The sequence below is a fragment of the Streptococcus oralis genome (genome assembly GCF_001578705.1).
GTDB classification, from domain to species: Bacteria; Bacillota; Bacilli; order Lactobacillales; family Streptococcaceae; genus Streptococcus; species Streptococcus oralis_J.
This window is the reverse complement of record NZ_KQ969037.1, coordinates 190,055-247,725: the sequence shown is the minus strand read 5'-3', so window position 1 is coordinate 247,725 and position 57,671 is coordinate 190,055. Positions and strand designations below refer to the sequence as shown.

Here is a 57,671-nt window from a genome sequence, read left to right as displayed (position 1 = left end):
GCTATTGATCTTGCCGTAAGGCATTGGAATATTCTGAACACCTCTAGGATCAATCTCCAAAACATCATCGTAGCGTTTTACTTTCGCTCCCATGATTTCCATAATTTCTACAAGACTAGCAACGTCTGAAATATCTGGGACACAATCCAAAGTGACAACATCATCTGCCAGTATAATAGCAGGGATTAATGCTACAACACTATTCTTAGCACCGCTAATGGTGATCTCACCTTGCAATGGATGTCCACCATTGATGACAATTTTTCTCATGTTATACTCTTTCAAAATTTACTAAAAAGGTCTTTACATTCTATTATACCATAGTTCTCCTATTTTTCCCATTTCTGTTTAATAAAATTCTCCCTCTTTTTATCTTCTAAAATAGAAAAAAGACCCATCATACAAGCACAAAAGCTTGGTATGATAGGCTTTTAAAAGTTTAGATTAACGTACTGTACGGATACGCATTGTGTTTGTACGAACAGCTTCTCCAAGTGGCACACCTGCAACGATAATCATATCATCACCAGATTCTACCAAACCTTGTTCTACTGCAATCTTTTCGGCAAGTTCGAACATATCATCAGTGTTTGATGGACGTTCAGTTGTTACTGGGATAACACCCCAGTTCAACATCAATCCACGTTGAGTTAATTCATCGAAAGTGATTGCCAAGATATCTGCATCTGGACGGTATTTAGAAATCAAGCGTGCAGTGTGACCAGTCTTAGTAAGGGTAACAATCAACTTGATATTCATTGAGTTAGTTGCATCCTTAACAGCTGATGCCATAACTTCAGTCTTAGAATTACGTGCCAAGTTAACTGATGACAAACGACCGTATTCTTTCAATAGGGTTTGAGCATTCTTGTCAATTGTTGCCATTGTACGAACAGATTCAAGTGGGTATTTACCGTTTGCAGATTCACCTGAAAGCATTGTTGCGTCAGTTCCGTCAATAACAGCGTTAAATACGTCTGATACCTCTGAACGAGTTGCACGTGGTTTTTCAGTCATTGTTTCAAGCATGTTTGTTGCTGTGATAACAACTTTACCAGCTGCGTTAACTTTAGTGATGATCATTTTTTGGTAAACTGGAACCATTTCGAATGGTACTTCGATACCCATGTCACCACGAGCGATCATGATACCGTCAGCAGCTTCGATGATTTCATCCAAGTTGTCGATACCTTGTTGGTTTTCGATTTTCGCAAACAATTGAACATGTCCGTTTCCAGTTTCTTCACAGATTGCACGAACTTCATTCACGTCTTTCGCAGTACGTACAAATGAGATCGCGATGAAGTTGATACCTTGTTCCAAACCGAAACGGATATCATCGTTGTCACGTTCAGCAAGAGCTGGGAAAGGAATTTTAGTGTTAGGGATGTTTACACCTTTTTGTTTAGCGATAATTCCGTCGTTTTCAACTTCTACTTCAAATTCACGAGTTGCATCGTCTTTTGCAACAACACGAAGACCAAGTTTACCATCGTCAACCAATACTTGGCGACCAACCTCAACATCATCGTAGATGTCAAGAGCACCAGCAACGTTCAAAGCAATCACATCGCGAGTTGATTTGATTCCTTGTTTTGTCGCAACGCGGATTTTTTCGCCAGTTTTGTATGAGTACTCTTTTGCTTCACCTTCGAACAATTCTGTACGGATTTCTGGACCTTTAGTGTCAAGAAGGAAACCAACTTTTTTACCAGCGATTTCTTCCGCACGTTTAACAGTTGCCATACGCTCACCTTGTTCTTGGTGGTCACCGTGTGAGAAGTTGAAACGGAAAGTGTTTGCTCCTGCTTCAATCAATTTTGCAATATTTTGAGCTGAAGCTTCAACGTCCAGTTTTTCACCCCAGTATCCGTCTTCACCGAATTTTTTACCACCACGGATTTCTACCGCAGGACCCAAAGTTGCAACGATTTTTACACGTTTGTTCATGATTTTTGTGACTCCTTTATATAATTCGACCTTTTATGGTCATGTTACCAAATTAATGAAAGTTGATTAGGACAAGCTCTTGTTCAAAGCAGAAAGTTCAATATCAGCTTTATGAGGGTTGTTAACAACGATCTTACCATCAGCTGTTAAGCTAAACAATGCTCCCTCTTCTGCTGTACCAAGAATTGGATTCTCAACCATTTTTTCGTTACGGATACCAACAGCGACACCACCGATTCCTTGTTTGAGGAGTTTAACAGCGTGTGCACCCATACGTGATGCCAATACACGGTCACGAGCGGTTGGTGATCCACCACGTTGGATGTGACCAAGTTCTGTTACACGAAGGTCGCTTGTGTCTCCTGCTTCTTTTAGTTTTTGACCAAATTCAGCTGCTGACATGACACCTTCTGCCAAAACGATAATGTTGTGTTTCTTACCGTGTTCATAACCAGCTTTGATGCTAGCTACGATTTCTTCCATGTTGAAGCCTTCTTCAGGAATAATGATTTCATCGGCACCAGTAGCAATACCTGCCCAAAGTGCGATATCACCAGCGTTACGTCCCATTACTTCTACAACGAAAGTACGACGGTGACTTGATGATGTATCACGAATCTTATCAATCGCATCCATTGCAGTAGTAACTGCAGTATCAAATCCAATTGTGAAATCAGTACCTACGATATCATTATCAATTGTACCAGGCAGACCGATAGCTGGGAATCCATGCTCAGTCAAGCGCATAGCTCCGTGATAAGAACCGTCACCACCGATTACAACAACACCTTCGATCCCGTGTTTTTTCAACTGCTCAATCCCTTTAAGTTGACCTTCAAGTTGTGCAAACTCAGGGTAACGAGCAGAGTGAAGGAAAGTACCACCACGTGAAATGATGTCTCCAACTGAAGCAGCATCAAGTGGATAGATTTCACCGGCAACCATCCCTGCGTATCCATCATAGATACCAAAGACTTCCATTCCTTCTGAGATTGCTTGACGAACTACTGCACGGATAGCAGCGTTCATACCAGGGGCGTCCCCACCACTAGTCAAAACAGCAATACGTTTCATTTGGTTTTGCTCCTTTTTCTTTTAACATTCCTATTGATTATACCACATTTCATTTGAAAATTCTTCTATTTTTCGTATTTTTAGCGATAAATCGTTTTCATAGCAATTCCCTCTAATTTTTCCTGTAGAGCAGAATCTTTTCTTACAAAATGTTGTGTAGAAACAACCGTTTTTTGTTCCTCTTCATACCTGATAATGACAGGGATTGGGCCTTTGTATTGTTCTAGGATATTTGAAATCTCTTTATCGTTGTCGTGATTTTTAACTTGAATCCAGAATCGTTCAGCGACTGCTTCTTTCAAATCTTGTGCAATCATTTGCAGACGACCATCTCGAGATTGAATCTTCCCATTGATATAGTAAAATTTCCCTTCGGATAGGATGGGGGCGAATTTTCGATACTGATCCGAAAATACAGTCACATCCATCCGAGACTTACTATCATGAACCTGTAGAAAGGCCATATTCTCGCCTTTCTTGGTTCGAATCACTTTAATCTTTTGAACTTCAACTAGGAGAGTGGCTTGAGCTCCCTCGGTTAGATTAGTGATTGGCGTCGTCGGATATAGGGCTTGTTTGGCAAGAGTTTGGAGAGGATGGGCACTAATACCTACCCCGATCAGTTCCTGCTCCTTGTAAAATTTTTCTGCCTCTGTAAAATCATCAGCTTCAGTCCAACTATAGTTTGCATCTGCAAAGAGTCCTCCTAACTCCTCAACAAAGACAAATAGGTTGGGCAGATTCACTAGGATTTTCTGGCGGTTCTTGTCAAATTCATCAAAGAGTCCCAGTTCAACCAAAGGAGTCAAAAGCGATAGTTTCTTGTAATTTTTAGGAAGACGTGTGACGAAATCTTCGATACTTGAGAAAGGACGGTTTTCAATAATCCAGTAAGAAAAATCTCTTGGAAGCCCCTTAATGGCTTTCAAACCAAGATAGATTTTCTTCTGAGCAATTTTATCATGATAGGGAATGCTGTTTATTGCTAAAGGCGCTACTTCAAAGCCCATCTGCAATGCATCTACAATGTAATCACTGCTTGAATAATTCAACATGACTTGGAAGAAAATAGCAGGATAATGGGTTTTAAAATAAGCGAGCTGGAAAGCCAGGGCTGAGTAGGCGTAGGCGTGGGATCTGTTAAATCCATAGCCCGCAAACTTTTCCATCACTGCAAAAACTTGATTGGCTTTTTCTTCAGAATACCCCAATTTCATAGCTCCAGAGATAAAATCTTCCTTCATCAAATGCATCTCTTTAGCATTTTTCTTACCCATGGCTCGTCTGAGAATGTCGGCTTTACCAAGGCTGAAGCCTCCAAAGCGCTGAGCCACCTGCATAACTTGCTCTTGGTAAAGCATAATACCGTAGGTTGATGACAGGATGTCCTCCAAGGCAGAATCCAGCACCGTCACCTTTTCTTTGCCGTGCTTACGAGCGACAAAGTTATCAATATAATCGCTTGCCCCTGGTCTGTTGAGCGAGGTCGTTGCTACTACCTCTTCAAAGACTTGCGGCTGAACTCGTTTCAAGAGTCGAATGGCGCCAGGTTGTTCAAATTGGAAAATCCCCTTGGTATTTCCAGCAGCAAAGAGGGCCAGAGTTTCCTTGTCTTCCAAATCAATCTCTTCGATTTTCAGATGAACACCCTCTGACTCAGCCAGTAATTCCTGCATTTTTTGGACAAAAGTTAAGTTACGCAGACCTAGGAAATCCATTTTTAGAAGTCCATTGGCTTCAACTCCATGAGCATCATACTGGGTGATCAGCATATCCTCACCGTATTTGAGCGGAATATAGTCCGTCAGGTCTTGGTCACTCATAACGACTCCAGCCGCATGGATAGAGGTCTGACGAGGATATCCTTCAATCTTCCGAGCAATCTCAAAAGCTTTTTGATATTCAATCTTACTATTGATGACCTGCCTAAACTGTAAATTCTTTTCATAGGCCGTGGTTAGCGTATCTCGGAAACTAATTTTTTTCGTAATATTTGTTAATTCGTACTCTGGGACACCATAACGTTTGAAAACATCACGAATTGCTTGTTTTGCCCCAAAGGTCGAATAAGTGACAATCTGCGCCACGTGTTGACTACCATAGCGATCACGAACATAACGAATGAATTCTGGCCTATAAAGGTCTGGGATGTCGATATCGATATCAGGCATAGTGTAGCGCTCACGATTTAAAAAGCGCTCGAAAATCAGGTTCTTTTCAACCGGATCAATTCCTGTGATGTCAAGTGAGTAGGCCACCAAGCTACCCACAGCAGAACCACGCCCCATCCCCATATAATAGCCTTGGGAACGTCCAAAACGGAGCAAATCCCAAACTACAAGGAAATAGTCGTCAAATCCCATATCATGAATCACAGCTAATTCTTCATTTAGTCGCTCACGATAGAGAGCTGAGGTTAGCCCCTTGTCACTCAAGCCTTGTTCAGCCCTCTCTCGAAGTTCTTCGACTGCTGGTCTTTCAGGATTAAAGCGAGGAAGTTTTAAACTTGGGTCGATTTGATAGCTAACATTCTCTATCACACCTTGAAGATTGGCAAGCGCCTGAGGGAAGCGATTTTTAAATCGAGCTTCTAAGTCTGAGGCTGGTAGAAAGATCCCTTGTTGTGAATGCACATCCACTTCTCTTAGGCTGACATTATCCTTGACTGCTGACAAGATTTGTAAAACCTGTAGGTCTTCTTTTTCAAAAGAATTGACTTGATACAGTGGAAGAATGGGTCTGGTAAAAACTTCTTGAGGAGTATCTGGACTAACACCGATATAATAATCATGCCCCAAATCCAATTGTTCGATTTCAGCAAAATAAGGAACAATAATGGCAACATCTTCGAGGTGGCTGGTGAAGTTAGACCAATTTTTCCGTCCAGTCATTTTTAAAGTGGATAACTTCATCAACTCTTGATAACCTTTAGTGGATAGGGCTAGAAAACGAAGAGAAATATTGTACTCATCTTTGACCAAGGTCATTTCTAGACCAATTAAAGGTTGAATGCCATGCTTACGAGTTGCTTCTAGAAAATGATAGGCTCCATAGAGATTATCCACATCCATGATAGCAAGGTGAGAATAGCCATAATCTTTAGCTGTATGTACATATTTTTCAATCGAAACCACACTTTCCATAAAACTGTAAACAGTCTTGGTATCGAGCTGTGCAATCATTCCATCTCCTCCTTGCTTTAAATATAGTACTATTATACCATTTTAAAAACTAGAATGAAAAGCTAGAGACCATTCCTTTTAAAGTGACTTCATCACAGGTCAACAATATCTTTTTTACCTTATTTTTGATATACTGAATTTAGAATATTTTCAAAGGAGAGCCCCATGCGTTTTAATCAATTCAGCTACCTTCACGTTTCTCATTCGCAAGTTTTGCGCGAGTTATCTCAGCTTGGTTTGAAGCTGGTACCAGAACAAGCATCAAAAAAACAACTTGAACAATTTGTCCGCTGGAATTTTTTCACTTATACCAATACCGATTATGCTCTATCCACTTTGGCTGCGGATAAAGAAACGGATTTATTGAGCTTCTTTCAGTCCGATAAAGAGTTGACTGCTGATATTTTCTATACTGTAGTTTTTCAACTTTTAGGATTTAGCTATCTGGTTGACTTTGAGGATGCTGAACAATTCCGTAAAGAAACTGGATTTCCTATTGTTTATGGAGATCTCATTGAAAATCTTTATCAATTGCTCAATACGAGAACGAAAAAAGGAAATACGCTCATCGACCAACTTGTTAGTGATGGTCTTATTGCAGAAGATAATCACTACCACTACTTTAACGGTAAAAGCTTAGCAACCTTCTCTACTCATAATGTCATTCGTGAAGTCGTGTATGTCGAGAGTCGTGTGGATACTGATAAAGACGGACTCCCTGATTTAGTCAAGGTCAGCATTATTCGCCCTTGTTATGATGGACAAGTTCCTGCTCTTATGACTGCAAGCCCTTATCACCAAGGGACCAACGACAAAGCCAGCGACAAGGCTCTCTACAAAATGGAGGGAGAGCTTGAGGTCAAACCACCCCACACCATCGAGCTTGAGGAACCTAAGCTGAATTTTGTCGAGCCTCATGGTCAAGCAGAAGTCGTCTCAGAAGCTGAAGAGAAGCTAACTCATATCAATAGTTCATACACTCTCAACGACTACTTCCTTCCAAGAGGATTTGCCAATCTCTATGTATCGGGTGTTGGTACCAAGGATTCCCAAGGTCTCATGACCAATGGAGACTACCAGCAGATTGAAGCTTATAAAAATGTCATTGATTGGCTCAATGGTCGTTGTCGTGCTTTCACGGATCACACGCGCAAGCGCCAAGTCAAGGCTGACTGGTCAAATGGAAAAGTCGCAACAACAGGAATTTCCTATCTGGGAACCATGTCTAATGGTCTTGCGACAACTGGTGTTGATGGCTTAGAAGTGATTATCGCTGAAGCAGGTATTTCCTCTTGGTATAACTACTATCGTGAAAATGGTCTGGTGACTAGCCCTGGTGGTTATCCAGGTGAGGATTTTGACTCACTTGCTGAGCTTACCTACTCCCGCAATCTCCTAGCTGGTGACTATATTCGTGCTAATGAAGCTCACCAAGCAGACTTAGAGAAGGTAAAAGAGCAACTGGATCGCAAGACTGGTGACTACAATCAGTTTTGGCATGACCGCAACTATCTGCTCAATGCTCACAAGGTTCAAGCTGAGGTCGTCTTTACGCATGGTTCCCAGGATTGGAACGTCAAACCTCTTCATGTTTACCAGATGTTTCATGCTCTTCCTGACAATATTCTCAAGCACCTCTTTTTCCATCATGGTGCCCATGTCTATATGAACAACTGGCAGTCAATTGACTTCCGCGAATCCATGAATGCCCTCTTAAGCAAGAAATTGTTAGGACTTACAACAGACTATCAACTTCCTACTGTCATCTGGCAAGATAATACTGAGCCTCAAACATGGCATAGTCTCGATGACTTTGGCAAGCAAGATGAACTGCATACCTTCTCTCTTGGAACTGAAGAAAAGGTGATTCAAAACCAGTATGATCAAAAAGATTTTGATCGTTATGGTAAGACTTACCAGACTTTCAATACAGAACTTTACCAAGGAAAAGCCAATCAGATCACCATTGATCTTCCAGTAACTCAAGATATTCACTTAAATGGTCGAGTGGAGCTGAAACTTCGTGTCAAATCAAGTACAAACAAGGGCTTATTGTCTGCTCAACTGCTAGAACTTGGACAAAAGAAATATCTACAACCTTATCCAGCTGTTTTAAGTGCTAGAACCATTGACAACGGTCGCTACCACATGCTTGAAAATCTCTTGGAACTACCTTTCACTCCAAGCGCCCAACGTGTCATCACCAAAGGCTACCTTAATTTACAAAATCGAAATGATTTACTAACTGTTGAGAGCATAGAAGCTGAAAAATGGATGGAAATCCAATTTGCCCTACAACCTACGATTTACAAGCTGAAAAAAGGTGACACACTTCGCCTTGTTCTCTATACTACCGACTTTGAAATCACTGTCCGTGATAATACAGACTATCACTTAACAGTCGATCTCACACAATCCTCCATCACCATCCCCTCATAAAAGGAGTCAGCCTCATATGAATAAATCTGAACATAGACACCAACTCATCCGTGCACTTGTAGCTAAAAATAAGATTCATACACAGGCAGAGTTGCAAGCTTTACTAGCTGAAAACGACATCCAAGTCACACAGGCTACTCTCTCACGCGATATCAAGACTATGAACCTTTCAAAGGTTCGCGAAGCAGATCATTCTTACTATGTTTTAAATACTGGTTCCATCTCCAAATGGGAAAAACGCTTAGAAAACTATATGGAAGATGGCTTGGTCATGCTACGTCCTGTCCAGCATCAGGTTGTCCTCAAAACCTTGCCAGGCCTTGCCCAATCGTTTGGAGCTGTTCTCGATGCTCTCAATTTTAAACAAATCATTGCCACCGTATGTGGTGATGATGTCTGCCTTCTTATCTGTGAAAACGCTGAGGAAGCACAGACTTGCTTTGAAATTCTTAAAAAATTTGCGCCACCTTTTTTCTTCAATGACTAAAAAATCCCCCGTGATAAATACGATCACGGGGTTCTGTTTTATCAATGTTGATAGGCTATTTTTCTTCTTTATCAGCCTTCTCATTGCCTTTTTTTTCTCGTGCTAATCTAATAGCACGTTTGGGATTGAGACGATTAAACAATTCTTCTAGTTTCTTTTCATTCCATACATCTGCTGCAGAAACAAAATTTCCATCTGCATCTCGGAATGATATCGGTTTATCTCCCATATCAATCTCCTAGTCTACAAATTCAAACTCAAATTTACCGATTCGGACCAAGTCGCCATCCTTAGCTCCACGCGCACGAAGGGCTTCGTCAACCCCCATACCACGAAGCTGACGGGCAAACTTCATGACAGACTCATCACGGTCAAAGTTGGTCATGTTAAAGAGTTTCATGAGTTTTTCACCAGAAAGTACCCATGTCGCATCATCATCACGACTAATCTCAAAGGCTTTTTCTTCCTCGTCAAAGCCATAGTAAGCTTCTTCTTCCATATCAGACTCGTCATAGAGCAAGAACTCAGGAGTCTTATCCAACAATTCAGCTGTCGCATCCAAAAGGGGTGCCAAACCTTGCTTAGTCAAACCAGAAATAGGGAAGATGGCTGGTAGTTCTTCAAACTCATCGTAGTTTGCTGCCAATTTCTTCTTGAAGGCTTCCAGATTTTCCTGACTTTCAGGCATGTCCATCTTGTTGGCAACGATGATCTGTGGACGTTCCATAAGACGAAGATTGTAGGATTCCAATTCTTTATTGATAGCTAGGTAGTCCTCGTAAGGATCACGTCCTTCGCTAGCCGACATATCGATGACGTGGAGGATAACTCGAGTGCGTTCGATATGACGGAGAAACTGGGTTCCAAGACCAACACCTTGACTGGCCCCTTCAATCAAACCTGGAAGGTCTGCTACTGCAAAAGATTCACCTGACTGTGTACGGACCATCCCTAGATTAGGGACAATAGTCGTAAAGTGGTAGGCACCAATCTTTGGTTTGGCTGAAGTAATGACACTAAGCAAAGTTGACTTTCCGACAGATGGGAAACCGACCAAGCCAACATCCGCCAAGATTTTCAGTTCCAGTTGCAACTCACGTTCTTGACCTGGTTCTCCATTCTCAGAGATTTCAGGTGCAGGATTTTTTGGTGTCGCAAAACGGATGTTTCCTCGGCCACCTCGACCGCCATGAGCCACGATAAATTCTTGACCATGTTCAATCAAGTCTGTAATCACTTTTCCTGTCTCAGCGTCACGTACAGTTGTTCCTTGTGGTACACGAACACGAAGGTCTTCTGCACCACGTCCATGCATTCCTTTGGTCATCCCTTTTTCACCGGATTCGGCCTTAAAATGACGGTTATAGCGGAAATCCATCAAGGTACGCAAGCCTTCGTCTACAACGAAAACAACGTTACCACCACGTCCGCCATCGCCACCCCAAGGACCGCCATTCGGGACATACTTTTCACGGCGAAAGGCAACCATACCATCGCCACCATTACCAGCCTTGACCTTGATCTTGGCTGTATCTAAAAACATACTCATATTTTCTTCTCACTTTAAAAAGGACTGGAAAATCCAGTCATTAGTTATTGTTTCTATCTTAGCAACTTGCTTAGAATCTGCTAAAAGCTCCAAGCGCTGTCGCAAAGATACCAGCAAGGGTTACAAACAACATAATTAGCACGACAAAAAGCGTTACTTTTTCAAACATTGTTTTTTTACGTTTTCCATTATCTCCAAAAGCCATCTGGACTCCTTTTTATTTCTCTTTGTTCTATTCTGATTCTCTTTTAATATTCGCTAGAAACAGGTGCAATTACCCATAAAATCAAGTAAGCAAGTACCCCTGCCCCATAACAAAAGGCAAGAACGCCCCAAATCACACGTACAATGGTAGGGTCAATATCAAAATAGTGGGCTACACCTGCGCAAACGCCTCCAATTTTTTGATCTCTACCACTTCTCATAAATTTTTTTGCCATATTTTATTCTCCTATATTTTTACTAATCTCTCCAGTAATCCCGGATGCTAGACAATTGCTCTTTAGAAGCCTTTAATATTCGTTTGGACTCTTTAACTGGAGCTGAAACAGCCTGCTGAGGTAAGTACAAAATAGTTTTTAAGAATCGCTGTGTCATGGGTTCGTCGCCACGTAGTTCCTGCTCAAATTTATTTGAAATCATCGCATCGAGATAAAACTCATGAACTCGCTTCCCAAAATTCTCAGCCGAAATCTCGTACAACTTGTCAGCCAACTTCTGCTCATTCATATCTGGAGTGGCGATCAAGGCCTCCAAGATTGCACCTGCAAGATCGTGCTCTCCATAGTAGAGGGTTCCAAACATTTTGTCACTGATCAGATTATCCAGATAAGGATTGCCATGAGCGATAACAGGCGTTCCACTGGCTAGACTCTCTAGATAAGTCAAGCCTTGGGTTTCACTAGTGGATGCAGAGATAAAGAAATCAGCCGCTTTATAGTATAAGGCTGTCTCACTTGGAGCAATCATACCAGTAAAAATCACATGATCTTGGATCTGCAATTTCACTGCTTGTTCCTTCAGACTGTCCAGATAAGGACCATCACCTGCAACAACAAGTTTCACCTTGTCTTCTTCTTTCAATACCTCAACAAAGGCATCTAGGACTGCTTGGATATTCTTCTCATAGGAGATACGAGAAAGACTCAGTAACATTTTCTCGCCTTCCTGAATACCTAACTTCGAACGAAGTTCTTGCAAGTTTTCCTTTTTGATCTCAGGTCGTTCAAACTTAGCCAGCTCAATTCCAGTTGGGATGACACGCTTTTCAACCTTGACTTTGTATTTAGATAAAAGGTCACGAACAATCTCACTAGGGCAAATCACGCCATCTACATCATGAAGGAAGCCACGCACCAGATATTTTACCATACTTGGCCGAATCAGCATGCCTTTAGCAATGTAATGCACATAGTCTTCGTACTGGGTATGGTAGGTATGAATAACTGGAATTTTCAATTCTCTTGCAATCCAAATCCCTAACAAACCTAGTGAAAACTCTGTTTGCGTATGAATGATATCTAGCTGATACTGTTTAGCAATTTCAAGCGCTTTTGTAAAGCCACGATAAGCAAAACGTCGATCCTTAAATGCAAAGAAGGGAACACTCGGAATTCGGATAATTTGCCAATCCTCGTATCGGTTCACGTCTTTATCGGTGGTTGTAAAGATAAAAACTGCATGTCCCTGCTTTTCAAGCTCTGTCTTTAAGGTTCGAATACTAGTCGCAACCCCAGAAACCTGAGGGAAATAGGTGTCAGTAAATAAACCAATTCGCATAAATTACCTCACTTTTTGCCCAAAGCAGCCTGTTCTCGATAAAATTTTAACCAGATTTCCAACAAATGCTCCTCAGAGTACTCTTTGGAGATCTCGCGAGCTTTTTCTTTCAAGTCTTTCAACTTTTCAGGATGATCTTTGTATTCGAGAATGGCTTCTCTCATCTCTGAAACATCACTTGTAGCACGATAATTTCCTTCGAGAATGACCTTGTATAGATCTAAATCCCTTAGCATAATCGGCGCTTCACAACTTGCTGCCTCTAAGATGGTCATAGGGAATAGTTCGTTGTAACTTGGTAGCAAGAAGAGATCCGCTAAAGCATAGAGCTCTCGCATTCGCTCTGGAGGAACAATACCTGGAAAAATTAGATTTTTAGGTGGATTGTCCATGATTTTTTTATAGCGTTCATAACCATCTGTCATCCCACCAAATGAAAAACCACCTGCCCAGATAAAGGTAATTTCTGGCAATTCCTCCGCAAGGCGGATAAAGTCATCAATTCCTTTACGTTTCTGAACCTGACCTGCACCGACTACGATGAACTGATCTTCAGCTAAATCCATTTCCTGACGAAGTTTTGCTACTTGGTCAGCTGGCAGTGGATGCCATTTTTCCTTATTTACAAAGTTTGGAATATAAGTTACTTTTTCACGTGGAATACCAGCTGCCACCAAATCCTCGATAAACATGGGATTGACCACCACTAGGTGTTCCATTCTGTTGTAAAATGAAAAAACATAGCGCTTGATAATTCCCTTTAAGAAAAATGGAATTTTCAAACTTCCCTCAAGCGTATCAGGCAAAAAATGCACATAGCCAATTTTTCTCCCAGATCGCTTCTTTTGAAATGTAGATAAATAATAAGGGAAATCAATGGTATGAAAGTGAGTTACATCTGCCTCAACAGGAAGATTCTCCGTAACAATTAACTGATCTTGGGCATCACGATGTAGGAGACGTACCAACTCACGGTAGGCTCCTGATACTCCTTGACCAGCCACTTTTTCACTTGAACTTAGCATATTGACACGCAATTTTTCGTTTTCCATACCTTTCATTATACCATTTTATTTCTAGAAAATCAGCAAAAGAAAGAAGAGACCAAAGGAAAAAGAAGGAGATTTCCTCATTTTCCAATCGTCTCTCACATTTTTCTTAGTCTTTATTTAATTCCTAGGGCGATACGCGCGTATCGGCTCATTTTTTCAACTGTCCAAGCTGGATACCAGACCAATTTAACTTCGGTATTAGTTACCTCAGGCACATCTGTCATCGCATCGTGTATCTGGTCTGTCAAAAGGTCAGCCAGTGGGCAGCCCATAGTTGTCAAGGTCATATCAATTTCAGTGTGACCTGTTTCACCATCAAAACGAATTTCATAAATTAAACCTAGGTTGACAATATCAATCCCCAACTCAGGGTCGATGACTTCTTCCAAGGCATTTAAAATGCGTGTTTTGATCGTTTCAATTTGCTCTTCTGTATAAGCCATGTTACTCCTCACTCTTAGTCTTCAATAAAATCACGAAGGGGTTTGCTGCGACTTGGTTGACGCAATTTTCTCAAAGCCTTGGCCTCAATCTGACGGATACGTTCACGAGTCACGTTAAAGACTTTACCAACATCTTCAAGGGTACGCATTTTTCCATCATCTAGCCCGAAACGAAGGCGCAGAACGTTTTCTTCACGGTCTGTGAGAGTATCCAAAACCTCATCCAACTGCTCACGCAAGACGATACGAGTTGTGTAGTCTACTGGATTTTCAATCACTTCGTCTTCGATAAAGTCCCCAAGATGACTATCGTCCTCTTCACCAATCGGTGTTTCAAGCGATACTGGCTCTTGAGCAATTTTCAAGATTTCGCGTACCTTGTCAGGTGTCATATCCATACGCTCAGCGATTTGTTCAGGAGTTGGATCTTGTCCCAATTCTTGAAGGAGATTTCGCTGTTCACGAACCAATTTATTGATAGTTTCAACCATGTGAACAGGGATACGGATGGTACGAGCTTGATCAGCGATGGCACGAGTGATCGCCTGACGAATCCACCAAGTTGCATATGTAGAAAACTTGAATCCTTTAGAATAGTCAAACTTGTCCACGGCTTTCATCAAGCCCATATTTCCTTCTTGGATCAAGTCAAGAAACTGCATGCCACGCCCTACGTAGCGCTTAGCGATAGAAACCACCAAACGAAGATTGGCTTCCGCAAGACGTTGTTTGGCTTCAATATCACCAGCCTCAACTGCTAGGGCCAATTCTTTTTCCTCTTCGTTGGTCAAGAGAGGAACAACCCCGATTTCCTTCAAATACATACGGACTGGGTCATTAACCTTGGCTGAAGTTGAGCCAATCAAGTCCTCATCACTGAGTTCTGGCTCTTCTTCTGCACTAAGAACACGCGCGCTTGGATTTCCTTCGTTATCTGTGATAGAAATTCCAGCATCCTGAATCCGTTGCAAAAGGTCTTCAATGCCGTCTGCATCAAGGGCAAACGGAATAACCAGACTTGAATTGATTTCGTCATCTGTTGCTGTTCCTGTTTTTTTGTGGTTACGGATAAAGTCTGCTACTTGCACATCAAATGTCGTTACTTCTTTTTGTTTTGTTGCCATTATTACTCCATTCTTCTCTTTTGGGAAATCAATCGTTGCAATTCTTTCAAGGCTGTGTCTGTATCTCCTACATGACTAGCTTCCTGCACTTTCTTTTTAATTCTTAAGTTGTCCTTGCTGAGGAGGGCACGGTTTCGAGTCGCTTCGACTTCCACTAGCTCCTGAGGCGACATCTCAGCTGGTAAATCCAGACTAAGCACGTGGTACCAAGCATTTTCAACCTCAGGCGTCTGATGAGAAAGCACCTCAGAGCCAATTTCTCCCTGCTCACTTAATAATTCGTAAAGAATCTGAAATTCTGGGGTATCAAAGAAAAAATCTTCTCTTAATCGGTAGTCATTTAACACAACTGGGTTCTCAGCCATCCTATAGAGGAGATGAGCCTCTGCTCTCATGACTGCTGTCAGTTGCCGCGTTACAGGTAAACTAATCGCTGCTGGAGGTTGCTCCTCTTTGACTCTTTCCTGTCTCTGAACAATCCGACTTTCATTTACAATCTGCTCCACCTGCTGGTAATCAAAGGAAGGTAGGTTATCCGCCAGAATGTGGATATAAGAATTCTGGGCAGTGATAGACTTTTCTTTGGCGATTAGGGGCGCAATCTTTTCAATGAACTCAATTTGCGCTTGCAAGTTATCACTATTTTCAGGTTTGAGTTGGTGAATATAGAACTCTATGGGACTAATCCGAGTCTTTGTTAAGAGGTAGGCCAGGTCTTCAGCAGAATTTTTTTGCAAATACTCATCTGGGTCCATGGCATCAGGTACTCGAACAACTTCCACTGAGAAATCTTTTAATTCTTCCAGAGCTTTGGCTGTCGCTGCCTGTCCTGCCTTGTCACCATCATAGCTGAGAACTATCTTTTTGGTGAAGCGTTTGAGGTGGTCAACATGCTCCTTGCTCAGCGCTGTCCCCATAGAAGCCACAGCATTTTCTATACCAGCACGGTAGGCCGCGATAACATCCATAAAACCTTCCATCAGGTAGAGTTCTGCTATCTTTCCAGTTGCTTTTTTAGCCTTGTCCAAATGATACAATTCGTAACTCTTGTTAAAAATTGCAGTCGAGCGACTATTTTTATATTTGGCAGTCTGACTATCCGTTTCTTGCCAGATACGACCAGAAAAGGCAATAACCTGCCCCTTGTCATTGGTCAAAGGAAAGATGATACGTCCAAAAAAAGTATCATAAAACTGATTGCCATCTGACAGATAAAACAAACCAGAATCCAACAAATCCTTTTCTTCAAATTTGCCAGATAAACGTTGGTAGAGATAGGTTCTCTCTGCTGGAGCCAGCCCAATCCGGAAGTGCTTCAGAACATCGTCTGTCAATCCGCGTTTGTAGAGATAAGCCCTTGCTTCTTCTCCCATCTTGGTCGTCATGAGGATTGCATGGTAAAAACGGGCAGCTTCTTCATGCATATCATATAGAGCTTGATGAGGCGAAGCCTGTTGAGGACGAGACTGGACAGGCATGGCTAGTTGAATACCAACGCGCTCTCCTAAGAGCTGAACGGCTTCCATGAAGGACACACCTTGGTATTCTTCGATGAATTTAAAGACATCTCCTGAGCGCCCACATCCAAAACAGTGATAAAACTGCTTGTCCTCAACTACGTTGAAAGAGGGGGTCTTTTCACCATGAAAAGGACAGAGCCCTAAATAGTTCCGTCCAGCCTTCTGTAAAGAAATCACATCACCTATGACTTCCACAATGTTGGCATTGTTTTTGATTTCTTCAATGACTTGCTTGTCAACCATACACAATACCTCCATCTTATCATAGTTTCACGTAAACTAGTATAGCTTATTTCTGAAAAAAAGTAAACCATTTCATACGCTTTCCGTAATTCTCTTTGCCTTATTCTTCTATATAGAAAGAGGAGATAAAAAACTCAGAAACACTTTAATGCTTCTAAGTTTCTCTTCTCTATTTTTTGATGATTATTTAACTCATCTATTCAAATAATTGATAGTAGTCTGAGATTTTCATCTTAGCTTTTTCTTCTTTATTGAGGTCTTGGATGATACGGCCTTCCTTCATGACTATCAGACGATTTCCATACTTCAGTGCATCCTCCATATGGTGGGTAATCATCAAGGCTGTTAGATGATCCTTGCTGACAAAGTCATCTGTTAACTCCATCAAGGCCACACTTGTTTTTGGGTCAAGGGCTGCTGTGTGTTCATCCAACAAGAGTAACTCTGGTCGTTTCAAGGTTGCCATCAAGAGACTCAAGGCCTGACGTTGTCCACCTGAAAGAAACTCAATCGGAGTGTCCAGATGTTTTTCAAGCCCATTTCCCACTTTTTCAATGGTTGTCTGAAATTCTTCTCTATGGCTTGAAAGTCTCCTAGGAAGGAGTCCTCTCTTCTCACCACGAAACTTGGCAATTAAGAGATTTTCCGCCACCGTCATACGTGGAGCCGTACCCATCTTAGGATCCTGAAAGACACGAGACAGGTACTTAGCCCGCTTTTCAGGTGAAAAATGCGTCACGTCCTCGCCCATGATACGGATACTTCCACTTGTTAAAGGTAGGGTACCTGCAATAGTGTTAAAAAGAGTTGACTTCCCAGCTCCATTTCCACCTAGGATGGTAATGAAATCATGTTCGAAAATTTCAAGAGAAACATCATTCAGAATGATTTTTTCCTCATCAAAGCCATTCGTGATGACTTTGGTAGCATTTTTTAATTCTACAATTGCTGTCATTTGCTAAACTTGACTCCTTTCAGGTATTTGCTTTTGAAGGTTGGAATCATGAGACAAACTGCCAAAATCAAGGCGCTGTACAAACGAAGATAACTTGTGTTAAATCCAAGAGCAATCACTCCCCAGACGAGGAACTGATAGGCGATAGAGCCAACGACGATGGTCATGAGGCGCTCTGCCAGAGTCAAACTCTTAAACAAAACCTCACCAATAATCAAGCTAGCTAGACCAACTACGATAACCCCGATACCTCGTGAAACATCCGCATATCCTTCTTGTTGAGCAATTAAGGCTCCTGCAAGCGCGATAATCCCATTTGAGAGAACCAAGCCCATGAGTTCCATACGTCCCGTATTGATACCAAAGCTACGAGCCATATCAGGATTGTCACCTGTAGCGATGTATGCCTGACCTAGTTTGGTATCTAGGAAAAAGAGCATAAGGCCAATAACAAGAGCTACAAAGATTAATCCAGTCAAGAGTTGGTTAAGGTCTGAATCAAAAGGCAAGACATCCTGAATTTGCTTGGTTCCAAGAAGCCCCAAATTGGCACGCCCCATAATCATGAGCATGATGGAATGGCAAGAAGTCATGACCAGAATCCCTGATAAGAGAGTTGGAATTTTTCCTTTGGTATATAAGAGACCTGTCGCCATACCAGCTAGACAACCTGCTCCTACTGCAGTCAAGGTTGCTAAAAATGGATTGACTCCCTGTGTTATCAAGGTTACAGCTACTGCTCCTCCTAGAGGAAAAGAGCCTTCAGTAGTCATATCAGGGAAATTCAAAATTCGGAAAGTCATAAAGATTCCCAAACCTAAAATCGCCCAGACCATCCCCTGAGAAATAATGGATACTATCATAATCTTTCACTCATTTCTTTCTTTAGTAAAAATGGGAGGAGATGTGTCCAGCTCCTCCTTTTTCCTTATTCAATCACTTGTCCTGCTTCTTTTAGAACAGACTCAGGAATGGTGATACCAAGTTCCTGCGCTAGTTTTTTGTTAATCACTGACTTACCAGTTGAGAAGACATTAACTGGCGTATCAGCTGGTTTTTCACCTTTCAAAACTTTGGCAATCATTTTACCAGTAGCCACTCCAAGATCGTGTTGGTCAACTACTACAGATGCTAATCCACCTGCTTCTACCATAGCAGTGGCACTTGGATAGATTGGCTTTTTAGCTGTTTGGTTGCTTGAAACAACTGTTGAGAAGGCTGATGCAATGGTGTTGTCAATTGGAACCCAAATCGCATCGACCTTGCTTGTCATGACATTGACTGTTGAAGCAATTTCATTGGTTGATGGAACGGCAAAGGTTTCGACTGTCAAACCTGCTTTTTCAGCATAAGCCTTGAATTCTTCAACTTGTGATTTTGAGTTATCTTCGCTACTTGAGTAAAGAGCGCCGATTGTTTTGACATTTGGTGTCAAAGTTTTAATCAATTCCACTTGCTGTTCAGCTGGGTTGTGGTCTGACACCCCTGTGATGTTGCCACCTGGTTTTTTCAAATCTTTGACCAAGTTAGCACCGATCGGGTCTGTAATAGCAGCCATGATAACTGGTAGGTCTTTTGTAGCACTAGCAAGTCCTTGAGCCGCTGGTGTCGCAATCCCAACAACAACGTCGTTTCCATTTGCTACCAATTGTTTACTCATGGTTGCAACCTTGCTCTGATCACCTTCAGAGTTCATAAAGTCGATTTTTACTTGGTCGTCCTTATAGCCTTCTTCAGCTAGTCCATCTTGAATCCCTTGGTAAATCAAGTCCAAGGATGGGTGACTAACAAACTGAAGGACACCAACCTTAGCGACCTTTTGCTCTTCCTTAGCTGCAGGCTTGTTCATAGATGAATAAATCAAGCTAGCCACCACCAATACTGCTAATCCAGCGACAATTCCAATCAAACGTTTATTTTTCATATTTTTTCTCCTTTTAAATCACTTGTACTATACTCTTTTCACTCAAAACAAGCGACGCCATCGTTTAAATTCCATCATCATCCTCCTAATAGAAAAAATCCTCACACAAAAAACTTGTGTGAGGACGTCGATGCGCGGTGCCACCTCAATTATAGGGAATATCCCTATCGCTCTTTCTCGCATTCACGAGTTGCACTGTAAGGTGTGCTCACCGAATTTTTATGATTTCAAATTCTTAATAACATTCAGCCCAATTTCATCACTTTCATCTATCTGCTTTCACCAACCACAGATTCTCTAAAAAATGAGTATGATTACTTTCTGAATATTTAAATTATATCATTTTTCAACTACTTGTCAAGCTTATTTTTAGAATTTTTTAAACTATTCAAAAACTTCCCCTTGAAAAAAGAGGAAGCTTGTAGAATATCAGCCTGAATTACGCAAACCGGTTGCAATTCCGTTAATGGTTGTATGAATCAATCTTTCTTCGTCTGCCGACAATTCACCGCGACGTTGGCGTTTGATCAACTCCAACTGGATGTAGTTAAGGATATTAAAGTAAGGCATACGATAGTTTAGACTGTCTTTTAGGTAAGAGTTTTCAGCCAAGAGTTCGTCATAGCCTTCGATAGCTAAAATAACGTCCTTGGTCAACTGCCATTCATCTAAAATAGTGTAGTAGATAGCTTGTACTTCTTCGTCTTCACAGAGCTTGGCATATTCAAAAGCAATGTTCATATTAGACTTAGACAAGACCATGTCCACATTGGAAAGTAGTGATTGGAAGAAAGGCCAGTTTTGGTACATATCACGAAGGATCTCAATATTATCAGGATCTTGATCAATAAACTCTTTAAAGCTTGAACCCACGCCATACCATCCAGGGAACATGACACGACTTTGTGACCATGAGAAGACCCAAGGGATGGCACGCAAACCACCGATTTCTGTAATAGTCTTACGAGCGGCTGGACGCGAACCGATATTAAAGCTTGAAATAGCCTTAATCGGACTGGACTCAAAGAAATAGTCATAGAAATGTTCATTTCCAAAGACCAAGTCACGGTAAATATCGTAGCTACGGTCCACTACTTGATCCATGATGGCTTCATAACGATTTGACGTATTGGTATCACTCTTCTTCTTGGTAATCATACGGTTAATAGCTGCAGAAACCAACATTTCAAGGTTATAATAGGCAGCGTCTTTGTTTCCGTATTTGTTTCCAATCACTTCTCCTTGCTCAGTCAGACGAATACGGTCCTTGATAGACTTGAGCGGTTGAGATGTGATGGCTTCATAAGTTGGTCCACCACCACGACCCACAGTACCACCACGACCATGGAAGAAGGTAACTTTAACACCAAATTCGTCACCGATAGCAGTCAGTTGCTGTTGCGCTTTATAGAGAGTCCAACATGATGACAGGTAACCACCGTCTTTGTTGCTATCAGAGTAGCCTAGCATGATTTCTTGGTAGTTGTCCTTTGAAGCAATCCATTTTTTAGCCAAAGGAAGAGAGAAATATCTTCTCATGGTTTCTTCCGAGTGATCCAAGTCTTCGATCGTTTCAAACAAGGGAACAATCTGAACGCGGGCTTTTTGAGCATCTACCAAGCCGACTTCCTTAAGCATAATGGCTAGTTCTAGCATATCAGACACGCTGGTTGCATGAGAGATGATAGTTTGACGGATGACGTTTTCACCTAATTTATCCTTCAACTTGCGAGCGGCTTTAAAGATAGAGAGCTCTTTTTCAAGCAGTTCTGACTTTTCAGCATGAGTCGCTGAGAGGATACGAGGGTCTTCTTCCAACTCCTTCAAGAGGAGGGCGCATTTTTCATCTTCAGACAGATCACTATAGTGGTCGTTGATCCCTGCGGATGCTAGCAATTCTGCCACACAGGCTTCATGAACACTAGAATCTTGGCGCATGTCGATAGAGGCAAGATAGAAGCCAAAGATTTCAACCGCCTGCATCAACTCTACAAATTCTCCTGAAATCAGGTACTCACCTTTGTTCTCTAATAGAGAATCTCGGATGGCCAATAAATCTTGGTAAAATTCATCTGCGGTAGCATATCTAGGTTGAAGTTCCTTGTCTTCAATCAAATAAGCCTTGGTTGCCTGCATCTTAGCTTGGATGTCAAAGAGGGCACGACGATAGAGTTCTTTTTCACGATAAATGGAGTTATCTTGTGACTTCAGCGCCATCTCACGAACCTTGTCACTGACATTCACGATGCTGGTTGAAAGTGAAAATTCACGATAAAGGTTATAAATCTTCTCATCGTAGTAGTTCATGATGACTTCGCACTGAGTCAAGGCTGATTTGTTGAGGGTTTCCGCTGTTACGAAAGGATTTCCATCACGGTCTCCTCCGATCCACATCCCCATTGTAATCGGTTTTGGATGTTGGAGCTCGATACCTTGTTCCTTAGCTAGTTTCTTATACTCAGCCGTCAAACGTGGAACAGCATTCAAGAAAGAACTCTGATAGTACTCCATCACATTGGTGATTTCGTTGGTTACCTTCAATTTCTTCTCGCGAATCATATCCGTTTGCATGATAATTTCAATGTAACGACGGAGATCTGTATGCCATTTTTCTTTGTTGATCAAGCCTAGTTTGACATCACGGTACTTCCGTAAGAGTGTATGGATATGATTGGTTAAATCCAGCATACTCTTGCGTTGTACTTGAGTCGGGTGGGCCGTCAAAACTGGAACCACATTCAGCTGCTCCAAAATTGCAGCCGCATTTTCTTTTTCAGCCACCATCTTAATGGTTGTTGACAGTTTTCCTAGATAGTCTTGGTCTACATTATTTTGGTGATTGATTTCATAGGCTAAGTCCACATCTTCAGAGATATTGATCAAGAGTGGAAGGATTGAGAAATAGCGAGAAATATAGATCATTTCCTCGTTTGAAAGGCTGGTCACCAATTTATTGAGTCCTTGATAGTTTTCGCTTGTAGACAAGTCCTTCAACTGCATGATTTTATCAAAAGTCTCTGGCGTAAGCATATTTTTTGTGATGTCTTCTAATAGCTCTGTCAAAATCAAGACTTCTTCTTGGACGACTGCTTTATTGCTATAGTTTTCTAATTTTTGAAGTGACATAAACTTTCCTTTCCATTCAATCCTTATAGAGTAACAGAAGTTTGACCTTCGAATTCTCTGATAAGTTTGGCACGTTTTTCGCTGGCATCGATATTTAGTACAAAGGCAATGGCTACAGATAAGACCAGAAGACTATTCCCCCCTTGTGAAAGGAAGGGGAAGGTTACTCCTGTAGAAGGAATCAAACCAGAAATCCCACCGATATTGACAAAGACCTGAACAAGGATCATCCCTCCGACACCGATAGCAACCATGGAGTTAAAGGGATCCTTAGCACGAATACCGACTAAGATAATTCTCAAAATCAAGAAGAAGAGAAGTGCCAAAATCATACCCGCTCCTACAAATCCAAATTCCTCGATGACGATTGAAAAGACGAAATCCGTATGTGCTTCTGGCAAATAACCACGTTTCTCAATGGAATTTCCTAATCCAAGTCCAAACCAGCCACCATTTACCATTGCATAGTAGGAATTTGCGAGCTGGTGTCCTGCACCCGCCAAGTCATTAAAGGGATTAAAGAAGGCACTAAAACGTTTAGCAACGTAACCAAATACAGGAATTTGAGAAAACTTCTCAACGCCAACAAGACGAATGACAGACAAGACTAAAATGGAACTTCCTGCTAAGAGAGTTAGAATAGTCGAGAACCAACGATAGGCAATTCCACTAACTGTGTACATAAGCAGCGACACCAAGACCAGAATGGTCGCATTTCCCAAGTCAGGGAAAATTCCCAAACTACCAATCAAAACCAGTAAAACGAAACGCCAGTCGTTAAAAGCTCGAGGTAACCACTGATTCTGAGTCAAGACTTGGAAGTCGTAAACAGCTATCTCATCTTGCTGTTTTGAGAATCGATGGGCTAGGTACCAAATAATGATAATCTTAAGATATTCAGCAGGCTGAATCGTTACAGGTCCTACAGAAATCCAACCGTAGGCACCATTGACTGGGGTTCCAATTAGCCGAGCCAAAGCTAGGAGAATCATCTCTACAAACATAACGATAAAAATCAAGCGTTCATTTCTTAAAAAACCAAGTTTCAGTTTATAAATTAAGGCAATCAAAACCAAACTAACTACCCAAAACATTCCTTGGTTCCGAGCTAACTGAAGAGCGCTTTTCCCTTCTTGGATCAAGGTAGCACTCGTAGTTGAGTAAACAACAATTAGACCCAAAATCGATAAAAGGAGGTAAGGAATCAAAATGGAATAGTTCAATAGGTGCCTTTTACTAATTTTCATATGTCACCACTCTAATAGAAACAGAGAAAACTGTTCCTAATTCCGTTTTATTTTCTAGTTTTGATTGCTATTATACCATTTTTTCAGAAAGAAAAAAACTCTTATCCTCCAATCCTTCGAATTTTGCTATTTGGACGAAATTGATTGCTAAAAAATACAAACTTCAAGATAAAGTTTGTATTTTCTTTTTTATTCTGCTGATGAGCTACTGCTTGAGTTTGAGTCTGCACCACCAACGTATTGGGCAAAGATATTTTGGAAAACAGGATCTTTCACTTTAATATTTGCAGCTTGGAATTCTTTTCCGATAACGCTCTGAACGAAAGATGAATCGTTTTGTTTCTGAGCCAGGATGACCGTTTTCAATTTTTCTTTGTAGTCATCTAGGTTTGACGATTTTTCTGTTTTCTTGGTTAGCTTAATAATGTAGTATTGGGTACTGTAGGCTTGTGTTCCAGTCGCTGTGATAACATCAGAGACACCATTCACATCCAAGGCAAAGGCCGCCTTCTTGACTTGTTCTGGAAGTTCTGTTGAAGCAGAGTCAAAAGTGATTTCGCCACCATTTTCTTTTGTCTTGTCATCATTTGAGTTATCTTTTGCCAACTGAGCAAAATCAGCTCCTTCTGCTTTTGCTTTTTCAAGCACTTCTTTGGCCTTGTCTTCGTTATCCATACGGATGATCTGAGCTGTTACATCTGGTGTATAAGACTCAAAAGCTTTTTGGTAAGCTTCGTCTGTCAATTCATTTTCTGCTGCTTTTTTAACTGCCAATTCGACCAACTTACTGGTGCGAATTTGAGCTTTACGAGTCTCAGGAGTCATACCCGCACGTTGAAGTACGCTGTTGTAGCTATCGCCGTATTTCTTTTGTTCCTCAGCAACGGCATCATCCACCTCTTTGTCAGTCACTTCTGAACCATATTGTTTTTCAAATACTTTTTGGATGGTCATATTAAGCAAGACTTGTTGCGCAGTTGGATTGTTTTTGACTTGTTCATAAAATTGGTGTTCAGTGACGACATCACCCTTCATGCTGATGAGATCAGCCCCTTCAGAACTTTTTGAACAAGCAGCCAAAGTCGCTACAGATAATAAGGTAATGGCTCCTGCCAATAGTTTTTTCTTCATGTTTACTCCTTTTATGGTAAGTTACCTTCTCTATTTTACTAAATTGTCTTAAATTTTTCTAAAAATCATTCACTCTCAGGAAGCTGCACATCTGCCACATTTTTTCTCAGCATGAGAATGCCGTCTCCAAGTGGAACTAGAGTCGCTGTTAGACCTGGATTGTTCAAAGTTGCGTCGAAAAGTCTTTGCAAACCTTTATAAATGGTGCGCTGACCACGGCGGACTTCCATGATATCCTTGGCAACATCTCCTCCTTGGAAAATATCATCCAAGACCACCACTCCACCGACTTCCAAGTGTTTGAGGATTTCTGGTAAAAAGACGATGTACTTGGACTTGGCCGAATCCATAAAGACAAAGTCATAAGTTTCTGTCAAGGTTGATAGGACATCGACAGCATCTCCCTCCAAAAGAGTGATTTGTTTGCGCCTGTCAAACTGGGCAAAGTTTTCCTTGGCAAAGCCAATCATCTCAGGATTACGGTCAATAGTTGTGATCTTAGCATTTGGGGCGTGTTCCGCCATCAGGAGGGCTGAGAAGCCAATTGCCGTTCCAATCTCCAAAATGTTCTTGGGCTGCAGACTTTCCATGAGAAAACGGAAATATGCGACTGTTTCATGAGGAATAATGGGAATATTTTCCTTACGAGCGAAGGTTTCCAATTCTTTCAAGGAACCTGTCACCTGCTTTTGACGCTGGCGCATGAGTTCTACAATTTCTTCCTTGACGACTGGACGTCGCATATTGTGATTGGCATTTTTACTATAAGACTCTACCATCTTATGCTAATCCCAATTTTTCAACAAGGGCTTCAAACTCGTTCAAGCGACGTTCAAAGACTGCAAAGGCATCGTTGAGATAGTCTTCCTTCTCCATATCCACTCCCGCTTTTCTCATAACATTGAGCGGATAGTCTGACTTACCAGCCTTGAAGTAGTCGATATAGCGGTCACGATCTTCTTGACTTCCATGGACAATCTTCTCAGCCAAGGCTGAAGCAGCTGCAAAGCCAGTTGAATACTGATAAACATAGTAGTTATAGTAGAAGTGTGGAATGCGCGCCCACTCGTATTGGATTTGAGGGTTGTCTTCCTTGCTGAGTCCATAGTACTCTTGGTTCAAGTCAGCATAGAGTTTATTCAGGAAATCACTTGTCAAGACTTCTCCATTTTGGTCTGCTTGGTGGATAGCATGTTCAAACTCAGCGAATTGAGTTTGACGGAAGACTGTTCCACGGAAACCATCCAAGAAGTTATTGAGGATAGCAAAGCGAGTTGCATCATCTTCTACTTCTGCCAGTAATTTCTCCGTCAAGATATTTTCGTTGGTCGTTGAGGCAATCTCTGCCAAAAAGATAGAGTAATCTCCGTAAACATAAGGTTGGGTTTCACGAGTATAGCTAGAGTGCATACTGTGACCAGTCTCGTGTACTAGGGTAAAGAGATTGTCTAGATTATCCTGCCAGTTGAGGAGCATAAAAGCATTTGTATCGTAAGATCCACCAGAGTAGGCACCAGAACGCTTGCCTTGGTTTTCATAGACATCAATCCAACGCTCGCTAAAGGCACGTTTGACACGGCTCAAGTAATCGTCACCCAAGACTGCCAAGGCTTCTTCTGCCTTTTTCAGGGCTTCTTCGTAGGTAAAGCTATATTCTACAGAAGAAAGTGGTGTGTAGACATCGTACATCTTGAGATCTGAAATCCCCAAGATTTTAGAACGAAGTTCAAGGTAACGATGCAAGAGTGGCAAATGCTTGCGAACTGCTGCTACTAGATTGTCATAGACACTTTCTGGAACAAAGTTGGCTGCGAGGGCTGCATGACGAGCACTCTTATAGTTGCGAACTTTTGCTCGGTAGTTTTGCACCTTAACATTTGTCTGCAAAGTCTTAGCATAAGTGTGTTGGAACTGCTCGTAAGTCGCATAGAGGGCTTCATAAGCACCACGGCGCACTTCACGATTTTTAGACTCCATCAAGCGAATGTAAGTACCGTGTGAGAGCTGCACTTCATTGCCTTCATCATCAAGGACATATGGAAAGCTAATATCCGCATTGTCCAAGATGGCGAAAGTTTCACTAGCAGCGCCAAAGATTTCTCCTGCGCCAGCCAACAATTCTTCCTCACGTTGCGAAAGAACATGATCCTTCTTTTGCAATAGCTTGTCAAAAAAGTGTTTGTAAACTTGGAGTTTTGGTTGAGCTTCTAGGAAGGTCACATACTGTTCTTGGCTAATCTCCATAAACTCAGGTTCGTAGAATGAAAAGGCTTGTTCTAACTGACTGTAGAGGGTCATAGCCTTAGCATAGTACTCCTGATACTTAGCTTCACGCGTATCTTGGTCGTTTTTCATATGTGCATAGACATAAAGCTTTTCAACTTGGCGTTCCAAGTCGAGTGAGAATTCTGTAATCTCAAGCAAACTGTCTGCGCTGTCCAAGAGATGCCCCTCATACTGGGCTGCAGTTTGTACTTTTTCAGTTAAGTCTTTCAAGGCTTCTTCCCAAGCCTGGTCTGTTGGGTAGATTGTTGAAAGATCCCATGTATCTTTTTCATTTATTTCATGTCGTTGTAATACCATAAGATTCCTCCATCCTTTCTATTTTACCACATTTTTTGAGAAATATAAGTGATAAAAGGCTGGTGGATAGAGCTTTTGGCGATTATTTTTCGGATTTTTTTGATAGTAAGCGAAAAATTCTTTATAATAGCTACTTAAATCTTGGGCAATCTGACAAAAATCACCTGATTCTATTGGTCTAACTTGAGGATACCAGTCGTCCAGTTGACGGTTTAATAGATTCTCTCCTCGTTGATAGGCCTCCTCCTGTTTTTTCATCCAGTAAGGCGTTTGGTAGTACAACTGTTGGCGAATGTAGTGACAGATAGTGGAATCTTGAGAAACTGTAAAACGAGCTAGCTTTTGTTTTTGATAAGGAAATCGTAGAATTTCCAAGAGGTTTCCTTGACCAAAGGGAAATTCCTTGACCTGAAAATGAAGCTTACCCCGTAGGTCCTGATGCAAAAGATATTTGAGTCTCAAAACTTGCTTTTTGAAATCTAGTTCCCATACATAGAATCCCATATTTTGACTAAAATAGAGAAATCCCCTTTGCAGTTGTGTCAGTCTCTCTTTTAACCAGAGTTTTTCTCCCAGTAGCCAGATAACTTGGTAGCCCTGACTACGGTAGCCTTGACTTCTATCGCATAAAAGCTTTTGGGACAAGGGACTACACTGGACCTCTAGCGCTAGTTTCTCATTTACAAGAACATCCGCCACCTGCTGAATCGCAGGCAGACTATATTCTACGGCAACCTGATTGTCCTTCTTGGCCCAGTGATAGAGGGCCTCTTTGTTGGCCAAGTGTTCTGGACTTTCATTCTCAAAAATAGCCATACAATCTCTTAAAGATTCATGTGCAAAATGCGTTCGAACACTCTGCCCTTGACGTAATCGTAGTCCGCCCCCGCAGGCTGGACAGGTATAAGCTTGCTTGGTCACGTCTTTTTCGAGGGCATTTACCAAATTTCCCTTGCTATCTCTGGCTACAAACATGGACTACCTCCTTTTCTTTTCTATTCGAAAAAGAAGTAAAAAAGACCGGAATTCCAGTCTTTCATATTGCTTTTCTACCTTTTAAACCTCTTAGAGAATTTTTTTTAGCATGGGAATGAGATTGGGGATCTGCTCGCTTCTAATGACGAGCACACCATATTCCTGGCAACGATTGGCATAAACTGGATTGATTTTTCCCGTACAAACTATCAACTTGAGGCAACTCTCCCCAGCAAAATGATTGGCGTAGACTTCTAGTTCGTTGATGGCTTCAACTGATAAATCTGTCATCTTGCAAGAGATAAAGGTAATCGAGCGCCCCTTTCTCAGAATGACATCAATCTCATTTTGAACATTGTCTGTCTCTGGAAAGATGCCATTCCAATCAATCTCACCGCCTATCATGCACTCATCAAACAGCTGAGATTCAAGCGCCAAGAGATAAAGATACAACTCTAAAATATGCCCTTTGTTGCGACAAAAGACTTGAGCTTCTTGACTCGGAAAGCTGTAGCTTATTCGCTCCTTGTCCTCGTTTTCAATACGAAGCATCCCCGCTTCCACTAGTAAGGGGATTTGAGATTCTGGATAGAGGTAATACTTGCCGTTGTTTTCCAGTATCTTTTCGGTTTCAGCATGCAGGTCATTGGTCTTGGCTAGAGAGAAAAATTGGGTCACTTGATACCAGTGGGAAGGATTGGCAATGGCAGAGCTGGCTAGTTTTTTGATGGCTGCAATTTGCTGAGCCGAGTGGATAGGGCGTTTGGATTTGAGCATTTTTCCACCACGCAAGGCTATCAGCTGTTGGATGCTTAGGGTTGGAATGTCCAAGTCTTCTTTTTCCAACTGACTAGCTGTCCACTTGTATTGTTTGCCCCGCTCGACATCCATGGCAACGATGGGGAGGTGGCGATCCAAGCCATATTGATAGAGAGATAAGGCTAGTAGTGAATCTCCGCCAAAAACATCAAGAAGGATTTTGTCATAGCCTGCTAGGCAATAATCTAACTGGTCCGCTAGTTCTTCTAAAGACAGCTGACGAAAGATCACACGCTGGATATGGGGGACTTCGTCCGTGATAAAGTGACGCAGTGAAAGTTTATCGTTATTGCTTATTTTCGTCAAAGAAAGGAAGAGAATCTCGTCACAATCACTGACAAAGGCTTGGTAGACATTCTTTTCCAATACATGCCAATCATACAGTTCCACCAAAAGATTCGCCATGGGATCACCTCCATCATCTACACTTTCTTGAACTGAGAGTAACAATAATACAGCTCTACTACTAATATTTCCTACTTCTAGTATAGCATAAAATCCTGCTTGCCCCAATCTAAGGCCGCAAATAAAAACGAATAGAAACCTTGCAAAGTGATTTCTATTCGTTTGTAAAGATTTGATTTACTTGATTTTCTTAGCTAGCATAGTCGCAAAGCGTAGTTGAATGCGATTACCATTTTCATCACGACGGTGCAGATGTCCCGGATTTTCATTGTACTTAATCAATTCCCAATCCTTGTAGTAGTCCGCCAACTCCCCTTCTTTAAAGGTGAATGGAAAGTTGACTGAGCAAGGATAATCCTCCGTATCCATAGCACAGACGATGAGGTTGTATCCTCCAACAGTAGTTTGCTCCTGCATATTTTGGATAATAGCTGGAATACGGTCCGCTTGAAGAAACATGAGAACAACTGTTGAAACGATGAAATCATAGACTTGGCTAATACTGGCTGAATTGATATCATAAAGTCCAACAGGCATGTCTAGATCCTCTTGCTCTACGATACTTTGCAAGATTTCAAGAGATAGTTCATTTTGATCCACAGCTGTCACATCAAAACCTTGCTGGGCTAAAAAGAGGGAATTACGTCCTTGACCACAACCCAAGTCCAAGGCTCTTCCAGGTTTTACCGTCTGCATAGCCTCTAGGACCTCTGAATGGACTGGATTGGTCTGGTACTTCTTAGAAAAGTAATCCTCGGGTCTACAATAAAACTCCAAGTACCATTCTACATCATCTGTGGCTGCCTCTACTCGATGCCAGGCTTGCGGTTGCGCCATGGGATTGTCGGCCCCTGCTTGGAAAAGGTGTTCAGCTAGAACCTCACCATCCTCTGTCAACTCAATAAACTTGAGTGCTCCTTTTACAACTGTAATCTTGCCCCAAGTACCCACTTTGGTATTGTGCTTCTGCTGGACAGCTTCGGGCATTGTTTGTTTATTCCACAAGGGCATGCGTTTATAGGCGATTAGTTTTTCCATTTTTATTTCCTCTTTTTATCGCTGGTTAACAGCTTTCATCACACGCGCGATGTCACGATTTTGTTCACGTCGCTTGATCGACTCCCGTTTGTCATAGTCATGTTTCCCTTTGGCAAGACCTAAAAGGAGTTTGGCATAGCCATCTTTGAGATAGACTTTGAGGGGAACTAGGGTCATTCCTGTACCTTTGGTTTCTTGTTCCAATTTTTGGATTTGCTTCTTATGGAGCAGGAGTTTGCGACGGCGTTCTGGCTCCTGATTCCAGATATTGCCCTCTTCGTAAGGAGCGATATGAACATTGCTCAACCAGACTTCCCCATTTTTTACTTGGGCAAAGCCATCCTTGAGATTGATTCTAGCCGCTCGAACACTCTTGATTTCCGTTCCTGTCAGGACTATTCCTGCCTCTAGCGTATCTACGATTGTATAGTCGTGGTGCGCTTTTTTATTTTGTGCGACGACCTTTCCCTCGCCCTTTGCCATGCTTGGCTCCTTTCTTAGCTACTTCTTTGTAAAATGGTTTCTTACCCTTTTTCTTTTTGTCTTTAGAAGACGATTTGCGCTTATCATTAAAACGACCTTGTTTCTTCTTGTCTTCCTTCTTATCCGAACGACGACTTGAACCGCGCCCTCTTTTTTTGCAATCAACTTGTTTCAAGCCTTTTTCAACGACATCAAACTCACTTAGGATATAAGAGAAGTCAATCTCACCTGTCGTCTTATCCGCTCTTTCAACGCGAATGCGAATCTGTTGCCCCACACGGAAGGTTATTCCTGACTTCTCTCCACGAAGAGTCAAATCACGCTCGTTGAAATGATAAAATTCAGGAAGATTGGTAATGTGAATCAAACCTTCGACTGTATTTGGTAATTCGACAAAGAGACCAAACTTGACAATGCTGGATACAACCGCATCGTACTCTTCGCCCACGTATTCTTCCATGTACTCAGCCTTTTTCATGGCTTCGACTTCACGCTCTGCCTCGATGGCACGACGCTCACGATTGGAAGACTGGGTCGCAATCTCTGGAATCACTTGCTCAAAATGCTCTGCTATTTCCTTGGAACGCCCATAGTCGCGAATCATCCGATGTACCAAGAGGTCAGGATAACGACGAATCGGACTTGTAAAGTGGGTGTAGTAGTCCGCAGCCAACCCATAGTGACCGTGGTTATGCTCCGAATAGCGAGCCTGCTGCATAGAGCGAAGAAGCATCATGGACAAGACATCTGCATAGGGCTCTCCCTCAACAGTACGCATGATGTCTTGGAGGGCCTCTTGGCTAATCTCACTGGCAGTTCCATAGATACGCAATCCAAAACTTGAAGCGTAATCAATAAATTTCTGAACTTTTTCAGCTTTCGGTTCCTCATGGATACGATAGATAAAAGGTAGATCCAGCTTGCTAAAGTGTTCCGCAACTGTTTCGTTGGCAATCAGCATAAAGGACTCAATCATCCGTTCTGCAGTCCCACGATGTCGAAGAACGATATCAACTGGCTTTCCTTTTTTATCCACCAAAATCTTAGCTTCACTGGTATCAAAATTAAGGGCACCACGTTTCTCACGCATGTTTTCTAGCCTTTCATGAAGCTTGGCCATTAACTCGATACTAGGAACAATTCTCTTAAACTCTTGTCTCTTTTCCTCATCGCCAGCCAGAATGTCATTGACAGCGCTATAGGTCATACGAAAACTTGTCTTGATAACCGTTTGTGTGATGGTGTAGTTGACTACATGACCATGCTTATCAATTTCCATAATGGCAGACTGGGTCAGGCGGTCAACTTGAGGATTGAGAGAGCAGATGCCGTTTGAAAGGCGTTCTGGTAGCATTGGCACTACTCGGTCTGTCACATAGACAGACGTCGCGCGGTTAAGGGCTTCCTTGTCAAGAGCAGAACCCTCAGTCACATAGTAGGAAACATCCGCGATGTGAACTCCGAGTTCGATATTGCCATTTTTCAAAGGCTTGATGTGAACTGCGTCGTCCAAGTCCTTGGCGTCCGCACCGTCAATGGTAAATGTAAGCTCATCTCTCAAATCAAGACGCCCTTCCATATCCTTTTCTGTGGGAGAATCAGGCACACTTTCTGCTTCTTTTAAAACAGCCTCTGGAAATTCTGAAACAATATCCATGGACTCCAAGACTTCAAGGACATCAATCCCAGCATCAGTCGAGTGTCCTACCACGTCCAGCACACTAGCGACAAAGAAATCGTGTTTCTTACTTGGATATTTATCGATAAAGACCTTGAGAACTTCTGTTCCATCAAGTTTGAGGGCTGGTTTCTTAACATAGATGGGTTGGCTGATTTTCTGATTCTTTGAACGAATGTAACCCGCATACTTGGGCTTTTCCTGATCTAGAACGATTTGGCCGACAACTGTTGTCAGACTATGCTCTAGGATATCGATAATTTTGGCTTCCGCCGCTGTTCCCTTGTTACGATCAGCGACTTTCTTGATGACAACCTCAACAGTATCGCCATCAATAGCATAGTTGACATCGTTTTTCCCTACAAAAAGGTCGTCCTCCTCGCCTTCCAGACTGACAAAGCCAAAGCCATTTTTATGGGCATGAAAAATCCCCTTGAGAGTAATCTCATGTTTCTTCTTTTGGTCCAGACATAAGCTACCATCTTCTCCAAATCGAATCTGGTGCTTTCTTTCCATCAGAGACAGGGTTTTAATCAACTCACGAAAATCCTTGGATCCATCCTTTCCGAGAGCCTGAGCCAGGTCATTTACCGTCACTCGCCCCTTCTCTTGCAAATATTCTTTTATTCTATCTTTCATATTTTCTTTCTAGATTTTTATAATTTTTTTGATGGATAACTTTAGTAAACATTATTCAAAATAAAAATAGGCTAAGACCTAGTCTCGCCCATTTCTTATCTACTTGATAATACCGTCAGTGCTAAGGCAATGGCTAGCCAGAAAAAGACTAAAACACCTGTCAAACGTTGCATCACGGCTTCAAAACCACGCGCTTTACTACGTTCAAACAAATCACCTGAGCTGGCATCAAATACATTGCTGGATTGGTTCTTGGTTGGTTGCATGAAAATCGCAATCACAATCACAACAGATAATACTAATAAAATGGTTAACAATAGGTTATACATATCAAACTCCTTAAAATCCCTATTATTTTACCATAAAATCTACTTAGATTCAAGATGTAGGGTTACTTTTCTTTCCTTGGGACAATACTTTAAAACCTCAATCTTGTCAGGATGAGTTTTGGAGTTCTTACTGGTTAGATAATTCATGCTGCCACAAGAGGAGCACTTGAGATTGATTTTTACTCGCACTAGATTTCCTTTACTTTTAATAATGATCTAAATTGCACTAAGTTACATAAACAACTGAAAGCTACACAGGCTGCTGTCGCATAAAAGACAGCATGGTAGCCCAAATATCCTGCAACTGCGGATCCCGCCATAGGTCCGATCACTCCACCAAGGTAAAAAAAGACTTGGTTGAAGGCGAAAATCCTTGAAATACCTGATTTTGGAGTCATTTTGCTGAGAAGGGCATTGACTCCCGGTATGAGAGCTCCCGTTCCCAAACCAAAGAGAAAACGATACAAGCCAAGTTGAAGGGGGCTGGTTGCATGAGCACAAAGAAGGTAAATGATGACGGAATAAATCTGCGCCGCGACCAACAATCTATGATTCCCTAGCTTATCGCCAAGTTTTCCTAGAATTCCAGCACTCATCATGCTAGAAAATCCCATGCTGGATACGATTAATCCTGATACAAGGAGGAGATTTTCGGACTGCCCTAAGTCCCGAACATAGAGAGCTAGAATGGGACCAATTGATTGAGCTGAAAATTGAATGACAAAGCTCGTCAAAAATAGATTCACTAAAAGCCTAGGATACTTGAAAGAAGAAAATACTTCTTTCGTTGGGATAGCCTTCTCCTTAGCCACTGGCTGAAAATCTTCCTTGATAAAGAAAATGGTTAGGATTGCAGCTACAAATAAGAAAGCACCTACCAATAAAAAGACATTACGAATGCCAAAAATTTCAGCAATAAAGCCTCCAACAAAGGGGCCCGTCAGTGTTCCTGCAACAACACCTGTAGATAGAGTTCCAAGAGCCGCTCCAGACTTATCTTTAGGTACCTGACTAGCAATCAAGGCCGTTGCATTGGGGACAAATCCAGTAAATACACCATTGAGCAAGCGCAGAAAGAGTAGCCAATAGATATTTGGCACGAAGGCTAAACCTCCCATAGTGATAGTCATGGCAAGACCTGCTCGAATCATCATGGGTTTGCGACCGTACTTATCAGCAAGAATACCCCAGATAGGAGAAACTAGAGCTGCTGAAACAGCCGAAACTGAGATGGCTAATCCACCATAAAAAGCAACTTGGTCTCCTTCAATTCCCAACTGCTCTACAAAGATAGGCATGAAAGGAACAACTAAGGAGATACTAGCTCCCGTTAAAAAACTACCAAACCAGGCGACACGAAGATTCTCTTTCCAACTAATCTCTTGCACAGCTATCGCCTCCTTCAAGTAACTTCACTACTTGACCCACAAGCTGATCACGACTGCCATTATTATCTAATATATGACTCGCCAATTTTTTCTTTTCCTCTAAAGACCACTGGACTGCCAGACGCGACTCCGCTACTTCCTTAGAAAGATGATCCCGTTTCATGAAACGTTCTACTTGGATATCACGGTCCACATAGACCAGCCATGTTTCATCAAACCAGTTGGCGTAGTCCTGTTCAAAAAGCAAGGGAATATCCATGAAAAAAACCGTTTCTGTCTGGGCTAACTGTTCTCTCAGTGCAGCCAATTCCTCACGAATAATCTCTCCTTGGGTTTGTTTAGACCATTCCTGCTCCTCAGGATTTGAAAAGATGAGACTAGCCAGGAGAGGGCGATTAAGTTCTCCATTTTCAAGGATGATTTCCTGCCCAAAGTGCTGAACTAAGAGCTGATAAAGACGACCACCAGATTTTTGTAGCTGGTGGACGACTGCGTCAGCATCCACCACTTGAAAACCTTTTTCTCTTAGGAAATTTGTCACAGTTGACTTACCAGAGGCAATTCCTCCTGTAATTCCAATGATTTTTCCCATCAGTCCCTCCTTTGACACTGAGGACAAAAATGAGTTCCTCGTCCGCCAAGTTGGATTTTCTCAATCACTGTCCCACAGCTTGCACATTCTTGGCCAGCCTTGTCATAGACCTGATGAAAATCCTGCATAGTTCCGTCTTCCCCAAAGGCATTGGTATAGGTCCGAATGGTAGAGCCACCTTTTTCAACTGCCTGTCCCAAAACAGCAATGGTCTGGTCATGGATGGCTGTTGCTTCTTCTGCTGTCAAAGTCTGGGAAGGTCTAGCTGGATGGACCTTAGTTCGCCAGAGAACCTCATCCACATAGATATTGCCAAGTCCAGCTACCAAGGTCTGGTCTAGGAGGTGGGATTTGATAGGCTTTTTAGATTTGGCTAGGGCAGCCTGGAAGGTCTGCAAATCAAAGTCCTTTTCTCTTGGCTCAGGGCCTAGTTTTTTAGAAACAAAGTAGGCTTCCAATAGGTCGGGGGCCAGCAGTTCCATCGTACCAAACTTGCGTACATCCTCATAAACAAGCGTACCTCCATCTTCAAACCGAATGAAAATATGAGCATGCTTGCGTTCAGGAACCTGGTCTGGATAGTAGAAATACTTGCCCTCCATCCGCAGATGGGAAATCAAAACCTTGTTTGTCAGGTAAAAAAGTAGATATTTTCCACGGCGCCCCATGGACTCAATTACTTGGCCAGCTAGTTCCTTTTGAAACTCGTCCACATCTGTCTTGATTATCTTAGGATAAGCAATCTCTATATTAGAAATCTTCTTTCCCAAAATCAATTTTTCCAATCCACGACGAACCGTTTCAACCTCAGGTAATTCAGGCATAGTCCCTCCTTCTGTAAAAACAAGAAGCAGGCATGAGCCCACCTCTACTTAGTATTCTTTCTCATTATAACCAAAGTCAGCCAAATCTAGCTTTTTATCACGCCAGTTTTTCTTGACCTTGACCCAAGTTTCTAGGAAAACCTTATCCCCTAGCATGAGTTCGATATCACGACGGGCCATGGTCCCAATTTTCTTGAGCATTGCGCCACCTTTTCCGATGACAATACCCTTTTGGCTATCGCGCTCAACCATGATGGTTGCCCGGATATGAACCTTGTCTGTCACTTCGTCCCGTTTCATAGAGTCAACTACTACTGCGACTGAGTGCGGAATCTCTTCGCGTGTTAAGTGGAGAACCTTCTCACGAATCATTTCTGAAACCAAGAAACGCTCAGGATGATCTGTGATTTGATCAGCTGGGAAATACTGGAAACCTTCCTCAAGATTTTCACTAAGGATGTCGATTAGACGAGAAACGTTATTCCCCTGAAGGGCTGAGATAGGGACAATCTCCTTAAAGTCCATCTGATTACGGAAATCATCAATCTGAGACAAAAGCTGGTCTGGATGAACCTTATCAATCTTGTTCACCACTAGAATAACAGGAACCTTGGCAGCCTTAAGACGCTCGATAATCATGTCGTCCCCCTTACCACGCGCTTCATCAGCAGGCACCATGAAAAGAACGGTGTCCACTTCACGAAGGGTGCTGTAGGCAGATTCCACCATGAAATCCCCAAGAGCCGTCTTAGGCTTGTGAATCCCCGGCGTGTCGATAAAGACGATTTGCTCCTTATCCGTGGTGTAAATCCCCATGATTTTATTGCGCGTTGTTTGCGCCTTGTCACTCATAATAGCAATCTTTTGCCCCATGACGTGATTCAAAAAGGTTGACTTCCCAACATTGGGACGTCCTAAAATGGCTACAAAGCCTGATTTAAATGTCATAATTTCCTCTTAGTGTTTAAAATAGTATATCCCAAATGCGTGGGAGAAAGATAAGTGCACCTGTCACTGCAGCAAAAAGAGAGACCACAAGCACGGCTCCTGCTGCCATGTCCTTGGCTTTCTTGGCCAACATAGAAAAGTGATAGTTGCTGGCCAAATCCACCACATTTTCGATAGCAGAGTTAATAATTTCAAAGGCTACTACCAAGAAAATGCTCATTAGGAGAAAGAGCCATTCGATTCGTGACACCTGAAAAACAAAACCTGCAAGGATAACCACAAGGGCTGTCACTGCATGTTTTCGCATATTGCGTTCTTCCTTGATCGCAGTCAGAATTCCTGTAAGGGCAAATTCTAAACTAGATACCAGGTCACGATTTTTCCATTTTCGTTTATTGTCTTGTGAGTCCATAGGCTGTCAAAATTTCTTCTTGTAAACCGAACATCTCCGCTTCTTCTTCCGGAGTGTAGTGATCATAGCCGTTAATGTGTAAAAAGCCGTGTACTGCCAAGAAGCCCATCTCACGCTCAAAGCTGTGACCGTATTCCTCAGCCTGCTCATGCGCTTTATCGATAGAGATGAACAATTCCCCAATGTAGGCATCAAACTCAGACATCATCTCTGCCAATTCTGGATTTTCAAGCAAATCCTCTTCGTCAAAGGCAATGTCCAACTCTGGCTTATACTCAAGGCTGATGACATCTGTCGGACGGTCCGTGTCACGGTACTCAAGGTTGAGTTCATGGCTACGCTCGTTGGTCACAAAAGTGACTGCCATTTCCTTGTCTTCTTTTCCTATTTTTTGGGCTGCAAATTCCAAAATTTCTTGGGTTTGTCGCAAGATTTCTTGTGAAACTTGACCAGTTTCATCTACCATTTCAATATACATGTACTTCTCGATTCTCTTTACTTGGCTTTATTATACCACATTTCCATGATTTTATTCTACCTTTTTGATATAATACTATGGAATACAATCACAAGGAGAGAACGATGTCATTTGACGGATTTTTTTTACACCACATGGTTGAGGAATTGCGAAGCGAGTTAGTCAATGGTCGCATTCAGAAAATCAATCAGCCTTTTGAACAAGAGTTAGTCTTGCAAATCCGCAGCAATCGCCAAAGTCATCGCCTGCTCCTCTCTGCCCATCCTGTTTTTGGTCGCATCCAGCTGACCCAAACAACTTTCGAAAATCCAGCCCAACCTTCTACTTTTATCATGGTTTTGAGAAAGTATTTGCAGGGTGCTCTGATTGAGTCAATTGAACAAATCGAAAATGACCGAATAGTGGAAATTACAGTTTCCAATAAAAATGAGATTGGGGACCATATCCAGGCTACCTTGATTATCGAGATCATGGGCAAACATAGCAATATTCTCCTCATAGATAAAAGTAGCCATAAAATCCTCGAAGTCATCAAACACGTTGGCTTTTCACAAAATAGCTACCGCACCTTACTTCCAGGATCGACCTATATCGCTCCACCAAGTACCGAGTCTCTCAATCCTTTTACTGTCAAGGATGAAAAGCTCTTTGAAATCCTACAAACCCAAGAACTGAAGGCAAAAAATCTTCAAAGCCTCTTTCAAGGTTTAGGACGCGATACAGCAAATGAATTAGAAAGTCTATTGGTCCATGATAAACTATCCACTTTCCGAAACTTCTTCGGGCAAGAAACCAAGCCTTACCTAACAGAGACTTCCTTCAGCCCAGTTCCTTTTGCAAATCATGTAGGAGAGCCTTTTGCCAGTCTTTCGGATCTCTTAGATACCTATTATAAGGATAAAGCCGAGCGCGACCGCGTTAAACAGCAAGCTAGCGAACTGATTCGTCGTGTTGAAAATGAACTTCAGAAAAATCGACATAAGCTAAAAAAACAAGAAAAAGAGTTACTAGCAACAGACAATGCTGAGGAATTTCGCCAAAAAGGAGAATTGCTGACAACCTTCCTCCACCAAGTGCCTAATGACCAAGACCAGGTTATCCTAGACAACTACTACACCAATCAGCCTATCACCATTGCTCTTGATAAGGCACTAACTCCCAGCCAGAATGCTCAACGCTATTTTAAACGTTACCAGAAACTCAAAGAAGCTGTCAAATACTTGACTGAGTTGATCGAAGAAACCAAGGCCACCATTCTTTATCTAGAAAGTGTCGAGACTGTGCTCAACCAAGCTGGACTAGAGGAAATCGCTGAAATCCGTGAAGAATTGATCCAAACAGGCTTCATTAGAAGACGCCAACGTGAGAAAATTCAGAAACGCAAAAAACCAGAACAGTATCTGGCGAGTGATAGCAAAACTATCATCTATGTCGGTCGAAACAACCTGCAAAATGAGGAATTGACCTTTAAAATGGCTCGTAAGGAGGAACTTTGGTTCCATGCCAAGGACATTCCTGGAAGTCATGTCGTCATCTCAGGAAATCTCAATCCTTCTGACGAAGTCAAGACAGACGCAGCCGAACTAGCAGCCTACTTTTCCAAAGGGCGCCTGTCAAATCTCGTGCAAGTGGATATGATTGAAGTGAAAAAACTCAACAAACCAACTGGTGGAAAACCTGGCTTTGTAACCTACACAGGACAAAAGACCCTCCGCGTTACACCAGACCCCAAAAAAATCGCATCTATGAAAAAATCCTAATTTCAAATGAAATCAGGATTTTCTTTTACATTTTACTCTGCAATCAAGGTTTCCAAACCAACCTTCATCATATCTGTGAAGGTATTTTGACGTTCTTCTGCAGTAGTGTCTTCATCTGGATTGACCAAGCTATCAGAAATGGTCATGATAGCAAGTGCATCGACGTGGTGTTGGGCAGCAAGATAGTAAAGGGCTGCTGCTTCCATTTCCACAGCTTTAACTCCCCATTTACCAAGCTCGATGTTCTTTTCAAAGTAGTTTGAGTAAAAGACATCTGATGACAAAACATTCCCAACGTGGGTGGTCATACCTTGTTCTTTGGCGATATGGTAGGCCTTGTCTAGCAAGTCAAAACTAGCGATTTGTGGGAAATCATACTGTGGCCAGTCGTTGCGGATGATGTTTGAGTTGGTTGCAGCAGCCTGTGCCAAAACCAATTCACGGACATGGACATCCTCGTTTAACGAACCAGCAGTTCCCACGCGGATCAATTTTTTCACACCATAGTCCACAATCAACTCACGTGCATAGATTGAAATAGATGGTATTCCCATCCCAGTTCCCATGACAGATACACGGTGACCCTTGTAAGTACCAGTGTAGCCAAACATGTTACGCACTTCGTTAAAACAAACAACACCTTCAAGGAAATTCTCCGCAATAAATTTCGCACGAAGAGGATCCCCCGGAAGAAGAATTTTATCAGCAATTTCACCCTGCTTAGCAGCAATATGGATAGACATAATATAAGATACCAAACCCGTCAAAAAGCAAAGGGAAAATAGGAGTTGGGCGCAGTGAGCGATGCTCACTAGACCAACTATCTTTTTCCCACTGCTTTTAGGGTGGGTTCAATTCCTTTCTTTCTTAATTTTGATGATAAATAGGAGAATAGCACGGGTTCAATTCAAACCCAAACTACCTACCTTTCAATGTTTTTAGAAAAGTTTTCCGCTCGTGTTCAAATCAGAACACCTTACTCTACCTTTCTTTTTGTATATTTAGGACAGCGACAGAGAACAAAGTAAAAATAGGAAACTGACGAAGCATCACAGATGCTAGACAGTTTATCTTTTTTACACAGTTCTCCGCCCGTATTCAGTTCAGCAAATACGGTTTACCCATCCTTTCTTTTATTGTTATGAAAAGTTTTTCGCTCGTGTTCAAATCAGAACACCTCGCTCTACCTTTCTTTATTCTAAATGTGATAGTCAAAAAGATACCAAACCCGTCAAAAATCGAAGGGAAAATAGGAGTTGGGTGCAGTGAGCGATGCTCGCTAGACCAACTATCTTTTTCCCACTGCTTTTAGGGTGGGTTCAATTCCTTTCTTTCTTAATTTTGATAATATAATATAGAGGAGAATAGCTCGGATTCAACTCAAACCCGAACTACCCTTCCTTTCAATGTTTTTAGAAAAGTTTTCCGCTCGTGTTCAAATCAGAACACACGTTCTACCTTTCTTTTTATAAACTTTAAAGAGGGAGTAGCATTTAAACACCTACTCCGCCTTTCTCATTTGCTATTTTATAGCAAGACAAACTCAGGAAAAAACTTGAATCCACCCTTTCTATGATTGATTATTAATTACAATTCAGCAAGAATAGCTTTAAGCAAACCTTTGAAGTCACCTTTGACACGTTCAGTCACTTCTACAACTTCCTCGTGGTTGAGTTCTTCTTGGAAACCAGCAGCATGGTTAGTGATACATGAAATTCCTAGAACTTTCAAGCCTGAGTGAGCGGCCACAATAACTTCAGGAACAGTGGACATACCAACTGCATCTGCTCCCAATGTCTTATAGGCACGAATCTCTGTAGGTGTTTCATAAGTCGGACCGGTTACACCGATATAGACACCTTCATCAAGCTTGATACCGAGTTTTTTAGCCACTTCATGGGCAGTAGCACGGTATTCTGGTGTGTAGGCTTTAGACATATCAGGGAACCGTGGACCAAAGTCATCCAAGTTTTCACCCATCAATGGATTTTGACCCGTCATATTGATATGGTCTGAGATAGCCATCAAAGTACCAGGACCGAATCCAATACCGCCAGCTGCATTGGTTACAATGACACCTTCACATCCGAGAACTTTCATCACACGTACTGGGAAAGTCACGACTTCCAGAGGATTTCCTTCGTAGAAATGGAAGCGACCTTGAAGAGCTAAGACCTTGCGCCCTGAAAGTTCACCATATACCAATTTACCAGCGTGACCGACTACTGTTGAGCGGCCCCAGTTTGGAATGTCTGCGTAGTCTACTACAACTGGATTTTCGATTTCCTCTGCCAATTCTCCAAGTCCTGATCCAAGGATTAGACCGAACTCAGGTGCTTGGATTCCCTTTTCTTTCAGGAAAGCAGCTGTTTCCTTGATCTTATCTAAAAATGTCATTGTGTGTCTCCTTTATTATTTTTTAGCATTTGACCGATTTTGTCAAAGGTTTTTGCGTTGCGAATGGTGATGTTGCGATAGAAAGGCATCTTGAGCAAGTACTTGTGATAGGCAGTTGCATAGTAGGATTCTTCAGAGAATTTCCCCCAGAAAATCCCAAGTCTTCCAAAATGAACAATTTCATCTTCCAGTTCCAAACTGTCCACTTTCTCGATGACTCGAGCCACATCCAAGCCCTCCGTGTAAAAGAGGACATCTTTTCGAGCTAGGTCTTTGGTCCACCAATCTGGCAGATCTTCAAGTTCCGCTTCAAAGTCCTCTAGACTCAGCAAAGAAAAGCTCTGGATAAATGGATAATGGACTTCAAAGAAAGCCTCTAACTTTTCAACCAATTGGGCTTTGGCATCTGTTGAAGTAAAGAAAATGTTGCCACTGTTGATGTAGGTTTCAACCTTTCCCAGTCCCAACTCTGTCAATTCTTGACGAAGCTCCGCCATGACAACCTTATTCTTCCCACCGACATTAATACCTCGAACCAGTAAAGCATACCGCGTCATCTTATACCAATTTATCTAAGAAACTTTCACCAATCATGGCAGTTTCAACACCAAAGTTATCCGCAACTGTCGCTGAGATATCTGCAAAATGTCCGACTGGAATGACACCATTTCCTTTAAAGGCAGGGCTATAGGCCAACAATGGAATATATTCACGAGTGTGGTCAGTTCCTGCATAGGTTGGGTCATTTCCATGGTCAGCAGTAATCAAAAGAAGATCATTCTCTCTCATGGCTGCGATAATTTCAGGCAAGCGTTCATCAAACTCATGCAAGCAATCACGGTAGCCATGAGCATTGCGACGGTGGCCATAAAGGGCATCAAAGTCAACCAAGTTTGTGAATGAGAATCCTTTTTCAAATTCAGCAAGTCCCATAGTCTTCAAGAGTGTATCAATTCCATGGCTGTTTGACTTGTTGTGGCCCATATCATGGTTGATACCCGCACCGTTAAAGATATCGTTAATTTTACCAACAGCATAAGTATCGATGCCAGCTTCGTTCAATTTATCCAAAACAGTTGGTGCAAATGGGGAAACGGCCAAGTCACGACGGTTAGCTGTACGAGTGAAGCTACCTGGTTCACCAACATATGGACGAGCAATGATACGACCTAGAAGAGCAGGACGTTCAAGTGTAATCGAACGAGCGTATTCACAGATACGGTACAATTCATCCAAAGGAATGATGTCTTCGTGGGCAGCAATTTGCAAAACAGGGTCAGCTGAAGTATAGATAATCAACTCCCCAGTTTCCATCTGACGTGGTCCAAAATCATCGATAACAGCTGTTCCTGAGTAAGGTTTGTTAGCTTCACGAATGACCTTGCGTCCTGAAAATTCTTCGATTTTTGTCAAGATTTCTTCTGGGAATCCGTTCCAGAAAGTATCGAAAGGCTCGGTAATGTTGAGTCCCATGATTTCCCAGTGACCCGTCATAGTATCCTTACCAAGTGATACTTCTTCCAATTTTGTTGCATAACCTGTTGGATTGCTTTCAGCTGGTACAGTCTTAAGAGGAGTTTCACGAGGAATATTTCCTAGGCCGATTTTAGCCATGTTTGGTACATTCAAACCAACTGTTTTTGAAATGTGTCCCAGTGTGTCAGAAGCTCCATCTGGAACCCCTGCATTGACAAAGTTATTGGCATCTGGCGCAGCACCAATTCCCACAGAATCCAGTACCACCAAGTGAATACGATTAAATTTTGACATAGTCTGTCTCCTTATTATTTTGATTAGTTTGCTTTTGTTGAAGTTAAAATCTGAACACCATTTCGTCCCGCTACGATGACCTTATCCACCATTTGGTTGAACAAGCCATGCTCTACGACACCAACGACATGGTCCAATTCTTGCCCGAAGGCAATTGGATCTTCAATGACATCCAAGGCTAGGTCAATGATAAAGTTCTGCATATCGGTCACAAAACGTTGGCCGTCTTTTTCACGGAAACTTGGTTTGTAGCCAGCTCGCTCAAAACGACGAAAAACCTGTTCTGCGCCATACTGAACCACTTCTACTGGCAATTTAAAAGCACCTAGTTTCTCGACCAGTTTGCTTTCATCCACCACCCAAACATATTCTTTTGAGGGCGTTGCGACAACCTTCTCCATCAGAAGGGCACCACCACCACCTTTGATTCCGTTAAACTGGCTATCTACTTCATCCGCCCCGTCAACCGTCACATCGACAACATCTACTTGATCAATCGACTTAAGCGGAATGTTAAGTCCTTCAGCCTGTTTACTGGTCACACTAGAAGTCGTTACAGCAGTAATCTGCAAACCCTCTTCCTTAATCCGACGACCTACTTCCTCTACGAAATAGTAGGCAGTAGAACCAGTTCCCAGACCGACTACCATACCATCCTTGACAAACTCAGCAGCCTTGATACCTGCCATCTTTTTCAGATTCTCCACTTAAATACCTCCAATAAAGAGCTACTTTCATTATAACATGTATCCGTTTTTATTTCATGAATACACTTGAAAAACCCGAACATTTTTATTTCGGGTTTTGGTGTCCTATTTAACCATATCAGGATCGTAATCATAGAATCCTGTGTCGAGGAATCGGTTTTTAGGGTGTAACTTGCGCACTTCCTCATCCAGCAAGAAGGCTTGGTCATGGCTGAAATTCCCCTCTTGGATCAAGCTACGCGCTTGAATAAAGAGTTTAGCAATTTCTACAAAGTTTTGTCCTGGTGTGTAGATCCCCTCTAGCTTCCAGTGAGTGAAACCATGCTCCACCAATTCTGTCAATTTGGTCATCAAATCAAGGTCATTGTTGGCAAAGATGTGGGTACCATGATTGTCTTCAAAGATAGAGTAATGGCTTTCTGGGTCACTCGGTTCTGCCAAGAAAAGATCACGTTTGCGTGTCTTTTCATCATCGATATGCGTGAAGTTATAGTAGTTTTGCAAGAGCGGACGCTTAGAATGGTGAATGACACTAGCTCCGTAAACCAACACTTCAGCAGGAATTTCCAAAATCTCAGGCATCTTGAATAGCTCAGCAGATGGAATTTCACGTGCCAAGACAGCCTCAGATGCGCCAGCCTTTTGACCCCAGAAGTTAATCTGACGGCTACTTGTCACCATGGTTGAAGCATCGTAGATGGTCTTAAAGGAATAGCCATCGCGATTGACCACGTAAAAGACACCTGCATCTCCAACAGTGATGTAGTCTGTCTTGATTTCTTCCAAAAAATCTAAGAAAGGCTTGATACGGTCCATCATATCTTGGTGCATGAGGGCATTAACCGCAACGATCAACTCTTTACCTGCATCATGAACGAGCTTAGCGATGGTGCGTAACTCTTCATAACTAAAGGTCGTTGGCAGACGAAGGCCAAAATCTTTCTCACCGACATAGATACGGTCTACGCCAGCTTCAAGTAACTGTCCAACTTGTTCAATACTTTCAGCAGTTGCTGTAACAATAATCTTTTCCATAAGGAAAATTATACCACATTTCTCAAAAATCAGCTATCCTTTCTAAATGAAAAGGTACTTTATTCTTTTTGTAATCTTTCTGTAATGATTCTCTGCATAAAAAATGATAAAATAGTTATGTACTGTTAAGGAGAGAATCATGCCCGCAAGAAAACTAGAAGCTTATGAGTTTGAACAAGCTCCCGAATCGAATCAAACTCCGCTTTATCAAGATTATACACCTGAAGCCCCAGTCAGCTCTGGTTTAAAAGAAATTTTATTTTTTGTCAATATCGCTTGTTTCTGTATTTTCACAGCAATCTTTAGCTTTATCTTTTTAGCTATGAAATTGAATACAGCACTATCATTTATCGTTGCAATGGGTCTTAGTTTTGCCCTTCTACAACTTCAACGAAAGATTATGAAACGAAAAATTTCAAAATAAAGGTTGGTAGTAGTGCCAACCTCTTTTCAGTTTACTTAAAAAGACAGTTTTAAAAACTGCCTTTTTTATTTATTCCTACGTTTGGGAGGAGATTGGATAGCGATTTTAACTTCAAAAATTGTTCCTCTAGGCTGGTTATCTTTGACGCTAATCGTTCCTCGTAAGGCATCTACGATCTGCTTGGCCAAAGATAGCCCAAGGCCAAAGCCACCTTTCTGACGGGTTCTTGCCTTGTCTACACGGTAGAAACGATCAAAGATTTTCTTTTTATCGGTAGCAGAGATCCCAATCCCATTATCCGTTACTGTTAGATAGAGATGGCGATCCGTAGCATAGACCACAAACTCAATCTTTCCATCTCCTTCAGTATACTTAATGGCATTATCAAACAAGATAGTCATGAGCTGTTTTAGGAGCAACTGATCTGTCATGAAGGGACGATAAATCCGATTTTCATACTCAAAAATGCGATCATTTTCAGAAGCAATCAACTCATAGTTAGCAAAGGTTGTCTTAAAAAACTGTGGTGATACTTCTGCTATTTCAGGCTTGATTCCATCATCTCGACGTGCTAGATTGAGAAGATTGGTTGTAAGGAAACGCATGTTGCGGACTTCTTCAAGACTAGAAGCAATGCTTTCGCTGGACTCCATAATCGTTGCTTCTGGTTTTCGAAAGAGAGTCTCTAAACGATTTTGTAAAACAGCCAAAGGCGTTCTCAGTTCGTGGCTCGCATTTTCAACAAAGGACTTCTGCTTTTGCATGCTTTCCAATAAAGGTTTGACACTGACACGGGCTAGGTAAACACTAGCGATTAACGACAGGAGCCAGAAACTAGCCATGACTACTACGATTAAATGCTCATGGTTTTGGCTGATTTGCTCAAGCTGGCTGGTATTGATTAAAACCGCCGCATATTTGACGTTGCTTGAAACAGTGGACGAATTTGTTTCCATCAAGATCATTCGGTAGGTTTCTTCCTGACCGTAGCTATTGACAACTTGGATTTGGCGAATGTGATTCAACTCTTTCTTGTCCAGCTTGATCTTATCCAAACCTAAAAAACGATTGCCCAGTAAGAGTTGGTTAAAATCCTTGTCAAAGAGCAAGACTTCAGTATTGGAACTAACATTTGGTTTGATTTCAGCCTTGCTGGCATCCGAAGTTGCGGGTTGGATGTCCTTGACCTCCTCAGTTGCCCGATTCAGTGCTAACTGGATAACCGCTTGGGGACTACCACTAAGAGCTTGGAGTTTTTCATCTACAGAAGTATAGAGACTCGAGTGCATGACCTGGAGGATAATCAAGGTCATAGCAGAGAAGATCAAGGTGAACACTCCAAAGTTTCGAATGAAATAGCTGAAATCATCCGCATACCATGTTTTTTTAAGTTTATTGAACATCTTTTAAAATATACCCGACACTACGTAAGGTTTGAAGATTTTCAGCAAAGGCTGTTCCCTTCAATTTCTTACGAACTTTTGAGACATAGACTTCTACAACGGAAATCGTCGTATCGCTATCAAATCCCCATAGACGGTCAAAAATTTGTGTCTTGGGAAGAATAACATTTTGATTTTGAAGGAAGTAAACCAACAACTCAAACTCTTTTCCGAGCAGTTCCACAGGAGTATCTTCCACTTTTACTTCATTCGTTGAAAGATTGACGACAATATCCCCGTAGGTCAAGGTGTTTTCGTTAAACTTGCCTGAACGTTTGAGAAGGGCTTGGATCCGCATTTTGAGTTCTTCTAGGTAGAAAGGTTTGGTGAGGTAGTCATCCGCTCCCAGTTCAAATCCATGTCCCTTGTCATCTAAACTTTCCTTGGCAGTCATGATCAGGACTGGTGTTGAGATCCCTTTTTCACGCAATTCTTTCAAGACTTGGAAGCCATTTTTTTCAGGCAACATCAGGTCAAGCAAAATCAAGTCATAGACACCACTTTCAGCTTCGTAGAGACCTTCTTCTCCATCAAAGACCTGCATGACATCTGCAAAATCATCTAAAAAGTCAAATACTGAGTTTGACAGGCCTAGGTCATCTTCTACTAATAAGATTTTTATCATCAGAAACTCCTCCTTATTATGATTATTATACCAAAATTGCCTTAAAAAAAACTCAACTCTCCCTTGTTTTCAGATAGAAAGTTGAGTTTTTGTTTACATTTCGAATGAATTAAGCTTTAGCATATTGGGCTACAACAGCTTCTACTGCTGCTTTCTCACGCTTAATCAAGTCAACACGCGCTGCGATATCCTTGATCCCCATGCGGATGTTACGGCTGAGAGCAAGGTCAGAAAGTTGTGGCTCAAAGAATTCTTTGTATTCCGCCAAGCGTTGCTCAGTTTTAAAGATGTGTGATGGGAAGATGACAAAGCTATCAAAGCTCATATCTCCACCAAGAGCGGCTTTGATCCAATCCCAGTTTTCACGCGCCCATACCCAAACAGTTTCTTGAGTTGTTTGATGAGCTAGGAACTGGTAATACCAAGCAGACAAGTCTTGTGGTTTCACCACAAATTTATCCTTCCATGAACGAATCAAGGTTTGGATATTGTCAGCATCTGTACTGTATGCAAGAGCTCCTGCCAACTGGCGTTTGAAAACAGCATCTGTGGCATGAGTGTAGAGGTCCAGATAAGCTGCAACCAAGTCCTTGGTCTCATGGTGTTTCATTTCATTGATGAGAACTTGAGCACGGATGGCTGCTGGAAGTCCTGCAAGATTCTCCTTGTGAGCTGCAAAGATTTGGCTAGCAACTTGACTAGCTGCTGCATCATTGGATCGAATCATCATGGAAACGGCCAACTGACGAACCAATTCATCCTCATCTGACTCCCCGTCTTTGGCTTCAAAGCCAAGACGGTCATAGTTGTGATGAGCCAATTTAGCAACCAGAGTGTTAAAGGCTTTCTCAGTTTCTGTTCCTTCATCGATAAAGCGCTCAAGGGCAGAAATCACTTGAGAAACAGCTGATACCACAAGGTAAGACTCTTCCTTAGCAAGTTTATCAAGGACTGGGAGCAAGTCCGCATAAGAAATGTGCCCTGCTTCAGCAAGCAGACGGCGCTCTTGAACGATTTGCAGTTTACTTGTGTTATCAAGTGTCTCTAGCTCAGCAAGAACGGCATCTAACAAGTCTCCTTGATAGTCTGTAATGTAGTGAGCCGTATTTTCCGTGTTAAGGCGAAGCGCTCCTTTGTTTTCAGCAAGAAGAGCTGCATAGCCAGAAATTTCGATACTTTCAGTTTCAAGTGTATCTGGCAAGCCTTTCCAGTTGCTGTTGAGTGGTACCACCCAGAGACGGTTCTTGTCTTCGTGTTCCCCGATAAAGAATTGTTTTTGGGAAATCTTCAAGGCGTCATTTTCAACTTTGACAGTGAGAACTGGATAACCAGGTTGTTCCAACCAAGAATCCATGAAGGCTGCAACATCACGACCTGATGCTTGACCAAGGGCATTCCAAAGGTCACGACCGATGGTGTTGCTGTACTGGTGTTTTTCAAAGTAAGCATGCAAACCTTTAGCAAAATCAGCATCACCTAACCAACGACGAAGCATGTGCATGAGACGGCTTCCTTTGGCATAAACGATAGCGCCATCAAAGAGGGTATTGATTTCATCAGGGTGTTTGACTTCGACATGGACAGACTGAACACCATCCGTTGCATCGCGTTTAAGCGCCGCTGGAACGCCACCTGTTTGGAAGTCCTCAAAGATATTCCAACTTGGCTCGATGGCATCCACACAGACGTATTCCATCATGTTGGCAAAACTTTCATTGAGCCAGAGGTCATCCCACCATTTCATGGTAACCAGGTTTCCAAACCATTGGTGGGCAAGCTCGTGGGCAATAACAAGAGCCACTTGTTGGCGGCTAGCAAAGGTTGAGTTCTCATCCACAATCAAGTAAACTTCACGGTAGGTCACCAGACCCCAGTTTTCCATGGCACCTGCTGAGAAGTCAGGAAGGGCGATGTGAAGCGATTGAGGGATTGGGTACTTAACTCCGTAGTAATCTTCGTAAAACTCGATTGAGCGAACGGCGATGTCCAGTGAGAAATCAAGGTTAGATAATGGGTGGGCTTTGGTTGAGTAGACACCTACAAGGGTACCGTTTTTAGTTTTAGCTGTTACTCCTTGCAAATCACCTGCAACAAAGGCCAACAAGTAAGAAGACATGCGAGGTGTTGTTTCAAACTTCCAGATGCCTGTTTCCTTACGATTTTCAACATCAATTTCTGGCATGTTTGAAAGAGCGACTTCACCTTCTGCTTGGTCAAAACGTAAAGCGAGGTCAAAAGTTGCCTTGGCTTCAGGCTCATCCACACATGGAAAGGCTTCGCGCGCAAAGTGGCTTTCGAACTGGGTAGACAAAACCTCCTTCTTGACACCATCCACTGTGTAGTATGAAGGGTAAATCCCTGTCATGTTGTCGGTGATTTTTCCTGAAAAAGCAATAATCAATTCAACTTGACCAGCTGTTGCTAGTTTGATATGAAGGGCTTCATTGTCATGATCCACTGTAAAAGGACGAGCTTGACCAGCAACTTCTACTGAGGCAATTTCCAAGTCCTTTTGGTGAAGGGAAATACGCTCAGACTTAGCTTGACCCGTAACTGTCACCTTTCCAGAAAAGGTCTTGGTCTCACGACTCAAGTCCAAAAATAAATCATAATGTTGGGGCGCAAATTGGTTCACAAAATGTTCAACTGCTTGCATTCTTTTCTCCTATTCTAAGTTTAAGAGCTGCTGCTCTTCTTCAAACAAACTTATTATATCATGTTTTGATTAAGAAAAAAGGATTGGACGGTGATTTCCAAAACTTTCTTCCTTATAGCAGTCTACAGTGGGTAGACCTTTCGAAATTCTTCCAAAACAACTTTGCTGTCTGGTGTAAAAGTCAGGCCTGCTTCATTCAGACAGTCGGCGAAAAAGTCCTCATGAACCTGGCGCCAATAGGCTAAAGATTTGTCTCCCTCACCTTCCTTATAGGCATGGTCAGCAGAAACTTGATGAAAGGGCTGAACGGAAACCTTTGTAATTTCGACAATGCAGACAGTCTGATTTTGACTGTCTAAAATGACATCAAAGGTCCCTTCTTGCGGAAGGGGTTCGCCCTCTAGTGCATAGAGATCGTAAGCTGATGCTGTTGCAGCCTTTTCGCCTTTTAAAACCAAATCTGCTAAAAGGTCTGGCTCCACTCCAAAAGCCCAAGCGTCTATCTCATCTCCAATAGAGGGATTGATTTGCTTGTAGTCATTCCACATTTCTTGAGGTGTCATGGGTTGCTCCTTTGTAATTTTTTACTTACTTCTTTTACACGTTTGAGGTGGTCTGGATGGTCAATCTCTAAATTAAAAATCTCTGGAATAGAACTGTAGTGGATAATGCATTTGATACCCATCTGATTCATTTTTTGTATGAAAGAATCATTCAGATAGCCTGCTACAGCAAAGTCAATCTTTTTCATCCTTGCTTTATCCTGCATCTGTCTTAGCATATCTAATATTATTGGACTTTCCATATCATGCCATTGACTATTTCTCACAGTCGCAAAAACAAAGGAAGTCAAATCATTCATTCCAACTACAATCTTTGAAATGCCTGTTTCCAATATCCTGTCCAAGTCGAAATACGCTGACGGTAACTCAATCATCGTGGCAATTTTTCCAATGAAACCATGCTGACGTAATACTGTAATAGCTTGCTTTAACTGCTCAGCATCATTGACAAAAGGAAAAATAACAGACAGATTGGGATTGGTTTGATAAACTTCTGTAACGACATGTGCCTCGGCTTGAAATTCATCCGGACACGCCAATAAACGCCTAGTTCCTCTATATCCAAACAAGGGATGTTTTTCATCAAAACACTCTTTAGTTCCCTCTAAACAATTCGCTTCTGTATTCGTTAATTCTGAAAAACGATACCAGACTTCTTCATCTGAGTACAAGGAGCAAATGGTGTCTAGATAATCTTTTACAAATTGCGGACAACTTGGTAACAGGATGTTTTGATTGAGCTCTCTTAGCAAGTATTCCCCACGAATCATACCAACATGATGCAAAATTTGTTGGTAAACTTTTTCAGTGATTTTCTCGCCACTAAGGGCTAGCTGGTTTTGCATGTCCATTCACCTCGCCTTAAAAGATACAACATCAGATATTATTATATGAAACTTTCCTCTAGTTCAAAAGCTTCATAAGGTCCAACTAACTCATATCCTAAAAATTCTGCTATTTTTTTGGAAGCTTCGTTATGAGCATCCCAAAGTGGAAACATATCTCTATTTAAACTTTCTAGAATCATTGTAGCACCAAGCTTTTTAGCAAATCCATTTCCTTGTTCGTTTGGTCTAGTTGCAACTTCCACTTCAACTGCTCCACGGTAAACTAACCCTGAAGAAATCCCAGCAATCAGTTCATTATTTTTAAGAATCACAAAGCCAAATCCACCTTTTAAAATAAAATCCTGATAAGACTCAAAATTCCCCTGTAAATCTTGTGACCATTCTTCCTCAGAAAAGCAGTTATAAATATGATTATCAATAGGCACAATATTGTAACCTTCCTCCAAATGAGTAACTAGATCATTTAGAAATTCAACTTGAAAATTTGCCTTATCTTTAAAAGAATAGCGAGTAAAAGAATTTAGCCCCACTTTCCGATGCAGAAAATCTTGCCAATTGATATTTTCTGAAATAATAATCTTATAATCTAAACCATATTTTCTAACAAAATCTTCCCAAAATCTGGAATCCAACTCCCCTGCTAGGTATAGAAAATTCCCAACATCATAAAAGCTTGTTGTCCTATCACTGTTTCGGTAGACAGTCCCGATTTGAGATTTAAGACCATAGAGAACCATATTTTTCTTCCATGTTTTAAATAGTTCCATTATCCCCCTACTTCACCTTCCAATTTCTATAGCTTGTCATATCTAATTCTGGAAATCCTAGTAACTCTGCCTTAACCTGCAACACTAAAGGAGAAGCATTTTCTGTAGTAATTTCTTCCAAATTCAACCAAAGTACATTTGCTGAATCATTACTTCCATCAAGAACCTCCCGAGAAATTGAATTTTGAGAGTGTTCAAAATCGAGTACTATATCATAAAAAGCCATGATATGATGTACTGCAAAGTCTTGCCCATCTTCTTGAACCAGCACATCATAAATCCTAGGATTAGCGTAACCCCTAAGCTTATATCCCGTCTCTTCCATAACTTCTCTAATCAGCGTTTCCGTCAATCCTTCGCCAAGTTGCTGACTACCACCGGGTAGATCATACCGATGTTGATAAGGGCCTCTCGTTTTTTCAATGCAGAGTAACTTCCCGTTTTCAAAGCAAACAGCATAGACTCCAAAGTGTTTTTTGATTTCCATCAGTTCCTCCTACTTCAAAGACCAACCACCATCCACTGTCAGAATTTGTCCTTGCATGGCGCTCGCCTTTTCACTTGCTAAGAAAAGGCTAATCTCTGCTACTTCCTCTGGCTCAATCCAGCGCTTGATTGGCGTTTCACTAGCCACCCAGTCAGCTAAGCCATCTGGTTCAAAGTCGGCAGCGGTCATAGCTGTCTTAACAGCTCCTGGAGCGATACCAAAGACCTGAATTCCAGCTTCAGCATAGTCTAGGGCCAACTGCTTGGTAAAGCCGGAAAGAGCATGTTTTGAGGAAGTATAAGCGTGTCCCCCGCCTCCTGCTAGACTAGAGGCAATAGAACACATATTGATAATGATGCCTTTTTTATTTTCCAGCATTTGCGTCAAATAATAGCGAGTCAACTCTACAGGAGTCACATAGTTAATCTCAAAAATCTCTTGAATTTCTTGTTCTGTCTGTTCCAAAAGCGGTTTGTAAGCATCCAAAACTCCTGCAGTATTACACAAAACATCCACCTGAGGACACCAGTCAAAAATCGGCTCCAAGTCCAAGGTCAAATCTCTCTGTAAAAAGTGGAAATCACCCTGTAAAAGTGGATTTTCGCCTTGGTCAACTCCATAAACTTGATAGCCACTCTCTAAAAAGAGGCGAGCTTGAGCCAAACCGATCCCTGAACTCACTCCTGTAATGAGTACACATTTAGTCATGCACTTCTACCCAATCCGTCGCTAAAACATCACAAGGTGTCGGGCTCCACATGGAAAAACCTTCCCCTTCTCCAGACACGTTGATGAGGAAATAGGGCGTCACTTCAAGTGCAACCCCGTTTTGTTCGATAGTGTCAAAGAGCTGGACATAGTTTTCAGCCCCTCCCCAACCAGTTCGTACATATTTTTTCTTAGCCTTTAACCCAGGCAGAATTTCTTCAAATGTCATGACTGTCTCCTTTGTTGTCTACTTTTTTTATTATAACAAAAAATCGACAACCAATCTATCATGGTTCCCGATTTTGTTCTTCCCTAGTCTTTTCCGCCAAGTTTACCATTGATATTCATCATGATGCTGGCTATCTTCTCACCCCAGTATGGATCAGAAGCATAGCGAACATTCATTCCAGTTGCTTTGTTTCCAAGGTGGTCTCTGCCATAGTCAATGTAATTTTCACGAATCCACTTAGCCGCGCCGAGGATCCCCTTATCCACATCATCAAATTTCTTGGCTGAGGTATATGGGCTCGAATCATAAGCCGCAATTCCAAAGAAATTATTCTTATCCTTGGCAATCTGGCTCCGTCCCCAAGCACTCTCAAGTGCACTATGAGCCATTAAGTAAAGAGCATTTACACCATAGCGTTCCTCAGCTTCCTTAAAAACAGCTCCCTTACCAGCGAGGCGACTATCCCGAATATTCATCAAAGAATAAATTTTATCCAATTCAGCTGCGCTGTAATTACTTGGCTTGGTCAAATTTCTAAAGAGGAAAGGATTTTCAATGGTAAAGCCATCAAAATGAATTCCATCAGTTGAATAATATTTCTTACCAATGGTCATAGCTAAGCTATGTGGCGCAACACGAAGACTCACATAAGGTGATAACTCATGGTAAAAATACTTGCCATCACTTGTATAATGAGGGACAAATTCACTGTCTTTATCAATAGCTACTAAATCACTTTTATTCATGAAGCCGGATAAACCAGAAATATTGACTGGCATTTGACTATCTTTTTTAGATTGTGCATCTCCAAGTGAGACGATAGTTCCTTTGGATACATAACTCAATCTTTCACCAGAAGCGCTATAAACATAAGCAGTAATTGGCTTCACTTTGTAATATTTTGCCTCTGATATCCACTTCCCATTATTCTGGAAGGAATACTCTTTACCTTTGATCGTAAAAGTACCTGTTACGTATCGACCATCATCTTTTAGATAGTACCAAGCATCGTAATCTTTGTCAAAAATCCATTCATTTTTGGCCATATAGCCACCTGATTTAAGGTAGTATGAACCAATCCATTCACGTGAAGCATAGGCCCCACCTGACTTCAAGTAGAACCAGCTATTGTAGGATTTATCAAAAATCCACTCTTTTTCCGCCATAGCGCCACTATCTTTCAGAAAGTAGCCACTTTTCCACTGGCTACTTGCCATCACACCATCGCTATTGAAATAGTACCATGTTCCTTTGATTTTTTCCCATTTATTGCGAGAAATCTTGCCCGAAGCTGTAGCATAGTACCACTTGTCAGATATTTTCACCCAAGCATTTTCTGCCATGGCACCACTACCTTGGAAGAGATAGTCATTATAGATGATGCGACTAAGCATGACACCATCTTTATCAAAGTAATACCAAGAACCTTCAATCTTTTCCCATTTGTCGCGAGAAATTTTGCCTGAAGCTGTAGCATAGTACCACTTGTCAGATATTTTCACCCAAGCATTTTCTGCCATTGCGCCACTGCCTTGGAAGAGATAGTCATTATAGATGGTGCGACTAAGCATGATTCCGTTTTTATCAAAATAGTACCAGCTACCTTCAATATTTTCCCATTTGTCGCGAGAAATCTTTCCTGAAGCTGTTGCATAGTACCACTTGTCAGATATTTTCACCCAAGCATTTTCTGCCATTGTGCCATTACCTTGGATAAGGTAACCATCAATTATAGTATTACTGAGCATAATACCGTTTTTGTCAAAGTAATACCAAGTACCACTAATTTTTTTCCAGTTTACGACAGGCTGGTTATTTTCATAAAAACGCCAGTTTCCTTGCTCTTTTTTCCAACCTTCCTTGATAACTTCCTCTTTTTTTTCCTTTTTGGATGAGTCATCTTTAGAAGAATTTTCCTCTTTTACAGCTGGCTCTTTCTTCGTCTCGACTTTAGGAACTTCTTTCTTGGGAACAGCTTCTTCTTTTTTCTCGACTAGATCTGTGGTCTGAGTTTTTTTCGTAATCTGAGATTCTTCAGCATGTACAGATGTCTTTGCAAATCCTGCCATAGAAAGAACGACAGTACTTGCAAGTAGTATCTTCTTCATTTTATTCTCCTCAGTAGAAAACGATCTACACTATTACTATTTTATAAAACCTATTGTAACATAGTTGACTAACGGAAATATTACAAATTGATGAAGATTCTATGTCTTGTTGACGATAAGGAAGACCTAGTTTACCTCAGACTGGCTTTAACTTCTCGACGGAGATCTTCCAAGCTACTAATGCCATATTTATCCATGACTTTTGGTAAATGTTCGATGATATCGGGACAGGCATAAGGATTGGTAAAGTTAGCTGTCCCAACTCCGATGGCAGAGGCACCAGCCAGATACATTTCTAAAGCAGCTTCAGCCGAATCCACTCCCCCACT

General features: G+C 41.8%; 53 protein-coding genes, 2 pseudogenes and 1 other annotated feature (1 of these 56 cut by a window edge). Of the genes and pseudogenes, 4 read left to right on the top strand and 51 right to left on the bottom strand.

Annotation, left to right across the window (positions count from 1 at the left end; translation table 11 throughout):
• From SORDD05_RS01195 to SORDD05_RS01180, 4 genes are all read right to left on the bottom strand, one after another.
• Positions 1–270: the beginning of a UDP-N-acetylglucosamine 1-carboxyvinyltransferase gene (locus tag SORDD05_RS01195; RefSeq protein ID WP_061416732.1), read on the bottom strand. The gene continues 990 nt to the left of window position 1, outside the view; only the first 270 of its 1,260 coding nucleotides appear in the window; its start codon is at positions 268–270; its stop codon lies beyond the left edge, outside the window.
• A 174-nt stretch (positions 271–444) separates the two neighbouring features.
• On the bottom strand, positions 445–1,950 hold the full coding sequence (gene pyk / locus SORDD05_RS01190; protein ID WP_061416730.1) for a pyruvate kinase: 1,506 nt from the start codon (positions 1,948–1,950) through the stop codon (positions 445–447).
• Between the two features lie 66 nt (positions 1,951–2,016).
• Positions 2,017–3,024, bottom strand: a complete 1,008-nt coding sequence (gene pfkA, locus SORDD05_RS01185) for a 6-phosphofructokinase (RefSeq protein ID WP_061416729.1) — start codon at positions 3,022–3,024, stop codon at positions 2,017–2,019.
• 80 nt (positions 3,025–3,104) lie between these two features.
• Positions 3,105–6,206, bottom strand: coding sequence for a DNA polymerase III subunit alpha (locus SORDD05_RS01180; protein WP_061416728.1), 3,102 nt, complete (start codon positions 6,204–6,206; stop codon positions 3,105–3,107).
• A 165-nt stretch (positions 6,207–6,371) separates the two neighbouring features.
• Between SORDD05_RS01180 and SORDD05_RS01175 the strand changes: the two genes are divergently transcribed.
• The gene (locus tag SORDD05_RS01175; RefSeq protein ID WP_061416727.1) at positions 6,372–8,645 is read left to right on the top strand and encodes a Xaa-Pro dipeptidyl-peptidase; all 2,274 of its coding nucleotides are present in this window, start codon (positions 6,372–6,374) and stop codon (positions 8,643–8,645) included.
• A gap of 16 nt (positions 8,646–8,661) precedes the next feature.
• Positions 8,662–9,132, top strand: a complete 471-nt coding sequence (locus SORDD05_RS01170; protein WP_001043006.1) for an arginine repressor — start codon at positions 8,662–8,664, stop codon at positions 9,130–9,132.
• Positions 9,133–9,187: 55 nt separating this feature from the next.
• Here SORDD05_RS01170 and SORDD05_RS09990 read toward each other — a convergent pair whose 3' ends face one another.
• The 30 genes and pseudogenes from SORDD05_RS09990 to ybeY all read right to left on the bottom strand — a co-directional run bounded on the left by SORDD05_RS09990 (position 9,188) and on the right by ybeY (position 38,816).
• Positions 9,188–9,361, bottom strand: a complete 174-nt coding sequence (locus tag SORDD05_RS09990) for a hypothetical protein (protein ID WP_061416725.1) — start codon at positions 9,359–9,361, stop codon at positions 9,188–9,190.
• 9 nt (positions 9,362–9,370) lie between these two features.
• Entirely contained in the window at positions 9,371–10,681 is a 1,311-nt protein-coding gene (gene obgE, locus SORDD05_RS01160) for a GTPase ObgE (RefSeq protein ID WP_061416723.1), read from the bottom strand.
• 70 nt (positions 10,682–10,751) lie between these two features.
• Positions 10,752–10,886 carry a DUF4044 domain-containing protein gene (locus SORDD05_RS01155; protein ID WP_000863854.1) on the bottom strand — a complete coding sequence of 45 codons (135 nt, stop codon included), beginning with the start codon at positions 10,884–10,886 and terminating at the stop codon, positions 10,752–10,754.
• Positions 10,887–10,929: 43 nt separating this feature from the next.
• Complete coding sequence (locus SORDD05_RS01150) at positions 10,930–11,121, bottom strand: PspC domain-containing protein (protein WP_001074503.1); 192 nt, start codon at positions 11,119–11,121, stop codon at positions 10,930–10,932.
• Positions 11,122–11,143: 22 nt separating this feature from the next.
• Positions 11,144–12,460, bottom strand: coding sequence for a glycosyltransferase family 4 protein (locus SORDD05_RS01145; RefSeq protein ID WP_061416721.1), 1,317 nt, complete (start codon positions 12,458–12,460; stop codon positions 11,144–11,146).
• An 8-nt stretch (positions 12,461–12,468) separates the two neighbouring features.
• Positions 12,469–13,512: a glycosyltransferase family 4 protein gene (locus SORDD05_RS01140; RefSeq protein ID WP_061417778.1), complete on the bottom strand. Its 1,044-nt coding sequence runs from the start codon at positions 13,510–13,512 to the stop codon at positions 12,469–12,471.
• A 113-nt stretch (positions 13,513–13,625) separates the two neighbouring features.
• Positions 13,626–13,955 (bottom strand): metal-sulfur cluster assembly factor, encoded by a 330-nt coding sequence (locus SORDD05_RS01135; protein WP_000331930.1) that lies wholly within the window; start codon positions 13,953–13,955, stop codon positions 13,626–13,628.
• Positions 13,956–13,969: 14 nt separating this feature from the next.
• Entirely contained in the window at positions 13,970–15,079 is a 1,110-nt protein-coding gene (rpoD, locus tag SORDD05_RS01130) for an RNA polymerase sigma factor RpoD (RefSeq protein WP_000201890.1), read from the bottom strand.
• Between the two features lie 2 nt (positions 15,080–15,081).
• The gene (dnaG, locus tag SORDD05_RS01125; protein WP_061416718.1) at positions 15,082–16,842 is read right to left on the bottom strand and encodes a DNA primase; all 1,761 of its coding nucleotides are present in this window, start codon (positions 16,840–16,842) and stop codon (positions 15,082–15,084) included.
• A gap of 196 nt (positions 16,843–17,038) precedes the next feature.
• The gene (locus SORDD05_RS01120; RefSeq protein WP_049505730.1) at positions 17,039–17,797 is read right to left on the bottom strand and encodes an ABC transporter ATP-binding protein; all 759 of its coding nucleotides are present in this window, start codon (positions 17,795–17,797) and stop codon (positions 17,039–17,041) included.
• Positions 17,794–18,660, bottom strand: a complete 867-nt coding sequence (locus SORDD05_RS01115; RefSeq protein WP_061416716.1) for an ABC transporter permease — start codon at positions 18,658–18,660, stop codon at positions 17,794–17,796. Before SORDD05_RS01115 ends, SORDD05_RS01120 begins: the two co-directional genes overlap by 4 nt.
• Positions 18,661–18,725: 65 nt before the next feature.
• The gene (trpX, locus tag SORDD05_RS01110) at positions 18,726–19,721 is read right to left on the bottom strand and encodes a tryptophan ABC transporter substrate-binding protein (RefSeq protein WP_049479003.1); all 996 of its coding nucleotides are present in this window, start codon (positions 19,719–19,721) and stop codon (positions 18,726–18,728) included.
• 117 nt (positions 19,722–19,838) lie between these two features.
• Positions 19,839–20,054: a binding site (T-box leader), on the bottom strand.
• Between the two features lie 96 nt (positions 20,055–20,150).
• Complete coding sequence (gene ppc, locus SORDD05_RS01105) at positions 20,151–22,847, bottom strand: phosphoenolpyruvate carboxylase (protein WP_061416715.1); 2,697 nt, start codon at positions 22,845–22,847, stop codon at positions 20,151–20,153.
• 23 nt (positions 22,848–22,870) lie between these two features.
• Positions 22,871–24,094 carry a cell division peptidoglycan polymerase FtsW gene (gene ftsW / locus SORDD05_RS01100; RefSeq protein WP_061416713.1) on the bottom strand — a complete coding sequence of 408 codons (1,224 nt, stop codon included), beginning with the start codon at positions 24,092–24,094 and terminating at the stop codon, positions 22,871–22,873.
• 189 nt (positions 24,095–24,283) lie between these two features.
• Positions 24,284–25,225, bottom strand: a complete 942-nt coding sequence (gene prsA / locus SORDD05_RS01095; protein WP_061416712.1) for a peptidylprolyl isomerase PrsA — start codon at positions 25,223–25,225, stop codon at positions 24,284–24,286.
• A gap of 65 nt (positions 25,226–25,290) precedes the next feature.
• A complete protein-coding gene (locus SORDD05_RS01090; protein WP_081102436.1) occupies positions 25,291–26,004 on the bottom strand; it encodes an O-methyltransferase in 714 nt (237 codons plus the stop codon).
• Between the two features lies 1 nt (position 26,005).
• Complete coding sequence (gene pepF / locus SORDD05_RS01085; RefSeq protein WP_061416710.1) at positions 26,006–27,808, bottom strand: oligoendopeptidase F; 1,803 nt, start codon at positions 27,806–27,808, stop codon at positions 26,006–26,008.
• Between the two features lie 18 nt (positions 27,809–27,826).
• Positions 27,827–28,783 (bottom strand): competence protein CoiA, encoded by a 957-nt coding sequence (locus tag SORDD05_RS01080; protein ID WP_061416707.1) that lies wholly within the window; start codon positions 28,781–28,783, stop codon positions 27,827–27,829.
• Between the two features lie 74 nt (positions 28,784–28,857).
• A pseudogene (locus SORDD05_RS01075) lies at positions 28,858–30,007 on the bottom strand (hypothetical protein).
• Between the two features lie 177 nt (positions 30,008–30,184).
• Positions 30,185–31,045 (bottom strand): SAM-dependent methyltransferase TehB, encoded by an 861-nt coding sequence (gene tehB / locus SORDD05_RS01070; protein WP_061416704.1) that lies wholly within the window; start codon positions 31,043–31,045, stop codon positions 30,185–30,187.
• Between the two features lie 15 nt (positions 31,046–31,060).
• Positions 31,061–31,528, bottom strand: a complete 468-nt coding sequence (gene smpB / locus SORDD05_RS01065) for an SsrA-binding protein SmpB (protein ID WP_061416701.1) — start codon at positions 31,526–31,528, stop codon at positions 31,061–31,063.
• Positions 31,491–33,845, bottom strand: coding sequence for a ribonuclease R (gene rnr, locus SORDD05_RS01060; protein WP_061416700.1), 2,355 nt, complete (start codon positions 33,843–33,845; stop codon positions 31,491–31,493). Before rnr ends, smpB begins: the two co-directional genes overlap by 38 nt.
• A gap of 95 nt (positions 33,846–33,940) precedes the next feature.
• A complete protein-coding gene (gene secG / locus SORDD05_RS01055) occupies positions 33,941–34,174 on the bottom strand; it encodes a preprotein translocase subunit SecG (protein ID WP_007519515.1) in 234 nt (77 codons plus the stop codon).
• A gap of 39 nt (positions 34,175–34,213) precedes the next feature.
• The gene (gene rpmG / locus SORDD05_RS01050) at positions 34,214–34,363 is read right to left on the bottom strand and encodes a 50S ribosomal protein L33 (RefSeq protein WP_007519517.1); all 150 of its coding nucleotides are present in this window, start codon (positions 34,361–34,363) and stop codon (positions 34,214–34,216) included.
• Positions 34,363–35,562 carry a multidrug efflux MFS transporter PmrA gene (locus SORDD05_RS01045; protein WP_061416698.1) on the bottom strand — a complete coding sequence of 400 codons (1,200 nt, stop codon included), beginning with the start codon at positions 35,560–35,562 and terminating at the stop codon, positions 34,363–34,365. Before SORDD05_RS01045 ends, rpmG begins: the two co-directional genes overlap by 1 nt.
• Positions 35,549–36,154 (bottom strand): dephospho-CoA kinase, encoded by a 606-nt coding sequence (gene coaE / locus SORDD05_RS01040; RefSeq protein ID WP_061416696.1) that lies wholly within the window; start codon positions 36,152–36,154, stop codon positions 35,549–35,551. Before coaE ends, SORDD05_RS01045 begins: the two co-directional genes overlap by 14 nt.
• Positions 36,154–36,978, bottom strand: a complete 825-nt coding sequence (gene mutM / locus SORDD05_RS01035) for a DNA-formamidopyrimidine glycosylase (RefSeq protein ID WP_061416695.1) — start codon at positions 36,976–36,978, stop codon at positions 36,154–36,156. The genes coaE and mutM overlap by 1 nt, the downstream gene beginning before the upstream one ends.
• A gap of 48 nt (positions 36,979–37,026) precedes the next feature.
• The gene (era, locus tag SORDD05_RS01030; protein WP_061416693.1) at positions 37,027–37,926 is read right to left on the bottom strand and encodes a GTPase Era; all 900 of its coding nucleotides are present in this window, start codon (positions 37,924–37,926) and stop codon (positions 37,027–37,029) included.
• Between the two features lie 16 nt (positions 37,927–37,942).
• The gene (locus SORDD05_RS01025; protein WP_061416687.1) at positions 37,943–38,338 is read right to left on the bottom strand and encodes a diacylglycerol kinase family protein; all 396 of its coding nucleotides are present in this window, start codon (positions 38,336–38,338) and stop codon (positions 37,943–37,945) included.
• Positions 38,319–38,816: an rRNA maturation RNase YbeY gene (gene ybeY / locus SORDD05_RS01020; RefSeq protein WP_061416684.1), complete on the bottom strand. Its 498-nt coding sequence runs from the start codon at positions 38,814–38,816 to the stop codon at positions 38,319–38,321. Before ybeY ends, SORDD05_RS01025 begins: the two co-directional genes overlap by 20 nt.
• A gap of 104 nt (positions 38,817–38,920) precedes the next feature.
• Here ybeY and pavA point away from each other — a divergent pair, with 104 nt between their 5' ends.
• Positions 38,921–40,576 carry an Rqc2 family fibronectin-binding protein PavA gene (gene pavA, locus SORDD05_RS01015; protein ID WP_061416682.1) on the top strand — a complete coding sequence of 552 codons (1,656 nt, stop codon included), beginning with the start codon at positions 38,921–38,923 and terminating at the stop codon, positions 40,574–40,576.
• 32 nt (positions 40,577–40,608) lie between these two features.
• Here the strand turns inward: pavA and deoD are convergent, their stop codons facing one another.
• From deoD to SORDD05_RS00985, 6 genes are all read right to left on the bottom strand, one after another.
• The gene (gene deoD, locus SORDD05_RS01010; protein WP_061416680.1) at positions 40,609–41,319 is read right to left on the bottom strand and encodes a purine-nucleoside phosphorylase; all 711 of its coding nucleotides are present in this window, start codon (positions 41,317–41,319) and stop codon (positions 40,609–40,611) included.
• Positions 41,320–42,163: 844 nt separating this feature from the next.
• On the bottom strand, positions 42,164–42,973 hold the full coding sequence (locus SORDD05_RS01005) for a purine-nucleoside phosphorylase (RefSeq protein ID WP_061416678.1): 810 nt from the start codon (positions 42,971–42,973) through the stop codon (positions 42,164–42,166).
• Positions 42,970–43,530: a DUF1697 domain-containing protein gene (locus tag SORDD05_RS01000; protein ID WP_061416675.1), complete on the bottom strand. Its 561-nt coding sequence runs from the start codon at positions 43,528–43,530 to the stop codon at positions 42,970–42,972. Before SORDD05_RS01000 ends, SORDD05_RS01005 begins: the two co-directional genes overlap by 4 nt.
• Before the next feature lies 1 nt (position 43,531).
• Positions 43,532–44,743 (bottom strand): phosphopentomutase, encoded by a 1,212-nt coding sequence (locus SORDD05_RS00995; RefSeq protein WP_061416673.1) that lies wholly within the window; start codon positions 44,741–44,743, stop codon positions 43,532–43,534.
• Positions 44,744–44,766: 23 nt separating this feature from the next.
• On the bottom strand, positions 44,767–45,450 hold the full coding sequence (gene rpiA / locus SORDD05_RS00990) for a ribose-5-phosphate isomerase RpiA (protein WP_061416672.1): 684 nt from the start codon (positions 45,448–45,450) through the stop codon (positions 44,767–44,769).
• Between the two features lie 105 nt (positions 45,451–45,555).
• Positions 45,556–46,485, bottom strand: coding sequence for a peptidase U32 family protein (locus SORDD05_RS00985; protein WP_061416670.1), 930 nt, complete (start codon positions 46,483–46,485; stop codon positions 45,556–45,558).
• A gap of 139 nt (positions 46,486–46,624) precedes the next feature.
• Here SORDD05_RS00985 and SORDD05_RS00980 point away from each other — a divergent pair, with 139 nt between their 5' ends.
• Positions 46,625–46,909 carry a DUF3270 domain-containing protein gene (locus SORDD05_RS00980; protein ID WP_061416668.1) on the top strand — a complete coding sequence of 95 codons (285 nt, stop codon included), beginning with the start codon at positions 46,625–46,627 and terminating at the stop codon, positions 46,907–46,909.
• Positions 46,910–46,974: 65 nt separating this feature from the next.
• On the opposite strand, the gene SORDD05_RS00975 is transcribed toward SORDD05_RS00980, so the two are convergent.
• The 11 genes and pseudogenes from SORDD05_RS00975 to SORDD05_RS00925 all read right to left on the bottom strand — a co-directional run.
• A complete protein-coding gene (locus SORDD05_RS00975) occupies positions 46,975–48,312 on the bottom strand; it encodes a sensor histidine kinase (protein WP_061416666.1) in 1,338 nt (445 codons plus the stop codon).
• The gene (gene ciaR / locus SORDD05_RS00970) at positions 48,302–48,976 is read right to left on the bottom strand and encodes a two-component system response regulator CiaR (protein WP_061416663.1); all 675 of its coding nucleotides are present in this window, start codon (positions 48,974–48,976) and stop codon (positions 48,302–48,304) included. Before ciaR ends, SORDD05_RS00975 begins: the two co-directional genes overlap by 11 nt.
• Before the next feature lie 109 nt (positions 48,977–49,085).
• On the bottom strand, positions 49,086–51,632 hold the full coding sequence (locus tag SORDD05_RS00965) for a M1 family metallopeptidase (protein ID WP_061416661.1): 2,547 nt from the start codon (positions 51,630–51,632) through the stop codon (positions 49,086–49,088).
• Between the two features lie 122 nt (positions 51,633–51,754).
• Positions 51,755–52,195, bottom strand: coding sequence for an ASCH domain-containing protein (locus SORDD05_RS00960; RefSeq protein ID WP_061416660.1), 441 nt, complete (start codon positions 52,193–52,195; stop codon positions 51,755–51,757).
• A complete protein-coding gene (locus tag SORDD05_RS00955; RefSeq protein WP_061416658.1) occupies positions 52,192–53,040 on the bottom strand; it encodes a putative PEP-binding protein in 849 nt (282 codons plus the stop codon). Before SORDD05_RS00955 ends, SORDD05_RS00960 begins: the two co-directional genes overlap by 4 nt.
• A 41-nt stretch (positions 53,041–53,081) precedes the next feature.
• Positions 53,082–53,810: a GNAT family N-acetyltransferase gene (locus SORDD05_RS00950; RefSeq protein WP_061416655.1), complete on the bottom strand. Its 729-nt coding sequence runs from the start codon at positions 53,808–53,810 to the stop codon at positions 53,082–53,084.
• A gap of 7 nt (positions 53,811–53,817) precedes the next feature.
• Positions 53,818–54,297 carry an NUDIX hydrolase gene (locus SORDD05_RS00945; protein WP_061416653.1) on the bottom strand — a complete coding sequence of 160 codons (480 nt, stop codon included), beginning with the start codon at positions 54,295–54,297 and terminating at the stop codon, positions 53,818–53,820.
• Positions 54,298–54,306: 9 nt separating this feature from the next.
• The gene (locus tag SORDD05_RS00940) at positions 54,307–55,005 is read right to left on the bottom strand and encodes a 3-oxoacyl-ACP reductase (RefSeq protein WP_061416651.1); all 699 of its coding nucleotides are present in this window, start codon (positions 55,003–55,005) and stop codon (positions 54,307–54,309) included.
• Positions 54,998–55,234, bottom strand: coding sequence for a DUF2829 domain-containing protein (locus SORDD05_RS00935; RefSeq protein WP_000141913.1), 237 nt, complete (start codon positions 55,232–55,234; stop codon positions 54,998–55,000). The genes SORDD05_RS00940 and SORDD05_RS00935 overlap by 8 nt, the downstream gene beginning before the upstream one ends.
• A gap of 83 nt (positions 55,235–55,317) precedes the next feature.
• Positions 55,318–57,342 (bottom strand): glucosaminidase domain-containing protein, encoded by a 2,025-nt coding sequence (locus SORDD05_RS00930; protein ID WP_061416649.1) that lies wholly within the window; start codon positions 57,340–57,342, stop codon positions 55,318–55,320.
• Positions 57,343–57,473: 131 nt separating this feature from the next.
• Positions 57,474–57,671 (bottom strand): annotated as a pseudogene (locus SORDD05_RS00925) (dihydroorotate dehydrogenase catalytic subunit); the annotation flags it as partial.

Excerpts from the sequence above, each read along its gene's own strand:
- coaE (WP_061416696.1), bottom strand. The coding sequence starts at position 36,154 with ATGGGAAAAATCATTGGAATTACAGGAGGAATTGCCTCTGGTAAGTCA.
- SORDD05_RS00965 (WP_061416661.1), bottom strand. The coding sequence starts at position 51,632 with ATGCAAGCAGTTGAACATTTTGTGAACCAATTTGCGCCCCAACATTAT.
- SORDD05_RS00980 (WP_061416668.1), top strand. The coding sequence starts at position 46,625 with ATGCCCGCAAGAAAACTAGAAGCTTATGAGTTTGAACAAGCTCCCGAA.
- mutM (WP_061416695.1), bottom strand. The coding sequence starts at position 36,978 with ATGCCTGAATTACCTGAGGTTGAAACGGTTCGTCGTGGATTGGAAAAA.
- SORDD05_RS09990 (WP_061416725.1), bottom strand. The coding sequence starts at position 9,361 with ATGGGAGATAAACCGATATCATTCCGAGATGCAGATGGAAATTTTGTT.
- SORDD05_RS00985 (WP_061416670.1), bottom strand. The coding sequence starts at position 46,485 with ATGGAAAAGATTATTGTTACAGCAACTGCTGAAAGTATTGAACAAGTT.
- SORDD05_RS01155 (WP_000863854.1), bottom strand. The coding sequence starts at position 10,886 with ATGGCTTTTGGAGATAATGGAAAACGTAAAAAAACAATGTTTGAAAAA.
- trpX (WP_049479003.1), bottom strand. The coding sequence starts at position 19,721 with ATGAAAAATAAACGTTTGATTGGAATTGTCGCTGGATTAGCAGTATTG.
- SORDD05_RS01170 (WP_001043006.1), top strand. The coding sequence starts at position 8,662 with ATGAATAAATCTGAACATAGACACCAACTCATCCGTGCACTTGTAGCT.
- SORDD05_RS01005 (WP_061416678.1), bottom strand. The coding sequence starts at position 42,973 with ATGACATTTTTAGATAAGATCAAGGAAACAGCTGCTTTCCTGAAAGAA.
- rnr (WP_061416700.1), bottom strand. The coding sequence starts at position 33,845 with ATGAAAGATAGAATAAAAGAATATTTGCAAGAGAAGGGGCGAGTGACG.
- SORDD05_RS01000 (WP_061416675.1), bottom strand. The coding sequence starts at position 43,530 with ATGACGCGGTATGCTTTACTGGTTCGAGGTATTAATGTCGGTGGGAAG.
- prsA (WP_061416712.1), bottom strand. The coding sequence starts at position 25,225 with ATGAAGAAAAAACTATTGGCAGGAGCCATTACCTTATTATCTGTAGCG.
- SORDD05_RS01090 (WP_081102436.1), bottom strand. The coding sequence starts at position 26,004 with ATGGTAGAGTCTTATAGTAAAAATGCCAATCACAATATGCGACGTCCA.
- pyk (WP_061416730.1), bottom strand. The coding sequence starts at position 1,950 with ATGAACAAACGTGTAAAAATCGTTGCAACTTTGGGTCCTGCGGTAGAA.
- ppc (WP_061416715.1), bottom strand. The coding sequence starts at position 22,847 with ATGTCACTTCAAAAATTAGAAAACTATAGCAATAAAGCAGTCGTCCAA.
- pavA (WP_061416682.1), top strand. The coding sequence starts at position 38,921 with ATGTCATTTGACGGATTTTTTTTACACCACATGGTTGAGGAATTGCGA.
- pepF (WP_061416710.1), bottom strand. The coding sequence starts at position 27,808 with ATGGTATTACAACGACATGAAATAAATGAAAAAGATACATGGGATCTT.
- SORDD05_RS00930 (WP_061416649.1), bottom strand. The coding sequence starts at position 57,342 with ATGAAGAAGATACTACTTGCAAGTACTGTCGTTCTTTCTATGGCAGGA.
- SORDD05_RS00975 (WP_061416666.1), bottom strand. The coding sequence starts at position 48,312 with ATGTTCAATAAACTTAAAAAAACATGGTATGCGGATGATTTCAGCTAT.
- SORDD05_RS00995 (WP_061416673.1), bottom strand. The coding sequence starts at position 44,743 with ATGTCAAAATTTAATCGTATTCACTTGGTGGTACTGGATTCTGTGGGA.
- SORDD05_RS01115 (WP_061416716.1), bottom strand. The coding sequence starts at position 18,660 with ATGATAGTATCCATTATTTCTCAGGGGATGGTCTGGGCGATTTTAGGT.
- pfkA (WP_061416729.1), bottom strand. The coding sequence starts at position 3,024 with ATGAAACGTATTGCTGTTTTGACTAGTGGTGGGGACGCCCCTGGTATG.
- obgE (WP_061416723.1), bottom strand. The coding sequence starts at position 10,681 with ATGAGTATGTTTTTAGATACAGCCAAGATCAAGGTCAAGGCTGGTAAT.
- SORDD05_RS01025 (WP_061416687.1), bottom strand. The coding sequence starts at position 38,338 with ATGGACTCACAAGACAATAAACGAAAATGGAAAAATCGTGACCTGGTA.
- SORDD05_RS01175 (WP_061416727.1), top strand. The coding sequence starts at position 6,372 with ATGCGTTTTAATCAATTCAGCTACCTTCACGTTTCTCATTCGCAAGTT.
- SORDD05_RS00945 (WP_061416653.1), bottom strand. The coding sequence starts at position 54,297 with ATGGAAATCAAAAAACACTTTGGAGTCTATGCTGTTTGCTTTGAAAAC.
- dnaG (WP_061416718.1), bottom strand. The coding sequence starts at position 16,842 with ATGGTTGACAAGCAAGTCATTGAAGAAATCAAAAACAATGCCAACATT.
- era (WP_061416693.1), bottom strand. The coding sequence starts at position 37,926 with ATGACATTTAAATCAGGCTTTGTAGCCATTTTAGGACGTCCCAATGTT.
- SORDD05_RS00955 (WP_061416658.1), bottom strand. The coding sequence starts at position 53,040 with ATGCAAAACCAGCTAGCCCTTAGTGGCGAGAAAATCACTGAAAAAGTT.
- SORDD05_RS01120 (WP_049505730.1), bottom strand. The coding sequence starts at position 17,797 with ATGACAGCAATTGTAGAATTAAAAAATGCTACCAAAGTCATCACGAAT.
- SORDD05_RS01145 (WP_061416721.1), bottom strand. The coding sequence starts at position 12,460 with ATGCGAATTGGTTTATTTACTGACACCTATTTCCCTCAGGTTTCTGGG.
- SORDD05_RS01080 (WP_061416707.1), bottom strand. The coding sequence starts at position 28,783 with ATGTTTGTAGCCAGAGATAGCAAGGGAAATTTGGTAAATGCCCTCGAA.
- SORDD05_RS01135 (WP_000331930.1), bottom strand. The coding sequence starts at position 13,955 with ATGGCTTATACAGAAGAGCAAATTGAAACGATCAAAACACGCATTTTA.
- smpB (WP_061416701.1), bottom strand. The coding sequence starts at position 31,528 with ATGGCAAAGGGCGAGGGAAAGGTCGTCGCACAAAATAAAAAAGCGCAC.
- SORDD05_RS00950 (WP_061416655.1), bottom strand. The coding sequence starts at position 53,810 with ATGGAACTATTTAAAACATGGAAGAAAAATATGGTTCTCTATGGTCTT.
- SORDD05_RS00935 (WP_000141913.1), bottom strand. The coding sequence starts at position 55,234 with ATGACATTTGAAGAAATTCTGCCTGGGTTAAAGGCTAAGAAAAAATAT.
- SORDD05_RS01140 (WP_061417778.1), bottom strand. The coding sequence starts at position 13,512 with ATGGAAAACGAAAAATTGCGTGTCAATATGCTAAGTTCAAGTGAAAAA.
- SORDD05_RS01150 (WP_001074503.1), bottom strand. The coding sequence starts at position 11,121 with ATGGCAAAAAAATTTATGAGAAGTGGTAGAGATCAAAAAATTGGAGGC.
- ciaR (WP_061416663.1), bottom strand. The coding sequence starts at position 48,976 with ATGATAAAAATCTTATTAGTAGAAGATGACCTAGGCCTGTCAAACTCA.
- deoD (WP_061416680.1), bottom strand. The coding sequence starts at position 41,319 with ATGTCTATCCATATTGCTGCTAAGCAGGGTGAAATTGCTGATAAAATT.
- ybeY (WP_061416684.1), bottom strand. The coding sequence starts at position 38,816 with ATGTATATTGAAATGGTAGATGAAACTGGTCAAGTTTCACAAGAAATC.
- tehB (WP_061416704.1), bottom strand. The coding sequence starts at position 31,045 with ATGGAAAAACTAATCGCCTATAAACGCATGCCCTTGTGGAATAAACAA.
- rpoD (WP_000201890.1), bottom strand. The coding sequence starts at position 15,079 with ATGGCAACAAAACAAAAAGAAGTAACGACATTTGATGTGCAAGTAGCA.
- secG (WP_007519515.1), bottom strand. The coding sequence starts at position 34,174 with ATGTATAACCTATTGTTAACCATTTTATTAGTATTATCTGTTGTGATT.
- SORDD05_RS01180 (WP_061416728.1), bottom strand. The coding sequence starts at position 6,206 with ATGATTGCACAGCTCGATACCAAGACTGTTTACAGTTTTATGGAAAGT.
- SORDD05_RS00940 (WP_061416651.1), bottom strand. The coding sequence starts at position 55,005 with ATGACTAAATGTGTACTCATTACAGGAGTGAGTTCAGGGATCGGTTTG.
- ftsW (WP_061416713.1), bottom strand. The coding sequence starts at position 24,094 with ATGAAAATTAGTAAAAGGCACCTATTGAACTATTCCATTTTGATTCCT.
- SORDD05_RS00960 (WP_061416660.1), bottom strand. The coding sequence starts at position 52,195 with ATGACACCTCAAGAAATGTGGAATGACTACAAGCAAATCAATCCCTCT.